46 protein-coding genes and 1 pseudogene (1 of these 47 running past the window's edge) are annotated in these 57671 nt (G+C 65.5%); 21 read left to right on the top strand and 26 right to left on the bottom strand.

The window, feature by feature from the left end; genetic code table 11:
- From ATE70_RS16685 to ATE70_RS16675, 3 genes are all read right to left on the bottom strand, one after another.
- Nucleotides 1-506, bottom strand: partial view of a dipeptidase gene (locus ATE70_RS16685; protein ID WP_058538981.1) — the 5' end (the start) only. Its footprint begins 559 nt before the window's first position; only the first 506 of its 1065 coding nucleotides appear in the window; the start codon lies at nt 504-506; its stop codon lies beyond the left edge, outside the window.
- An 81-nt stretch (nt 507-587) separates the two neighbouring features.
- Nucleotides 588-1211 carry a helix-turn-helix domain-containing protein gene (locus ATE70_RS16680; RefSeq protein WP_082639728.1) on the bottom strand — a complete coding sequence of 208 codons (624 nt, stop codon included), beginning with the start codon at nt 1209-1211 and terminating at the stop codon, nt 588-590.
- 193 nt (nt 1212-1404) lie between these two features.
- Nucleotides 1405-3846, bottom strand: coding sequence for a TonB-dependent receptor plug domain-containing protein (locus ATE70_RS16675; RefSeq protein WP_058538979.1), 2442 nt, complete (start codon nt 3844-3846; stop codon nt 1405-1407).
- 176 nt (nt 3847-4022) lie between these two features.
- Between ATE70_RS16675 and ATE70_RS16670 the strand changes: the two genes are divergently transcribed.
- The 4 genes from ATE70_RS16670 (at nt 4023) to ATE70_RS16655 (ending at nt 9467) form a co-directional block, all read left to right on the top strand.
- Complete coding sequence (locus ATE70_RS16670; RefSeq protein WP_058538978.1) at nt 4023-5339, top strand: metal-dependent hydrolase family protein; 1317 nt, start codon at nt 4023-4025, stop codon at nt 5337-5339.
- 46 nt (nt 5340-5385) lie between these two features.
- A complete protein-coding gene (amaB, locus tag ATE70_RS16665) occupies nt 5386-6954 on the top strand; it encodes an L-piperidine-6-carboxylate dehydrogenase (protein ID WP_231732750.1) in 1569 nt (522 codons plus the stop codon).
- A gap of 30 nt (nt 6955-6984) precedes the next feature.
- Complete coding sequence (locus tag ATE70_RS16660; RefSeq protein WP_058801032.1) at nt 6985-7980, top strand: tetratricopeptide repeat protein; 996 nt, start codon at nt 6985-6987, stop codon at nt 7978-7980.
- A gap of 74 nt (nt 7981-8054) precedes the next feature.
- Complete coding sequence (locus ATE70_RS16655; RefSeq protein ID WP_058538976.1) at nt 8055-9467, top strand: amino acid permease; 1413 nt, start codon at nt 8055-8057, stop codon at nt 9465-9467.
- 15 nt (nt 9468-9482) lie between these two features.
- On the opposite strand, the gene ATE70_RS16650 is transcribed toward ATE70_RS16655, so the two are convergent.
- Genes ATE70_RS16650 through ATE70_RS16615 form a run of 8 tightly spaced genes read right to left on the bottom strand, consistent with a single transcriptional unit; the run spans nt 9483 to nt 17155 of the window.
- On the bottom strand, nt 9483-11159 hold the full coding sequence (locus ATE70_RS16650) for a GMC family oxidoreductase (protein ID WP_058538975.1): 1677 nt from the start codon (nt 11157-11159) through the stop codon (nt 9483-9485).
- 22 nt (nt 11160-11181) lie between these two features.
- Nucleotides 11182-12021, bottom strand: a complete 840-nt coding sequence (locus ATE70_RS16645) for a sugar phosphate isomerase/epimerase family protein (RefSeq protein ID WP_058538974.1) — start codon at nt 12019-12021, stop codon at nt 11182-11184.
- Entirely contained in the window at nt 12018-12578 is a 561-nt protein-coding gene (locus ATE70_RS16640; protein WP_058539091.1) for a gluconate 2-dehydrogenase subunit 3 family protein, read from the bottom strand. The genes ATE70_RS16645 and ATE70_RS16640 overlap by 4 nt, the downstream gene beginning before the upstream one ends.
- Complete coding sequence (locus tag ATE70_RS16635) at nt 12578-13405, bottom strand: 3-keto-disaccharide hydrolase (RefSeq protein WP_231732749.1); 828 nt, start codon at nt 13403-13405, stop codon at nt 12578-12580. Before ATE70_RS16635 ends, ATE70_RS16640 begins: the two co-directional genes overlap by 1 nt.
- A gap of 11 nt (nt 13406-13416) precedes the next feature.
- Nucleotides 13417-14289 carry a hydroxypyruvate isomerase family protein gene (locus tag ATE70_RS16630; RefSeq protein ID WP_231732748.1) on the bottom strand — a complete coding sequence of 291 codons (873 nt, stop codon included), beginning with the start codon at nt 14287-14289 and terminating at the stop codon, nt 13417-13419.
- A 35-nt stretch (nt 14290-14324) separates the two neighbouring features.
- On the bottom strand, nt 14325-15623 hold the full coding sequence (locus ATE70_RS16625) for an MFS transporter (protein WP_058538971.1): 1299 nt from the start codon (nt 15621-15623) through the stop codon (nt 14325-14327).
- Nucleotides 15624-15669: 46 nt separating this feature from the next.
- Nucleotides 15670-16713: a sugar phosphate isomerase/epimerase family protein gene (locus tag ATE70_RS16620; protein ID WP_058538970.1), complete on the bottom strand. Its 1044-nt coding sequence runs from the start codon at nt 16711-16713 to the stop codon at nt 15670-15672.
- 16 nt (nt 16714-16729) lie between these two features.
- Nucleotides 16730-17155 carry a c-type cytochrome gene (locus ATE70_RS16615; protein WP_331458704.1) on the bottom strand — a complete coding sequence of 142 codons (426 nt, stop codon included), beginning with the start codon at nt 17153-17155 and terminating at the stop codon, nt 16730-16732.
- Nucleotides 17156-17214: 59 nt separating this feature from the next.
- On the opposite strand from ATE70_RS16615, the gene ATE70_RS16610 reads away from it, so the two are divergent.
- Nucleotides 17215-18417 (top strand): Gfo/Idh/MocA family protein, encoded by a 1203-nt coding sequence (locus ATE70_RS16610; RefSeq protein ID WP_058538968.1) that lies wholly within the window; start codon nt 17215-17217, stop codon nt 18415-18417.
- A gap of 54 nt (nt 18418-18471) precedes the next feature.
- On the opposite strand, the gene ATE70_RS16605 is transcribed toward ATE70_RS16610, so the two are convergent.
- A complete protein-coding gene (locus ATE70_RS16605) occupies nt 18472-19227 on the bottom strand; it encodes a helix-turn-helix transcriptional regulator (RefSeq protein WP_058538967.1) in 756 nt (251 codons plus the stop codon).
- A 183-nt stretch (nt 19228-19410) separates the two neighbouring features.
- Between ATE70_RS16605 and ATE70_RS16600 the strand changes: the two genes are divergently transcribed.
- The 10 genes from ATE70_RS16600 (at nt 19411) to ATE70_RS16555 (ending at nt 33171) form a co-directional block, all read left to right on the top strand.
- Nucleotides 19411-20076, top strand: coding sequence for a helix-turn-helix domain-containing protein (locus ATE70_RS16600; protein WP_197411491.1), 666 nt, complete (start codon nt 19411-19413; stop codon nt 20074-20076).
- A 218-nt stretch (nt 20077-20294) separates the two neighbouring features.
- Complete coding sequence (locus ATE70_RS16595) at nt 20295-22274, top strand: serine hydrolase domain-containing protein (protein WP_082639721.1); 1980 nt, start codon at nt 20295-20297, stop codon at nt 22272-22274.
- 171 nt (nt 22275-22445) lie between these two features.
- The gene (locus ATE70_RS16590) at nt 22446-23492 is read left to right on the top strand and encodes a DUF1611 domain-containing protein (protein WP_231732747.1); all 1047 of its coding nucleotides are present in this window, start codon (nt 22446-22448) and stop codon (nt 23490-23492) included.
- The gene (locus tag ATE70_RS16585; RefSeq protein ID WP_058538966.1) at nt 23489-24646 is read left to right on the top strand and encodes a YkvI family membrane protein; all 1158 of its coding nucleotides are present in this window, start codon (nt 23489-23491) and stop codon (nt 24644-24646) included. Before ATE70_RS16590 ends, ATE70_RS16585 begins: the two co-directional genes overlap by 4 nt.
- Nucleotides 24643-25722 carry an alpha/beta fold hydrolase gene (locus ATE70_RS16580; RefSeq protein ID WP_058538965.1) on the top strand — a complete coding sequence of 360 codons (1080 nt, stop codon included), beginning with the start codon at nt 24643-24645 and terminating at the stop codon, nt 25720-25722. Before ATE70_RS16585 ends, ATE70_RS16580 begins: the two co-directional genes overlap by 4 nt.
- A 44-nt stretch (nt 25723-25766) precedes the next feature.
- Nucleotides 25767-27392 (top strand): N-acyl-D-amino-acid deacylase family protein, encoded by a 1626-nt coding sequence (locus tag ATE70_RS16575; protein WP_058538964.1) that lies wholly within the window; start codon nt 25767-25769, stop codon nt 27390-27392.
- Between the two features lie 4 nt (nt 27393-27396).
- Nucleotides 27397-28836 carry a serine hydrolase domain-containing protein gene (locus tag ATE70_RS16570; RefSeq protein ID WP_058538963.1) on the top strand — a complete coding sequence of 480 codons (1440 nt, stop codon included), beginning with the start codon at nt 27397-27399 and terminating at the stop codon, nt 28834-28836.
- A 21-nt stretch (nt 28837-28857) separates the two neighbouring features.
- Nucleotides 28858-29868: a dipeptide epimerase gene (locus ATE70_RS16565; RefSeq protein WP_058538962.1), complete on the top strand. Its 1011-nt coding sequence runs from the start codon at nt 28858-28860 to the stop codon at nt 29866-29868.
- A 28-nt stretch (nt 29869-29896) separates the two neighbouring features.
- Nucleotides 29897-31183, top strand: coding sequence for a metal-dependent hydrolase family protein (locus ATE70_RS16560; RefSeq protein ID WP_058538961.1), 1287 nt, complete (start codon nt 29897-29899; stop codon nt 31181-31183).
- On the top strand, nt 31180-33171 hold the full coding sequence (locus tag ATE70_RS16555; RefSeq protein ID WP_058538960.1) for a serine hydrolase domain-containing protein: 1992 nt from the start codon (nt 31180-31182) through the stop codon (nt 33169-33171). The genes ATE70_RS16560 and ATE70_RS16555 overlap by 4 nt, the downstream gene beginning before the upstream one ends.
- 130 nt (nt 33172-33301) lie before the next feature.
- Here ATE70_RS16555 and pyrE read toward each other — a convergent pair whose 3' ends face one another.
- The 8 genes from pyrE to ATE70_RS16515 form a co-directional block, all read right to left on the bottom strand.
- On the bottom strand, nt 33302-33820 hold the full coding sequence (gene pyrE, locus ATE70_RS16550; protein ID WP_058538959.1) for an orotate phosphoribosyltransferase: 519 nt from the start codon (nt 33818-33820) through the stop codon (nt 33302-33304).
- A 131-nt stretch (nt 33821-33951) separates the two neighbouring features.
- Nucleotides 33952-36660, bottom strand: a complete 2709-nt coding sequence (locus ATE70_RS16545; RefSeq protein ID WP_058538958.1) for a TonB-dependent receptor plug domain-containing protein — start codon at nt 36658-36660, stop codon at nt 33952-33954.
- Nucleotides 36661-37044: 384 nt separating this feature from the next.
- A complete protein-coding gene (locus ATE70_RS16540; RefSeq protein ID WP_058538957.1) occupies nt 37045-38451 on the bottom strand; it encodes an efflux transporter outer membrane subunit in 1407 nt (468 codons plus the stop codon).
- Entirely contained in the window at nt 38448-39620 is a 1173-nt protein-coding gene (locus tag ATE70_RS16535) for an HlyD family secretion protein (RefSeq protein WP_058538956.1), read from the bottom strand. The genes ATE70_RS16540 and ATE70_RS16535 overlap by 4 nt, the downstream gene beginning before the upstream one ends.
- Before the next feature lies 1 nt (nt 39621).
- The gene (locus tag ATE70_RS16530; RefSeq protein ID WP_058538955.1) at nt 39622-41286 is read right to left on the bottom strand and encodes an MFS transporter; all 1665 of its coding nucleotides are present in this window, start codon (nt 41284-41286) and stop codon (nt 39622-39624) included.
- A gap of 149 nt (nt 41287-41435) precedes the next feature.
- Entirely contained in the window at nt 41436-42404 is a 969-nt protein-coding gene (locus tag ATE70_RS16525; RefSeq protein WP_231732746.1) for an ornithine cyclodeaminase family protein, read from the bottom strand.
- Nucleotides 42397-43518, bottom strand: a complete 1122-nt coding sequence (locus ATE70_RS16520; protein WP_058538954.1) for a dipeptidase — start codon at nt 43516-43518, stop codon at nt 42397-42399. The genes ATE70_RS16525 and ATE70_RS16520 overlap by 8 nt, the downstream gene beginning before the upstream one ends.
- Complete coding sequence (locus ATE70_RS16515; protein ID WP_058538953.1) at nt 43508-44887, bottom strand: amidohydrolase family protein; 1380 nt, start codon at nt 44885-44887, stop codon at nt 43508-43510. Before ATE70_RS16515 ends, ATE70_RS16520 begins: the two co-directional genes overlap by 11 nt.
- 221 nt (nt 44888-45108) lie before the next feature.
- Here ATE70_RS16515 and paoA point away from each other — a divergent pair, with 221 nt between their 5' ends.
- Genes paoA through paoC form a run of 3 tightly spaced genes read left to right on the top strand, consistent with a single transcriptional unit; the run spans nt 45109 to nt 48902 of the window.
- A complete protein-coding gene (gene paoA, locus ATE70_RS16510) occupies nt 45109-45750 on the top strand; it encodes an aldehyde dehydrogenase iron-sulfur subunit PaoA (protein WP_058538952.1) in 642 nt (213 codons plus the stop codon).
- A complete protein-coding gene (locus ATE70_RS16505; protein ID WP_058538951.1) occupies nt 45747-46697 on the top strand; it encodes an FAD binding domain-containing protein in 951 nt (316 codons plus the stop codon). The genes paoA and ATE70_RS16505 overlap by 4 nt, the downstream gene beginning before the upstream one ends.
- A 3-nt stretch (nt 46698-46700) precedes the next feature.
- Nucleotides 46701-48902, top strand: coding sequence for an aldehyde oxidoreductase molybdenum-binding subunit PaoC (paoC, locus tag ATE70_RS16500; RefSeq protein ID WP_058538950.1), 2202 nt, complete (start codon nt 46701-46703; stop codon nt 48900-48902).
- A 22-nt stretch (nt 48903-48924) separates the two neighbouring features.
- Here the strand turns inward: paoC and ATE70_RS16495 are convergent, their stop codons facing one another.
- A complete protein-coding gene (locus ATE70_RS16495; RefSeq protein ID WP_058538949.1) occupies nt 48925-49500 on the bottom strand; it encodes a nucleotidyltransferase family protein in 576 nt (191 codons plus the stop codon).
- 57 nt (nt 49501-49557) lie between these two features.
- Between ATE70_RS16495 and ATE70_RS16490 the strand changes: the two genes are divergently transcribed.
- Complete coding sequence (locus tag ATE70_RS16490; RefSeq protein WP_082639717.1) at nt 49558-50553, top strand: XdhC family protein; 996 nt, start codon at nt 49558-49560, stop codon at nt 50551-50553.
- On the opposite strand, the gene ATE70_RS16485 is transcribed toward ATE70_RS16490, so the two are convergent.
- The 5 genes from ATE70_RS16485 to ATE70_RS16465 form a co-directional block, all read right to left on the bottom strand.
- Entirely contained in the window at nt 50550-51617 is a 1068-nt protein-coding gene (locus tag ATE70_RS16485) for a tetratricopeptide repeat protein (RefSeq protein WP_058538948.1), read from the bottom strand. The two genes, ATE70_RS16490 and ATE70_RS16485, sit on opposite strands and share 4 nt — an antisense overlap.
- Before the next feature lie 190 nt (nt 51618-51807).
- Complete coding sequence (locus ATE70_RS16480) at nt 51808-53574, bottom strand: vWA domain-containing protein (protein WP_231732745.1); 1767 nt, start codon at nt 53572-53574, stop codon at nt 51808-51810.
- A gap of 110 nt (nt 53575-53684) precedes the next feature.
- Nucleotides 53685-54221 carry an RNA polymerase sigma factor gene (locus tag ATE70_RS16475; protein WP_058538947.1) on the bottom strand — a complete coding sequence of 179 codons (537 nt, stop codon included), beginning with the start codon at nt 54219-54221 and terminating at the stop codon, nt 53685-53687.
- A 178-nt stretch (nt 54222-54399) separates the two neighbouring features.
- On the bottom strand, nt 54400-56745 hold the full coding sequence (locus ATE70_RS16470) for an EAL domain-containing protein (RefSeq protein ID WP_082639714.1): 2346 nt from the start codon (nt 56743-56745) through the stop codon (nt 54400-54402).
- A 77-nt stretch (nt 56746-56822) separates the two neighbouring features.
- The gene (locus ATE70_RS16465; RefSeq protein WP_058538946.1) at nt 56823-57236 is read right to left on the bottom strand and encodes a cupin domain-containing protein; all 414 of its coding nucleotides are present in this window, start codon (nt 57234-57236) and stop codon (nt 56823-56825) included.
- 26 nt (nt 57237-57262) lie between these two features.
- Between ATE70_RS16465 and ATE70_RS24920 the strand changes: the two genes are divergently transcribed.
- Nucleotides 57263-57448: a hypothetical protein gene (locus tag ATE70_RS24920; RefSeq protein ID WP_058814559.1), complete on the top strand. Its 186-nt coding sequence runs from the start codon at nt 57263-57265 to the stop codon at nt 57446-57448.
- Nucleotides 57445-57671 (top strand): annotated as a pseudogene (locus ATE70_RS16460) (phosphotransferase family protein); the annotation flags it as partial. The gene ATE70_RS24920 and the pseudogene ATE70_RS16460, both read left to right, overlap by 4 nt.

Here is a 57671-nt window from a genome sequence, read left to right as displayed (position 1 = left end):
AAATGGGAGAGGCCGTTCGCGCCGAGTTCCTTGCACCCCGCGCCCGCCCAATTCTGGTCGTTATAGGTGATCTGCGCCGACCGCACCCCGAGCTTGTGGAACAGGTCGACATTGTCGAGGTCGCGGCCGAACTGGGTGCTGTTCTGGAACAGGTAGAACAGCGCGAGCTGGCCGTTCGCCCGCGCGGCGTCGATATCGCTGGTCTTCGTCGCCTTCAGGAACAGCTCGGGATGCTTGGCGATATGCGCGTCATGGTCGAGCACCGCCTGCACCGCCTCTTCATAGGCTTGCCCCTCATAGGCCTTGGGGTCGCAGAGCGTGACCGTGATCGCGTCGAGCCCGCTGGCGCGCATCTGGCCGATCAGCGCGGCGTCATATTCGAAGCGCACCTCGCCCATCGCGTCGAAGGTGAGGGGCCGCGTCTTCGATCGTGTCGCCGCCGCGGGCGCGAACGCCATCGTGGCCGACAAGGCCGCCCCCGACAGGATGAAATTCCGTCTGTCCATCGCTTCGCCCTCTCCAATTTTCTATTGGAAAGAAATTAGCGTATCGGAAAATTATTGCAAGCCCGATGATCGGGCGGGCGCTCAGCCGGTGTTGACCCACAACACGACGGCATCTTCCTCGCTCGTCGAATAGGCGGCGTGCTGCATGCTGCTGTTGATATAGATGCTGTCGCCGACGCCGAGATATGCGGGCTCATAATGCTCGGTCTGGAAGCAGATTTCGCCTTCGAGCACATAGAGGAATTCCTCGCCGCTATGCTGCGACCAGCTCTTGAAATCCTCGAGGCTGCGCGCCTTGATCGTCGTGACGAACGGCAGGATCTTCTTGTTCTTGAGCTCGGCGGCGATCAGCCGGTGGCGGTAGACCGCGGTTTCCATCAGGCGGCCCGCGCCGTCCATCGTGACGCTGCGCCGGCCCGCGGCATCCTGCCCCGAATTGCTCGCGAACAATTCGGTGATGTCGATGTCGAAGCCGGTCGCGAGTTTCTGCACGACGTCGAACGTCGGCGACATCTGGTCATTCTCGATCTTCGACAATGTCGAGGCCGCAAGCGCGGTCAACCGCCCCGCATCCTCCAGCGTCATCCCGCGTTCCTTGCGCAATTGGCGCAAGCGCTCGCCCAGGTGAAAGCCTTCGGATCGAGGCCGCTTCGCGGTACGAACGGCACCCAAAACTTCCGGCTCGTCTCCATTTCTGGGCGGCATAAATCTCCAATCCTTCACTTGCTCGAGATCGCATGGCATCGGCCGATGGGGACGGCTGGGGGAAGAGGTCCGGCCAATCAGCCGCCGCCATCTATAAGGCACAAATTTCCGATAGGCTACGATATTGGCATATCCGCTATGCCAATGCCGTATGTGCCCACCGGAAATACGCGTCGATCTCTAACAGACGAGATCAGAATTTATACTTAGCATTCAAATAATAGAAGCCGCCGGCGACCCCGAATACACTGTGATTGTCATAGATCAGGCCGGCGCGGGCGCGCGCAGGGCCGCGACCCGGCGGGAAGATGTTGAAGATGTTGCGTGCGCCGACGCTCAGCTCGACATCCTGAATGCCCGAATAGGTCACTTCGGCGTCGAACAAAGTCACCGCCTTGCGCGGCAGGAAGGTCGCGCCATCGAGGCGGCGCCACGCGCCATAATGGATCGCGCGCGCCATGAAGCCGAAATCGCCGACCTTGGTCGTCGCCGAGAAATTGCCGCGCCAGCGCGGGGTGCCGCGTTCGAACTCGGTCACGATCGCTGGGCTGAACCCCGGAGGCGGCGCGCCGCGCAGATGCTGTTCATTATAGTTTACGGCAAGGCTGAAGTCGGTCGAGGCATTGTCCGACCAGCTGTGGCGATAGGTGCTCACCAGGTCGAAACCGCGCACGCGCGTGTCCATCTCGTTCTGGAAATAGCGCACCTGCTGGATGTCCGCGCCGTTCGGGAAATTGATCGCGGCCAGCGCGGCGCGCTCGGCGGCGGTGGTGTTCCGCGACGGCGTCAGCAACAGGCGATCGTCGACGTCGATCTGATAGAAATCGAGCGTGGTCAGGAAGCCGTCGAGGCCGGTGAAGACGACGCCCGCCGACATGTTGAACGAGGTTTCGGGCGTCAGCGCCTCCGAGCCGAAGACCCGCGCCGCGGGCGACCCCGGAACGAGCACGGCGTCGAGGATGAAGCCGCCGACGCCGTCGAGCTGCGAGGTCAGGCTGGTGCCGAAGACCTGTCCGGCGGCCGGCGCGCGGAAGCCGGTGCTGACCGAACCGCGAAGCGCAAAGGCATCGCTCAGCTCGAAGCGCGTCGAGGCCTTGTAGCTGAAATTGTCGCCGAACTGGTCATAATCCTCGTAGCGGGCGGCCGCCGACAGATTCCACCAAGGCGTGATGTCGGCATCGATTTCGCCGAACACCGCATAGCTGTTCGAATCGAAGCTGCCGGCAAATTCGGGCGAGAAGCCCTGGAAACCGTTCGAGCCCGCGGGCAGGTCCCGCAGCGGACCCGTCGTGTAGCTCGCGACGTCGCCCTCGCCGATGACATAGGTTTCCTTGCGATGGCTGGCCCCGGCAAAGACGAGGATGTCGTTGCTCAGCTCATAGGAGACTTCGGCGTCGAACTGGATTTCGCGCTGGGTGAGCGAACCGGGCTTGAACGCGGTCGGCGACTTGACCCCCATTGACGCGTTGATCGTGCCGGTGATCGTGTAGTCGACGGTGTTCGTGCCGTAGCGCGCCGACAGGTCCCAGGTCAGCGGACCTTCCTGGTCGCGCAGCCCGACAAGGGCGCTGAAATCCTCGAGATGGCCGCGGAATTCCGGCGTGAAGCCGCCCGGATAGACGGCGGCAAGGTTGAACAATTCGGGGTGCGCGGGCGTCAGGTCGAACGCCGAATTGGCATAGGTGCCGTGGCGGTTCAGGCCGCCCGCCGTGACGGGCTGGCGCAGACCGAAGGTGACCGAGCTCTTGCCCGTCATATAGTTGCCGAAGCTATAGAGTTCGAGTTCGTCGCTGAGTTCGATGCCGGCGTTCCACACCGACTTGAACGCCATGTAACGCGGATCGAGATTACCCTCGGGATGCTCGGGGATACCGGGAATGCCCATCGCCCGCATCGCCTCGGCGCCCGAATGGGTGGCCTTCTTCGCATAGGCCTTGGCCTGGTCGGTATATTGGGCGGCGATGTTGAAATAGGCATTGTCGCCGACCGGGACGGCCAGATGACCCTGGATGTCATAAGTGCGGCCGCCGGACGTATAATATTCGCCAACCTGGCCGATGATCGAGCCGCCGCTCCTGGCCTTTTTCAGCTCCAGGTTGATCACGCCGGCGATCGCGTCCGAGCCATATTGGGCCGACGCGCCGTCGCGGAGCACTTCGACGCTCGACAGCGCGATCGGCGGAATGACGTTGAAATCCTGACCCTGCGAACCCGAGGTCGAGGCATGGCCGGTACCGATCTGCACGATCGAGGCGCGGTGGCGGCGCTTGCCGTTCATCAGCAGCAGGACATGATCGGCCGGCGAGCCGCGCAGCGTGACAGGCCGCACGAAAGAGGAACCGTCGTTGCCCTGAAGGCGCTGCGCGTTGAACGCGGGGACGAGCGTGCGCAGCGCGTCGTTCACGTCCGAATAGCCGGTCGTCGCGATCTGTTCGGGCGCGATGACGTCGATCGCGACCGAGCTATCGGTGATCGAGCGGTCCTTGCGGCGCGTACCGATGACGACGATGTCGCTGCCGCCGGCACTGGTCTCTGCGCCATCCTCTTCGGGCGGCGCCGACTGGGCATGCGCCATCGGCGTGATCGCGAAGGCGAGCGCGGACGACAACAACAGGCGTGACACGAACTTCGACATTTTTCCCTCCTTTTGGACCCGTTTCCCCACCGGAAATTCGTTGATTTCCGCAATGTGTCGTAATTTCCATAATTTTCCTATCATAAAAATTCTTGCTCAACTAGCAAAAACTTCCTATGCAAATGGGGAGTGCTGCACGGGCGGCCTCGCGGCGTGGGCCGACGGGAGAATTTCGCTTGAGCGGCATTGGGAAATGGGCGGCGCTGGCGATCGGCGTGTCGCTTTCGGGCACGGCCGTCGCGGCGCCTGCTGGCGCCGAGCTTGCCGATACGCTGGTAATCCACGCGGGCGCCGTCGTCGCAATTCCGGGCGAAAAGCCGCTGGGACCGAGCACGATCGTGGTCCGCGATGGGCGCATCGCCGAAATCCAGCCGGGCTATCTGGAGCGCGCGGACGTGCGGGTGATCGACCTGAAGGACCGGACGCTGCTGCCCGGGCTGATCGACACGCATGTCCATTTCAGCTTCTCGCCCGAAACGAAACTATGGGCGGCGGCGGTCGATACGCCCGAGGATGTCGCGCTGTTCGCTTTTTCCAATGCGAAAAAGACCCTCGAGGCCGGGTTCACGACGGTTCGCGACGTCGGCTCCGACGGCACTTCGATCCACGCGCTGCGCGACGCGGTCAACAAGGGGACGGTTGTCGGCCCGCGCATCTTCCTGTCGGGCACGTCGCTGTCGATCGTCGGGGGGCATGGCGACATGTCGGGGCTCAACCGCAAGACGACCGAGGCGCTCTATCCCTATGACTATACCGGTGCCTGCACCGGCGGCGTCGAATGCGCGCTGCGCGTGCGCGAAGCCGCCAAATATGGCGCGGACCTGATCAAGGTCACCTCGACCGGCGGCATCATGTCGCAACAGGCGCGCGGACTGGGCCAGCACCTGACCGACGAGGAACTCACTGCGATCGTTACCACCGCGCACAGCCTCGGGCTCAAGGTCGCGGCGCACGCGCATGGCGGGGAGGGCGTTGCCGCCTCGGTGCGCGCGGGGGTCGATTCGATCGAGCATGGCACCTATCTCGACGAGGAAACCGCGAAGCTGATGGCGAAGCGCGGCACCTGGCTCGTGCCGACGCTCGGCCTGCTCGATTCGCGGAAAGAAAGCGAGGCCAGCCCCGCCGTGCAGGCGAAGATGACCGAAGCGCGCCGCGTCGCGGGGCGGAATATCCGGCTCGCGGTCCAGCATAAGGTCAAATTCGCCTTCGGCACCGACGCCGGCGTGTCGCCGCACGGACAGAATGCGCGGCAGTTTCGCCTGATGGTCGAGCAAGGTCCGATGACGCCGATGGCGGCGCTGCGATCGGCGACCGTCGATGCCGCGGCGCTGCTGGATCAATCGGACAATATCGGCACGATCGAAGTCGGAAAATATGCCGACATGATCGCGGTCGCGGGCGATCCCTATCGCGATGTGACGGTGACCGAGCGCGTCTCTACGGTGATCAAGGACGGCCGCGTCATCATCCACGATGGCCGCGCGAGCCCATGACGCAAACCCGCCAACAACCTGCTTTCCCCTTTCAACGGACAATTTGATGAACGCTCTTGATAAGATGATTTCTCCCGGTGCCGGCCACAGCGCGCAGGGCGGCTTTGCCCATTCGGTCCCCGATATATTCGGCGCGCTCGGGCTGTCGCTCGATGCCAGCCGGGGTTCGGACCTCAAGGTTTTCTCGCCGGTCGACGGGTCGGAACTCGCAGCCCTGCGCACCGACAAGGCGGGCGACATGGATGCGATGGTCGCTAATGCGCGGGCCGCTTTCGCGGTCTGGAAGGACGTGCCCGCGCCGCATCGCGGCGAACTCGTCCGGCGCTATGGCTTGCTGGTGCGCGAGCATAAGGAGGCGTTGTCGCACCTCCTGACCATCGAGAATGGCAAGATCCTGACCGAAGCGCGCGGCGAGGTGCAGGAGGTCATCGACATCTGCGAATATGCCGTCGGCCTGTCGCGCCAGCTCTTCGGCCTGACGATCGCGTCCGAACGCGCCGAGCACCGGCTGACCGAATATTGGCACCCGCTCGGCGTGCTCGGGCTGATCTCGGCGTTCAATTTCCCCGCTGCGGTCTGGGCGTGGGGCACCACCGTCGCGCTCGTCTGCGGCGACAGCGCGATCTGGAAGCCGTCCGAAAAGACCCCGCTCACCGCGCTCGCCTTCGCCGGGCTGCTGCAGAAGGCGGCGGCCGACTATGAGCTTGCGCCCGACCATCTGGTGCAGGTCGCGATCGGCGATGCCGCGTGCGGCACGATGCTCGCCGACCATCCCGATGTCGCGATCGTCAGCGCGACGGGCAGCGTCGGCATGGGGCAGGATGTCGGCGTGCGCGTCCAGCGCCGCTTCGGGCGCCCGGTGCTCGAACTCGGCGGCAACAACGCCGCGGTTGTCGCGCCGAGCGCCGATATCGGGCTCGCGCTGCGCGGGACGATCTTCGCCGCGACGGGCACGTGCGGCCAGCGCTGCACGACCTTGCGCCGCCTGATTGTCCACGAGGACATTCGCGCCGATTTCGTGAAGCGCCTGATCGCGGCTGTCGGCAGCCTCAACATCGGCAGCCCGCTCGACGACGCGACGCACGTCGGCCCGCTGATCGACAAGGCCGCGTTCGACGCGATGCAGCGCGCGCTCGAACAGGCGCGCCGCGACGGCGGCACCGTCCACGGCGGCGACCGGATCGAGGTCGCGGGACCCGACGCCTATTATGTCCGTCCGGCGATCGTCGAGATGCCCGCACAAAGCGAAATCGTCCGCGAGGAAACCTTTGCGCCGATCCTCTATGTCCTCGCCTACACCAGCTTCGACGAAGCGATTGCGCTGCAGAACGGCGTGCCGCAGGGCCTGTCGTCGTGCGTCTTCACCAGCGACGTGCGCGAGGCCGAGAAATTCCAGTCGGCGCAGGGCAGCGACTGCGGCATCGTCAACGTCAATATCGGGACGAGCGGCGCCGAGATCGGCGGCGCGTTCGGCGGCGAGAAGGTGACTGGCGGCGGGCGCGTGTCGGGGTCCGACAGCTGGAAGAATTACATGCGCCGCGTTACCGCGACGGTGAATTACTCGACATCGCTCCCGCTCGCGCAGGGTGTGAAGTTCGATCTCGATATCGATTGAAGACATAGGATCAGTTCGGAGAGGATGTTTATGATGAAGCCCAGGCATTTGAAATTGCTGGTGTCGGCCGGCCTGTTGCTGATCGCCGCGCCGGTGACGGCGACGGCGCAGGAAGGCAGCTTTCAGGGCATGTCGCTGCTCGGCGAGCGGATGGTCACCAGCCCCGCGCGCAACGCGAACGTGGCATCGACCGAAACGCTCGAACGCGCCGCGCGCGATGCGAAGGCGGCGTTCGAGGCCAATATGACCGTCGACAGCGCGACCTGGTACGGCCGCATCCTCTTCTATCAGGGCTATACGAAAGAATCGGCGGGGGTCTACGATCAGGCGCTGAAGCGCTTCCCCAATTCGGGCAAGCTGCTGCGCCACCGCGCGCATCGCGCCTTTTCGCTGCGCGAGTTCGACAAGTCGATCGAACTGGGGCTGAAAGCGGCGAAGCTTTATGAGAACCAGCCGCTCGAACGCGAAAAACCGGGCCCCGACTATTTCCCGGGCGACCCCGATGTCGTGCAATATTATCTCTATTACCATCTGGGTCAGGCTTATTTCGGCAAGCATGATTTCGAAAATGCGGCGAAATGGTTCGCAAAGTCGGCCGAATCTGCCGCCTTCACCCATGACGTCGAGGCACGCACCGCGAACGGCTATTGGGAATATCTTTCGCTCGCGCGCGCCGGGAAGCTTCGTGAGGCACAGAAGCTGCTCGACGATTATGACCTGACCTTGTTCGAAGTTCACCCGAAGGGCGGGTCGGACACCTATTTCGACGGGCTGCAGCTGTTCAAGGGCAACCGCGCGGCCGACAGTTTCTTCAGCGACAAGGACAGCGGCCGCGCTTTCGCGACCGCCGACGGGGTGGCGGCGTCGACCGCTTACAGCCTCGCCAACTATTATATCCTCCGCGGCGAGCCCGAAAAGGCGAAGCCCTGGCTGAAGCGGTCGATCGCCGTCGACAGCTGGAGCTTCTTTGCGCGCATCCAGGCCGAGGCCGACTGGCTGCTGCTGTTCCCGAACGAAAAGCCCTGAACGGACGCATCGAACTGACGCATTTGGGTGAGCGGCGGACCCGAACCATCGGGCCGGATATTGGGAGACGCATCGTGAAGAACTGGACCCGCCGCAAACCCATCGCACCGCCCGGCGAACGCAGCGCCGGGGCGCTGCCGCCCAGCCTGTCGTGGCCGCAACTGATGGCGATGGGCGTCGGCGCGATCATCGGCACGGGAATCCTGACGCTGATCGGCGTCGGCGTCGACCGCGCGGGCCCTGCGGTGCTGCTGTCTTTTGCCATCGCGGGCGCGGTCTGCGCCTGCGCGGCGCTCGCCTATGCCGAACTGTCGGCGATGATGCCCGCGGCGGGCAGCGCCTACAGCTATTCCTATGCGGGGCTCGGCGAGGCTTTTGCGTGGATCGTCGGCTGGAGCCTGATCCTCGAATATTCGCTCGTCGTCTCGACCGTCGCGGTGGGCTGGTCGGGTTATGCGTCGCCGCTCCTGATGGGGATCGGGTTTCCCGAGGTGCTGACGCGCGGGCCCGAACTCGGCGGGCTGATAAATCTTCCCGCGGTCGCGATCATCGCGGTCGTCGCGGGCCTGCTGCTGCTGGGGACGCGCGAGAGTGCGCGGATCAATTCGGTGCTCGTCGTCGTGAAGATCGTCACGCTGCTGCTCTTCGTCGGTTACACATTGCCCTATTTCGACGCCGCACACCTCGATCCGTTCATGCCCTATGGTTATGCCGCGCAGGTCGACAGCGACGGCGTCCAGCGCGGGGTCATGGCCGCCGCCGCGATCATCTTTTTCGCCTTCTACGGCTTCGATGCGATTTCGACCGCGGCTGAAGAAACAAAGCGCCCCGCGCGCGACTTGCCGATCGCGATCATCGGTTCGATGGCCGTCTGCACGCTCATCTACATGCTGGTCGCCGCTACGGCGGTCGGTGCGACGCCTTTCACGACCTTTGCCGACAGTCCCGAGCCGCTGGCGCTGATCCTGCGCTCGATAGGGCAGGGCGGTATCGCGCAGATCGTCGCGACAACCGCCGTTGTCGCGCTGCCGACCGTGTTGCTCGCCTTCCTCTACGGGCAAAGCCGCATTTTCCTTGCGATGGCGCGCGACGGCTTCCTGCCGCAGCGCCTCGCGCATATTTCAGGGCGCGGCACCCCGGCGCGCATCACGCTGCTGACGGCGGCGATTGTCGCGGTCCTCGCCGGGTTGCTCCCGATCGGAAAGGTCGCCGCACTCGCCAACGCCGGAACGCTGATCGCCTTCATCGCGGTCGGCGTCTGCCTGCTCGTCCTTCGCCGCCGCGCCCCCGATGCGCCCCGGCCCTTTCGCGTGCGCGCGGCATGGCTGGTCGGGCTTGGAACGATCGGCGGCTGCCTCTACCTGTTCCTCAGTCTGCCCGCCGAAACGCTCTTGTGGTGCCTCGTCTGGAATCTGATCGGTCTCGCCCTCTATGCGGCCTATGGGCAACACCGCAGCACCTTGGGCAAGGCAGCTCGCGGCGGATAATCCCCTTTGGCGCCCCTAGATCGTGCCGGCCTTGAGCAGCTTTACGGCGTGGTCGGCGGCTCGCGCCGTCAGTGCCATGAAGGTGAGCGACGGGTTGACGCACGAGATCGAGGCCATCTGCGCGCCGTCGGTGACGAACAGATTGGCGGCGTCGTGCGCCTGGCCCCATTTGTTGAGCACCGACTGGCGCGGATCGGCGCCCATGCGCGCGCCGCCCATTTCGTGGATCGCGTCGCCGGGGACATGTTCGCGGCGCTCGCTGGTGACGTTCTGCAGCCCCGCCTTGCGCAGCATCGCCTCGCCCTCGGTCCGCGCATCGTCCATCATGCGGATCTCGTTGTCGCGGAAGGTGACATCGAAGCGCATCAGCGGGATGCCGAACCGGTCGACCTTGTCGGCGTGCAGGCTGACGCGATTGTCCTCATAGGGCAGGCATTCGCCGAAGGCGCCCATGCCGAACTTCCACGGGCCATAGCCGCGCATGCCATGCTTCATCGCCGCGCCGAAGCCCTTGGGCGGTAGCGGATCGCGCCGCGCGCTGCCCTGATAGCCATAGCCGCGCTTGAAGCCGATCCCCTCTTCGCCGCCGACGTTGCGGAAGCGCGGGATATAGACGCCGCCCGGGCGGCGGCCATATTCGATATAGTCGGTCATCCCCGGTATCTCGCCCGAGATGTTCACGCGGAAGATATGGTCCATCACATAGCGGCCCAGCGTGCCGCTGGAATCGAAATGGCTCTTGGCCGTTCCGGGGATACGCGAGTTCATCAAGATCTGGGTCGAGGCCATCGCCGAGGCGCAGAGGAAGACGAGGCGCGCGGGGATTACTTCGGCCTGCTTCGTCTTCGTATCGATCACACGCACGCCGGTGACCTTCTTCGTCTTGGGATCATATTCGAGATTCGAGACCACCGCGTCGGAACGCAGGGTCAGCCGCCCGGTGGCGCGCGCCGCGGGCAGGGTAACCGCCTGCGTCGAGAAATAGGCCCCGAACGAGCAGCCGCGCCCGCACTGGTTGCGGAACTGGCATTTGCTGCGGCCCTGATCCTCCTTGTCCTCGGTCATGTTCGACAGGCGGGTGTTGATCAGCTTGCGGCCCGGCGAGGTCGTCTCGAGCCGTTCCTTCACCCATTTTTCGGCGACGTTCATCTGCATCGGCGGCTGGAACGCGCTGTCGGGCAGCTGCGGCAGATTCTCGCGCGATCCCGACACACCGATATATTTCTCGACATAATCGTACCAGGGAACAAGGTCGTCATAGCGGATCGGCCAGTCGCCCCCGACATTCTCGCGCTTGTTCGCCTCGAAATCCTCCGGGCTCCAGCGAAAGCTCCAGCGCCCCCAGATCAGCGACTTGCCGCCGACCGCGGCGGGCCGGATCCAGTAGAATTTCTCGCCCTCGTCATAGGCATAGGGGTTGAGCCGGTCGTTGTTGTAGAATTTCTGGTTCGACGGCGAGACATAGCCATGCGTGGCGATGAAATAGTCGCTCTTGACCAGCGCCGCGGGCATCCTGTCGCGCGCCGGAATCTCATAGGCCGGCTTGCCGTCATAATCATAATCCTCGCCATGCTCGACCATCACCCCGCGGTCGAGCATCAGGACCTTGAGGCCCTTTTCGGTCAATTCCTTCGCGGCCCATCCGCCGCTCACTCCGGAGCCGATGACGATCGCATCGAACATGTCGGTCATATCTTGATCCTCGAATATCGGGTTAGGCGCGAAGGCGGCTGAGCGTGGTGAAACTGGTCTGAATGTCGGGAAGATAGGGGGCGGGCGACTGATCATTCTCGACATAGAAATGCTTCACGCCGGCAACAGCGTTGAGCGTGAAGATGTCGGCGAAATCGATGACGCCCTTGCCGACGCTGGTCATCTTGCCGTCGGCGGTGCGATCCTTGACGTGATAGGCATAGATGCGCCCCGGCAGACGTTTGATGATTGCCTTGGGATCCTCGCCCGCGGCGACCGCCCAGAACAGGTCGAGCTCGAGTCGGACGAGCGCCGGATCGGCGTCGGCGATCAGCGTGTCGAACAGGCTGGTTCCGCCGTGCTTCAATATGAACTCGAAATCATGATTGTGATAGGCAAAGCCCAGCCCGGCCTTTTTGAGCCGCTCGGCATAGCGGTTGAAATTGGCGACCGCCGCCTTCCAGCCCTCGGCATTGCGATGCGCTTCGACCATATAGGGAACGACGAGCGTGTCGGCGCCCAGCGCCTTGGTCATCGCGACCGCGCCGTCGAAATCGCTGGCAAGCGCCTCATAGGCGACATGGATCGAAGGCGACGTCAGGCCCAGCCGGTCCATCGTCTTGCGGAGCGCGGCATGGTCCATCTTGTCGTAGCCGCCGCCGCCATATTCGACCTCGCGATAACCGATCGCCGCGACCTTTTCGAGCGTTCCCATCGGGTCCTTCGAGAAGAGCTCGCGCACGGTGTAGAGCTGGATGCCGATGGGCTTTGATTTGAGGCTCTTTGCCATGAGCGGTCCCCCTGCCAGTGCCGCCCCGAGCGCGGCGCCGCCCGCCATCCATTGCCGCCTGCCAATCATCATGACGAAAACACCTTTTTGATCTCGGAATAGGGATAGGCGCCGTCGTAGCGGCCGGGGACGGGAAGATATTCGCGCTCCTGCGTAATGCCGACTTCTGACGTGAAATATCCGGTGAGCACGAGCTGGCGGAACTTGTCGAAGAAGTCCGCGCCGCCGGGCAGCTTGTCTTCCATCGCCAGCGTCAGCAGCGCGTCCTGCTGCGCGGGCGTCGCCTTGTCGGCGGCGATCTTGAAATCGGTCCGGCTGCGCGCCTCGATCGCGTCGAGCCCCGCGATGATCGGTTTGCGATCGTCGGGCGAGGCCCAATCGGCGAGCAGCTTTTCGATATATTCGGGGACGCCCGCCGCGATCGCGCCGGGGGTGTCGGTCGTCGGCATGACGCGCTCGCTGAGCGCGGTCATCAGCGCGCGCTGCTGCGCGGTAAACACCGGCGAGGAGGGCGGGCCGCTGCTGATGAGCGGGGGCGCTTCTGCCGCCGCGGCGCGCGCGATCGGCGCGAACAGGCTTGCGCCGAACATCGCTGCCATCCCGGCCAGCGCGTCTCTGCGGTCGATGATCATTTCACGGTTCCTTCGAAGTCATGGCTCGCCGCCGCTTCGGGCAGCGGGCGCACCCAGATGTTGCGAAACGAAACCGGCGAATTATGGTCCTGGAGCTGGATCGGCGCGGCATCGCCATGCGCTTCATACTTCGCGACCTTGCGCCAGACGGTGCTGCCGAGCCACGGCTGGCGGTTCTGCACGAGCACGCCGTTCAGGAAGGCGGTGACATAGGCCGGGCGGAGCAGCTTGCCGTCGGGTCCGAAATGCGGGCGTTCAAAGACGATGTCGTAACTCTGCCATTCGCCGGGCTTGCGCGATGCGTTCACAAGCGGCGGCTTCCAGGCATAGATCGCGCCGACGGTGCCGTCGGCGTAGGTGGGGTTCTGATAGCCGTCGAGAATCTGGATCTCGTAACGCTGCATGAACCATATCCCGCTGTTGCCGCGATCCTGCGAGCTATGATCGGGCGGGTTCGGTGAGCGGAATTCGAGATGGAGCTGGACGTCGCCGAAGCTCGCCTTGCTGATCAGCGCATTCTCGCCGCGGCCGCCGAGCGGTGGGATCGACGTCATCGCGCCATCCTCGACGATCCATGGCCTTGCCTTCGCCCGCCACGCATCGAGCGACTTGCCATCGAACAGCACCACCGCGTCGGAGGGCGGGGCGCCGGGAACAGTGCCCGGGGTTACTACGGTCGGATAAGGGCGGTCGGAATCATGCACCTGCCATTTGCCGTCGGGCAACATCGGCGTGTCCTTGAAGCCGGGCTTTTCCTGCGCCGTGGCGGGATTGCCCGCCGCCGCGGCGACCGCGATTGCCGCGGCCCAAACGATATGCTTCACGCGTGTCTCCCTCATGCCGCGTCGATCGCGCGATAGGCGGCGACCAGCCGCTCCTCGCCCGCGCGCCCCTCGACCGAATTGCCATGTTCCATGCCGATCACGCCGGCGAACTTCTTCGCGCGCAGCCAGCGGACGATATTGCGATAGTTGATCTCGCCCGTTCCCGGCTCCTTGCGGCCGGGATTGTCGCCGAACTGCACGTACGCGATCTCGTTCCAGCAGCTGTCCAGCGTGTTGATGAGGTTCCCGGCCTGGATCTGCTCGTGGTACAGGTCCGCCAGCACCTTGATCGCCGGGCTGTCGACCGCGCGCGCCATCGCATAGCCTTGCGGGACGGTCGACATGAAGACGCCGGGATGGTTCACCAGCGTATTGAGCGGCTCCATCACCATGACGAGTCCGTGCGGTTCATAGATGTCCGCGGCGCGGCGCAGCACGTCGATCACGCGCGCGGTCTGGATATCGACCGGCAGCTTGCGGTCCATAAAACCGGTGACGATCGTCATATGCTTCGAATTCAGCCGTTTGGCGACGTCGACCGAACCCCGGATATCGGTCAGGAAGCGCTCGCGATCACTATCGTCGTTGCCGCCCAGCAGCGGCCGGAACTCGCTCCATCGCGGCATGCTCGCGACGAACACGCCCATGGTCATGCCGCGCTGTTGCAGCGCGCGCGCCATCGCGGTCTGGTCGGCGACCGAACGGGTGGCCGCCTCATTATCTTCCCACGCGGTGAAGCCCTGATCGGCGGCAAAAGCGATCTGTTCGAGCCGTCCGCCGCGGCTTTTGAAGCTGCCCTCGTGCGGGGCGTATTTCAGCGAAAAGCGCGGCGCGTTCGACGCCATCGCACTGTTTGTCGCCGTCGCCGCGGCCGCAGCCGCCATGGCGCCCCCCGCCAGAACCGCTCGGCGCGATACGCTCATGCCGTCTGACCTGCGAGCGCCGCGCGCGACTTGCCGCGCTCGCGCAGCCAGATGAAGCCAAATACCGCCAGCAGGATGACGGGCAGGATCGCCAGCCGCTGGAACGACAGCGACGCCGCCGCATCCTCGACCGCCAGCTTCGCCGCGCCCGTCAGCCGCGCGAACGCTTCGGGACCGCCCGCGAACTCGATCTTGGCCTGGTCGAACATCGCGCCCAGTTGCGGCAGCACGAAGAAGCTGGCGAGCGCGCCCGCCGATCCGACCAGCCCCATCGCCCACGATCCGCCGCGCGGATAGCGTTCGGCGACCGAGGCGAGCATCGTCGGCCACATCACACAGACGCCAAGGCCCCAGACGGTCGCGGCGACGATCGCGGCGACCGGCGACTGCGCCTGGCTCAGCATGAACAGGCCGATCGCGGCGAGCAGGCTCGATACCCAGAGCAGGCCGGGGTTCGAGATCCTGTTGGCGAGCCGCCCCGCGAAATGGCGGAAGATGAACATCAGCGCGTTGACATAGACGAGGAGCAAAATGCCGCGCATGCCGACGCGGTTCGACAAGGCGACGTCGATCCACTGCCCCGGTGCCAGTTCGGACGCCGCGGTCAGGAACATCGCGCCGAACCAGATGAAGAAGCTGGGGCGGCGAAACACCTCGCCCATCATCTCGCCGAAGCTGACGCCGCTTTGCTCACGCAGCGGCGGCGGGAAGGTGGTGGTGAGGGCGATCACGACGGTCGCTACAGCGGGGATCATCACCAGCGCCATGATGCCCTGCCACGGCAACGCTGCCGAAAGGAAGAAGCCGGCAAGCCCGCCGACGATGATGCCGCCGGGGAACCAGGCGTGCAGCACGTTGAGCCGGTGCGTGGTATCGTCGGGGTAAAGCTGCGCGGTCAGCGGATTGATCGCGGCTTCGGTCAGCCCCCAGCCGATGCCGCTGAGCAGCATGCCCGTCCAGACGAGCCAATAGATGGTCATGCCGGTCGCGAGATGGCCCGCGGTGACGATCATCAACGGGCCGAGGATGAAGCACAGCCCCGCGCCCGCGAGGCACCGTTTCATGCCGATCTGGTCGAGCAGCGCGCTGGCGACGAACAAGGTGATCGCAAAGCTGAGGAACGCCGCGCCCAGCGCAGCGGCGATCAACTCGCCCGCTTGCAACGGGGCGACCGGGTCGATCCATTCGGCCTTGAGCCCGCTGGCGATCGCACCGCGGATCGCAAGGCTCGCCGCGGCGGTGAACAGCGCGAGCACGCCCAGCCAGAACAAGCGCCCCTTGTGCAATGTCGTCATCCTGCGTCCCCTTTAGTTATTATCGTTTTATTCGTCTGCCGCGTCGTCAGGTCAGCCCCAGCATCGCGCGGTTGAGGGCCGGGTCGCTGCCCCCGGCGAAATCGTCGAACGCCTTGTCAGCCTTGCGGATCATGTGGGCGGCGATGAACGGTGCACCTTCGCGCGCGCCGTCTTCGGGATGCTTCAGGCAGCATTCCCATTCGAGCACCGCCCAGCCGGCATAGCCGTACTGCGTCAGCTTCGAGAAAATGCCGCCGAAATCGACCTGCCCATCGCCCAGCGAGCGGAAGCGCCCGGGGCGATCGACCCAGTCCTGAAAGCCGCCATAGACCCCCGATCGCCCGGTCGGATTGAGCTCCGCATCCTTGACGTGGAACATGCGGATGCGGTCGTGATAAATGTCGATGAACTGCAGATAGTCGAGCGCCTGCAACACATAATGGCTGGGGTCGTAGAGGATGTTGGCGCGCGGATGATTGTCGACGCCCGCGAGGAAGCGCTCGAAGGTCACGCCGTCGTGGAGATCCTCGCCGGGATGGATTTCATAGGCGAGGTCGATGCCCTGTTCTTCGAAGGCGTCGAGGATCGGCCGCCAGCGTTTCGCGAGTTCGGCGAACGCTTCCTCGACCAGTCCCGCGGGGCGCTGCGGCCACGGATAGAGATAGGGCCAGGCGAGCGCGCCCGAAAAGGTCGCATGCGCGTCAAGAGCCAGCCGCCGGCTCGCTTTTGCGGCAAGATGAAGCTGCTCGACCGCCCAAGCCTGACGCTCGGCCGGCTTGCCCTTCACCGCGTCGGGTGCGAAGCCGTCGAACTGCGTATCATAGGCGGGATGCACCGCGACCAGCTGGCCCTGCAGATGCGTCGACAATTCGGTGATCTCGACCCCCGCCTCGCGGCACGTGCCTGCGAGCTCGTCGCAATAATCCTGGCTCTCGGCGGCTTGGGCGAGATCGATGCAGCGGCTGTCCCACGTTGGAATCTGGATGCCGACATAGCCGGCATCCGCCATCCAGCGCGCCGCCGAGGGCAAAGTGTCGAACGGCGCGGCGTCGCCCATGAACTGCGCAAGGAAAACAGCCGGGCCCTTCATGCGCTTGCCTTTCGCGTCACTTGGTTTCGGTCTTGAGAAAGGCGATCAGCGCCGCGCGGCGCGCCGGGTCGGCTACCTTGACGACCATGCGTGTACCGGGGACTTTCTTGGTCGGCGCGGCGAGATATTCGTCGAGCGTTTTGTCGTTCCAGCGGATTTTGGATGCCTTGAGCGCCGGGCTGTAATTGAACCCGGCAACGGTGCCGGCTTGCCGGCCGAACAGGCCGTGCAGATTGGGACCCATCGTGCTTTTGCCGCCAGCCTCCAGCGTATGGCAGGCGCGGCATGCCGCGAAGGCCTGCGCGCCGGGACCTTGGGCCGGCGCCGCAACCACCGCTGGTGAAGGCGCGAGCATCAGCGCAATCAATATTGCTCCTGCCGGTGGCAGGGCGAACAGAAATTTCATTATCCTCTCCCGTCTGGCAACAGCCGGTGCGATCATGTAACCGGTTGAAATCGAATTGCGCAAACAATTTTGGAAATTCAGGCCAAGGGAATGCGATGAATACGAATACGAGGTCAAAAACGCGCTACGGCATGGTCGGCGGCGGCGAAGGCGCTTTCATCGGCGCGGTACACCGGATGGCGGCCGCACTCGACGGCGAGTTTGCGTTGGTATGCGGGGCGTTCAGCGCTGACGCCGAGCGCAATGGGCGCAGCGCCGCGGCGCTCGGGCTCGACCCCGCTCGCGCTTACCCGACGCTCGACGCCCTGCTCGCGGGCGAGGCCGCGCTGCCCGAGGATCAGCGGATGGAGGCGCTGGCGATCGTCACCCCGAATCATCTGCACGCCCCGATGGCGATCGCCGCGCTCGATGCCGGTTTTCACGTCCTGTCCGAAAAGCCGATGGCGCTGGACCTCGCCGAGGCGCGGGCAATTGACGCGGCGGTTGCCCGCAGCGGCAAGCTCTATGGCCTGGCATTCACCTATAGCGGCTATCCGCTGATCGAAGAGGCGCGCGTGCGTGTCGCGCGCGGCGATTTCGGCAAGATCCGGCTGGTGCAGGTCGAATATTCGCAAGGCTGGCTCAGCCGGCCGATCGACCGGGACGGCAACAAGCAGGCCGAATGGCGCACCGATCCGGCGCGTGCGGGACTGGGCGGCTGCCTCGGCGATATTGGAACGCACGCCTTCCAGCTGGCCGAACATGTCTCCGGGCTTGCGGTCGGGTCGCTCAGCGCGGAGTTGACTACACATGTTCCGGGCCGCCGCCTCGACGACGATGTGGCGGCGTTGCTGCGTTTCGACGGCGGCGCGCGCGGCGTATTGAAGGCCAGCCAGATCGCCGCGGGTGACGAAAACGGCCTGCGTCTGCGTATCCATGGCGAGGAAGGCGGCCTCGAATGGTCGCAGATGGAGCCGAACAGCTTGACGCTCCGCTGGCTGGACCGGCCGGTCGAAGTGATCCGCGCCGGCGGACCCGGTCTCGACCCATCGGCGCTGGCGCGGCTGCGCACCCCGGCGGGACATCCCGAGGGCTATATCGAGGCGTTTGCCAACCTCTATCGCGGCTTCGGCCGTGCCCTTCGTGCGGGCGCCCCAACCCCGCCACCGCCTGGCACGGCCGATTGGTTCCCGGGAATCGTCGATGGCCTGCGGACGATGGCCTTCGTCGAAGCGGTGATCGAAAACAGCGCCGGCGAAGCGAAATGGACCGCACTTGCCGACGTCGCGAACGATCGCCGAACGGCCGGTGGCAATTAGCGGCGCGCTATTTACTATCCCTCTTCGGGGGATGCCGCTTTACGGCCGCGCCGCTCAGGCGGTGGCTTCGCGCCCGCGCATCTTGGTCGGCGCCATGCCAAAGCGGCGCGCGAAGGCGCGCGTGAAGCTCGCGTTGCTCATATAGCCGCAATTATAGCCGATGCTCGATATGGGGAGGTCGCTCTGCGCGAGCAACTGGCGCGCGCGTTGCAGCCGCCGCTCGCTCACAGCTTCGGCAACGCTGCATTGATACAGTTCGCGAAAGCCCCGCGTCAGCTTGGCCTTGCTGAGGCCGCAGCGCCGCGCGACGCTGCCGACTGTCAGCTTTTCCTGCCACTTCTCGTTGACCAGCTGGTGCGCGGCGGCGACGCGGGTGATGTCGAGCTCGCTCAGCGACGTGCTGCCCCCCACCTCGACCATGCGGTCGGCGGCGAGCTCAGCGAAAAGCTGGCAGAGCAATTCCTGGCTGCGCGCGCTGCGGAGCATGTCGTCGACTTCGCTGTCGCCCTCGACCGCGACCACCGCGCGGCCGAGACCGCGAAGATTGGCGGGGAGATACCAGCGTCCATCCGCCTTGGGGCGGAGCGCGAACAGCCGGTCGCACGCGGCACGGCTGATCGCGAACACAACCAGATGATCGTCGGCGGGGCCGGCAATATCGCCGGGGAGGAGCATCGAGACGGCGGGCTCGCCAATATCGCCAAAGCCGAAGATGAGCGCGTCGGGCGGCAGGAACGCGGCGTCACAGGGGCCGCGGCCGACGAAGCTCGTAAACTCCGGAGAAATGCGAATGGATAGCTTGTTTGTCATCCTGTCATCCCAGCGAATCGGGGCATCAGTGGCGGCGCCATGGCGTATGTGCAATCATCTTGGTCCTATCCGATACGCAAATTTTCTTTGCCGATTGTTCCGACAGATTGTGCCGTTCGGCTTGATCGATGCGATAAATGCGCAAATATATGCTAGATGAGAAAATCGATTGAAAGGACACCGATGCCGGCAACGCGTCAGCCCATTCCGACCAGCGGCGACCGGCGGACCGCCGTTGACGGCAATCCGGGCGTATTCCTGCGCGAACTGCGGACCGAAAAGGGATGGACGCTCGCCGAGGTGAGCGAACGCACGCGCATTCCGGTTTCAACTTTGTCAAAGATTGAAACCGGCAAGATGTCGCTCAGCTACGAAAAGCTGCTGCGGCTGAGCCAGGGGCTCGAAATCGATATCACGCAGCTCTTCGCCGCGGCGACCTCGATCCCGGCCGCCACGCATACCGCCACGGGCCGGCGCAGCATCACCCCCGCCGGCGAGGGGCCTTCGATCAAGACGGCGACGTATAACTACACCTATCCGTCGGCGGATTTGCTCAACAAGACGCTCAATCCGATGATCATCGACATCAAAGTGCGGTCGATCGACGATTTCGGCGATCTGATGCGCCACTCGGGCGAGGAATATGTCCTCGTTCTGGAAGGCGAATGCGAGTTTCACACGGACATGTACGCGCCATCGCACCTGAAAACGGGCGATTCGGCCTATTTCGACGCGTCGATGGGGCATGGCTATGTCGCGGTTGGCGACGGGCCGTGCCGTATCCTGTCGGTCTGCTCGGCAACTGACGCCGATCTGAAATCGGCGCTTCATCCCGTCGACGCCGAATAATCGTTTAGCACCGCGTCCTCCGGTAATCGGCCTTCGCGGCCGCTTCGGAGAAAATTCTTCCACCTTGAAATCACGCCCCCGCACTGCGGGCGCGGCGCCGCGTCCCCCATTGACAAATTTCCATTCAGGATGCCTATATCCAGAATTGAAAATATTTCAAAATGTGAAATTTCGGTGACGCGACCGTGGGGTCGGCCAAATCGGAAAGGGGAGGATGAATGCGGTTCATAGGTTCATGCGCAGCGCTGGCTGCGGCGGTGCTGGCCGGGTTGATGGCGCCACCGATGACCGGAGCCGCGGCGCAAACGGCAGCCAAGCCGGTCGCGGAGACGCGCGGCGGCGGTGGCCTGCTCCCCGCTCCCGATATGGTGAAGAGCGACGTCGACGCGTGGCTCGACGGCTATATGCCCTATGCGCTCAAGCGCGGCGATGCGGCGGGTGCGGTCGTGGTGGTGGTCAAGGACGGCAAGGTCCTGACGCAGCGCGGCTTCGGATATGCCGATGTCGGAACGCGCCGGCCGGTCGATCCCGAAACCACGCTTTTCAAGCAGGCGTCGGTGTCGAAACTGATCACCTGGACCGCGGTGATGCAGCTCGTCGAGCAGGGTAAGATCGACCTCGACCGCGACATCAACGCTTATCTCGATTTCAAGATTCCGGCCTTCGGCGGCAAGCCGGTCACGATGCGCAACCTCATGACGCACACCGGCGGCTTCGACGAAGTGCAGCGCGGGCTCAACAGCTATGACCCGAAGAAAATCCCGTCGCTCGGCGACGCGCTGAAACGGCAGGTGCCGCACCGCATTTACGCGCCCGGAACAACGCCGGCCTATTCGAATTATGGCACCTCGCTCGCGGGCTACATTGTCGAACGCGTGTCGGGGCTTTCCTACGATAATTATGTCGAGCGGCGCATCTTTGCGCCCGCGGGCATGACGCGATCGACCTTTCGTCAGCCGCTTCCCGCGGCGCTGCGGCCGCTGATGGCGAGTGGATATATGCTCGGGTCGGGCAAGCCGGGGCGGTTCGAGCTCAGCAGTCTCACGCCATCGGGCGCGATGACCGCATCGGGCGCCGACATGGGCCGCTTCATGATCGCGCACCTCGCCGATGGCGGCGCTCTCATGAAGCCCGCGACCGCGGCGCAGATGCAGGGCACGATCCTGCGCCTGATCCCGCCGCTTAACGGCATGGCGCTCGGCTTCTACGAACAGAATATCAACGGTCGCAAAGCGCTCTCGCACGCCGGCGACAGCCTCAATTTCCACAGCCAGCTCTGGATCTTCCCGGAGGAAAATGTCGGCATCTATATGTCGATGAACGCGGCGGGCACACAGAATGTGTCGGGGCCGATCCGCAGCTATTTGTTCGAAGCCTTCGCCGACCGCTACTTTCCGTTCGAACAGCGCGACGGCCGCGTCGATGCGGCGACCGCGCGCGAGCATGCGCGGATGATGGTCGGCACGTACAACAAGACGCGGCGGCTCGAATCGAGCTTCCTCAAGGCGATGGAACTGGTCGGGCAGACGAAGGTCTCGCTCGATGGCGACGGCGGCATCCGGCTGAACGCCGTGCCGGACATCGGCGGACAGCCGCGCAAATGGGTGGAAATCGCGCCGTTCGTGTGGCGCGAGCAGGGGGGCAAGCTACGCCTCGCCGCCAAGGTGGAGAATGGCCGCGTCGTGCGTTTCAGCGTCGATTCGGCGTCGCCCTATATCGCGTTCGATCGCGTGCCCTGGCATCTGTCGAGCGCGTGGCTCACACCCGCGATGCTCGCCAGCCTCGGCGCACTCCTGCTGACCGCGATCGCCTGGCCCGCCGCGGCGCTGGCGCGTCGCCGCTATGGCGTGAAGGCCGACCTCGCGCCCGGCGCGCTCAAAAGCTACCGGCTGACGCGCGGCTTTGCGGCGCTGGCGGTCGCGGTGATGGTCGGGTGGCTATGGTTCGCGACCAGCCTGCTCGCCGATTTCTCGTCGCTCAGCGGCGAACTCGACTGGGCGCTCGTGACGCTCCAGATCGCAACGCCCGTCATTTTCCTCGGCCTGCTCGCGAGCGCGATCTGGAATATCCGGCATGTCTGGACGTCCAAACGCGGCCGGTTCGCGAAATTCTGGAGCCTCGTGCTGCTGCTCAGTGCGGTCGTTCTCCTGTGGATCGGCGTCGGTTTCCACCTGATCGGCTTTGGCACCCGCTTCTGATCGGGGTTCGGCGGGCCGCACGCCGGCCCGCCAACAAAAGAAACTTCTCTAATCGTATTGCAATTATCAAAATTTGAAAATAATGTCTCAAACAGGTCAACAGGAGCAGATGCAGGATCGGCGCCGCGACGGCGCCGGATTCTGCCTCGCTTCGGATTTTTGGTGAAAGACGTGAACATTCAAACTTCCCTCGATATCGCCGCCGGCGCATTGCAATTGCCCCAGCCTTATCTGCTGTTCCTCGGGGACACGACGGTGCGCGGCTATGCGAAGACCGCTTTCGGTCTTCGCGACTGGGCGCCCGAGAAATGCGTGGGCGAATATGCCCTGCCGGGCGCGACGGTCAGTGCGGGGCTGGAGCAGCTTGCACCCGCAGAGGCGCAGGCGCGCGGTGCGCGTTCGCTGCTCATCGGCGTCGCGAACAGCGGCGGCGTGATTCCCGAAAGCTGGATGCCCGCGCTCTTCGAGGCGCTCGATGCGGGGCTCGATATCGTCAGCGGCATGCACATGCGGCTGGCCGACATGCCCGAACTCGCCGCGCGCGCGCAGCGTCTCGGTCGCCAGCTGATCGACGTGCGCCATCCGCCCAAGGGTCTGCCCGTCGGCACGGGGCGCAAGCGGAGCGGCAAGCGCCTGCTCACCGTCGGAACCGACTGCGCGCTGGGCAAGAAATATACGGCGCTGGCCCTCGCTCGCGCCTTTGCCGAGCGCGGCGTCGACGCCGATTTCCGCGCGACGGGGCAGACCGGCATCATGATCGCGGGCGGCGGCGTTCCGATGGACGCGGTGGTCTCGGATTTCGAGGCGGGTGCGGCGGAGACGGTGAGTCCCGACGCGGCGGATGATCATTGGGATGTCGTTGAAGGGCAGGGGTCGCTGTTTCACCCCGCCTATGCCGCGGTCTCGCTCGGCCTGCTGCATGGAAGCCAGCCCGACGTGATCGTCGTGTGTCACGAGCCCGGCCGCGAAGAGATTTTGGGCTCCCCCGGCTACCGCTTGCCGAGCATCGAGGAAACGATCGATCTCAATCTGCGGCTTGGCGCGCGGACCAATCCGGCGATCCGCTGCGCGGGCCTGTCGTACAACACGTCGCATCTGGGCGAGGAAGAGGCGATCGCGCTGATGGCGGCCGAAAGCGAGCGGCTCGGTCTCCCCGTTGCCGACCCGATCCGCGGCGGCGAAGCCTTCGCGCGTCTGGTGGATAGCTGCCTCGCATGAGCGCAGCGGCCACCCCGGCAGCCGCGGCTGGATCCTCGTGGTTCCAGCGTTTCCTGCTGCCGGGTTTCGCCTTCAAGGCCGTGGTGATCGGCGGCGGTTATGCCACCGGGCGCGAGCTCGCGGAATTTTTCCTGCCGAGCGGACCGTGGGGCGGGTTGGCTGCAATGCTGCTGGCGATGGTGCTCTGGAGCATCATCTGCGCAACCACCTTCGCGTTCGCGCGGGCGATCGGCGCGTTCGATTATCGCAGCTTTTTTGAAGGTCTACTCGGCCGGGCGTGGATCCTGTTCGAGATCGGCTACGTCCTCCTCGTGACGCTGGTCCTCGCGGTCTTCGGTGCCGCGGCGGGCGAGATTGGCGCGTCGATCTTCGGCTGGCCGCCGCTCGCCGGAACCGCGTTCCTCGCGGCGTCGATCGCGCTGTTCGTGACCTTCGGAAACGCGTCGGTCGAGGGGCTGTTCAAATATGTCTCTTTCCTGCTTTACGGCGTCTACGCGCTGTTCATGGTCTTTGCGCTGAGCAGTTTCGGTGACGAGATTGCGGCACGTTTCGCCATTCCCGCGCCGTCTGACGGCTGGATTCTCGGCGGACTGACTTACACGGGGTACAACGTCATCGGCGCGGTGGTGATCCTGCCGGTGATCCGCCACCTGACCAGCCAGCGCGACGCGGTGACCGCCGGCCTGATCGCCGGCCCGCTCGCGATGGCGCCCGCGATCCTCTTCTTTGTTGCGATGATCGCTTTCTATCCGGGCATCATGGGCGAGACCTTGCCGTCCGATTTCATGCTGCGGCAGCTCGACATGCCGCTGTTCCACTTGCTGTTCCAGTTCATGATCTTTGCGGCGCTGCTCGAAAGCGGGGCGGGGTCGGTGCACGCGATCAACGAGCGGGTCGATGCGGCGCGCCGGTCGCGCGGTCATGCGCCGCTCGGTAAGCGGGCGCGCGCCGGCATCGCAGGCGCGCTGCTCGTCGGCTGCATGTTCCTTGCCGACCGTTTCGGGCTCGTGACGCTGATCGCCAGCGGCTACCGTTTTCTGTCGTGGGTGTTCCTCGCCGTCTATGTCGCGCCGCTGCTGACGGTCGGCCTGTACCGGCTGGTTCGCAGCCGGAAACAAGAGCTTCAACCCGCCGTTCAGGGGAATGTGACGTGACAAAAGCAACTGGCTGGGCGCGGTTCCGGCGCTGGACGAAGCGCATCTTGCTGGGCCTGCTCATACTGTTGGTCCTGCTCGTCGTCGTGGGTTCGATCTATGAAGCGCTGGGACGCAAGAACGCGGCCGCGAACTATCCGCCCCCTGGCAAGATCGTCGATATCGGCGGACGCAAGATGCACATCGATTGCCGCGGCACCGGATCGCCGACGGTCATTCTGGAATCGGGGCTCGGTACGGGCGGGTCGACCGACTGGACGCTGGTCCATGACGAGATTTCCGGGTTTACCCGCACCTGCGCCTATGACCGCGCGGGCATCATGTGGAGCGACGCCAAGGATACGCCGCAGGACGCCGCGGCTGTGACCGAGGACCTGCAAAAGCTCCTGAAGGGCGCGGGAATATCTGACCCGCTTGTGCTCGTCGGCCACTCAATCGGCGGTCCCTACACACGGGCCTATGTCGGCAAATATGGCGAACAGGTTGCCGGGCTGGTGATGGTCGATCCGTCGCACCCCGACCAGATCGCGCGGCTCGGGAAAGTCGTAAGCATCGACGTTCACCCGAAACGCGCGTCGACGCTGATCCACACGGCCAAGGCGCTGGCGTGGACCGGCATCGTCCGCTTCGTCATCTCGCTTGGCGACAAGCCGCAGCTTCGCACGCCGGCCGAAACCAAGAGGCTCGGCGACGCGCTGGTCAAAGCGGCCGCCTATGCCAGCACGTCGATACGGGGGTCGGCATCCGAACTCGACGGCTTCGATCGCACGATGGATCAGGCGCGCGCGGTTCACAGCTTCGGAAACCGGCCGCTGATCGTGCTGACGGCGATGGCGCCGATGAAGCCCGAGCAGCTGAAAGGGCTCGGCCTGAAGGCCGAAGAGGGCGACCGCTTCAAGCAGGAATGGAAGAGGCTCCACACCGAGCAGGCGGCCTTTTCGACGCGCGGCCGCCAGCAGATCGTGCCCGACGCGACCCACTATATCCAGGTCGACCGCCCCGAAGTCGTGATCGCCGCGGTCCGCGAGGTCGTGGACGAAGTGCGCGCCGATGCGCAGGCGACCGCAAAGAAATGAAAGCAAAACCGTCAGTCCCCCGGCTGGCGACAGGGAGATGAATGATGAAGCGTAAGATCCTCTTGGGTGCCATGTCGATGCTGCCGCTGCTGCTCGCCGCGAACACCCCGGCGCCCGAATATGACATCGTGATCCGCGGCGGCCGCGTGCTCGACGGCGCGGGCAGCCCGTGGGTCAGCGCCGATGTTGCGGTCAAGGACGGCCGCGTCGTGCGCATCGGCCGCGTTGCGGGGCGCGGCACCAAGGAAATCGACGCGAAGGGCCGCTACGTCTCGCCGGGCTTCATCGACATGATGGACCAGTCGGGGCGCGTGCTCGTCAAGAATGGCGCCGCCGAGAACAAGCTGCTGATGGGCGTGACCACCGTCATCGCCGGCGAAGGCGGCCCGCCTGCCGAGGCCGCCGAGATTCCGGCGCATTTCAAGACGCTCGAACAACAGGGCATTTCGGTCAACTATGGCACCTATTATTCGGCGACGCAGGCGCGCGTGAAGGTGATGGGTGACGGTGCCGGGCAGCCGACGCCGGCGCAGCTCGAGGCGATGGGCCGCGAGGTCAAGATCGCGATGGACAATGGCGCATTCGGCATCACCAGCGCGCTGATCTATCCGCCGAGCAGCTTCCAGACCACGTCGGATCTCGTCACCTTGGCGAAGGTCGCGGCGCAGTGCGACGGTTTCTACGCCACGCACATGCGCGACGAGAGCGAAGGGCTGGTCAAGGCGATCGAGGAAGCGATCGAGATCGGCGAAAAGGGCGGCGTGAAGGTCGAGATCTTCCACCTGAAGGCCGCCTACGCCCCCGGCTGGGGCAAGCTGATGCCGCAGGCGGTGGCGACGATCAACGCCGCGCGCGCGCGCGGCGTCGATGTCGCGGCGGACCTCTATCCCTATACCGCGGGCGGTACGGGGCTCGAGATCATCGCGCCGAGCTGGGTGTGGGCCGACGGGGTCCAGAAGGGGATCGAGCGGCTCCGCGATCCCAAGGTGCGCGAACGGATGAAGAAGGAAGTCGCCGCGGGATCGATGCCCGGCTGGTCGAACCTCGTCCACGCGTCGGGCGGCTTCGCCAATGTGCGGCTCGCCAACGGCTTCAGCGACAAATACCGGCCCTACCACGGCAAGAGCCTCGCCGAGATCGGCAAGGCTCTCAATCGCGACCCGGCCGACGTGGCGTGGGACATATTGCTCGAAGGCCTGCCGAACCGCTCTGTCGCGCTCTATTTCATGATGAGCGAGCAAGACATCGAGACCGCGATCAAGCAGCCGTGGGTCAGCATCGGCAGCGACGCCGCGGCGTCCGAAAAGGCGGGCGAGATGGACGCGCTCGGCCTGCCGCACCCGCGTGCTTACGGCACCTTCCCGCGCATCATCGCCGAATATGTGAAGCGCCGTCCGGTGTTGTCGCTCGAGGATGCGGTGCGCAAGATGACCGGCTGGCCGGCACAGCGCATGGGCCTCACCGACCGCGGGCTGATCCGCGACGGGATGCGCGCCGATATCGTGGTGTTCGATCTCGACAAGCTCGACGATGTCGCGAGCTGGGAAAAGCCCACCGCGTCGCCGACGGGGATCGAGACGGTGATCGTCAACGGCGTCGTCACGATCGCGAACGGCAAGCACACCGGCGCCAAGGCCGGCGCGGTGCTGCGGCATAGCTGCGGCGTCTGAGGATATGGCGCGGAAAGTTTCGAGCCTTTGCTTCACCGGTCTTGCGCTCGCCGTTTCGGCTCCGGTCTTTGCCGCGGCTCCGGCAATTTCGAAGCCGGAAGACCTCGGCACTGCGGTGTCGGCGCAGATTGCGTGCGCCAGCATCTTCGTGGCGGAGCGCGCCGAGGCTGATGTCCTGCGCGACGACATCCACGCGTTCGCGCCGTTCATGACGGCGGTGACGCTGGCGGTCGACCGCAAGGCGCGGACCGTCACCGCATCGGCGCCCGGCGCCGCCACGCGCACCGCGCTGTACCGCCCGGTCGCCGGATGCACGCTGCTGACGGGCAATGTCTCGAACGCTGTGCTTGACGCACAGGCGGCGAAGCTCAAGCCGACACGAGGGAATGCCGCGAAGCCTTGGCCGATCGGCGACGCCCCGGTGCCCAAGCTTGCGGCGGCCGCCGAAGCCAGGCTCGACCGCGCCGCACTCGACAAAGCAGTGAGCGCCGCCTTCGACGAACAGAATAAGGGCGGTTATCCCGACACGCGCGCGATCGTCGTCGTGCAGGGCGGGGCGATCGTTGCCGAACGCTATGCGCCGGGGTTCGATCGGAACACTGAACTGCTCGGCTGGTCGGCGTCGAAGAGCATCATGGGAACGCTGGTGGGCCTGCTGGTCGATGATGGCACCCTCAAACTCGACGAACCCGCGCCCGTCCCCGAATGGCAAGGCGCGGGCGATCCGCGCGCGAAAATCACGCTGCGCCAGCTGCTCACCATGTCGAGCGGGCTGACCTTCAGCGAAAGCTATGTTCCCGGCAATGACTCGATCAAGATGCTGTTTGAGGCGGGCGACATGGGCGCGATGGCGGCGGCAAAGCCGCTGAAGGATGCGCCCGGCACGACCTGGAGCTATTCGTCGGGCACCACCAACATATTGTCGCGCATCGTATTCCGCGCGACCGGCGGCACGCTCGAAGGCATGACGCGCTTTGCGCAAAAGCGGTTGTTTGAACCCACTGGCATGACGAGCGCGCTGATCGAACCCGACGAAGCGGGGGTGCAGGTCGGCAGCTCCTACGCCTACGCCACCGCACGCGACTGGGCGCGCTATGGGCTCCTCCATCTCAACAAGGGCAGGGCCGGGGGCAAGCAACTGCTCTCGAAGGAATGGCTCGATTTTGCGGTCACGCCGACCAAGGCCGCGCCGCGTCCCGTCTATGGCGCGCAGCTCTGGCTGAACCATGCCGAAACCGACGGCGAGCGCCGGAAGCTCTACGCCGACCTGCCCGAAGATACCGTGATGGCGCGCGGGCATAGCTTCCAGATCGTCGCCGCGATCCCGTCGCAGGACGCGGTGATCGTCCGCCTCGGCTGGACGCCCGAGGGGCATGCATTCGACTGGAACAAATATCTCTCGCAGATCGCGGCGGCGCTCGCGCCCGCCGCCCCTGCGCCCTGAACCGACCGAAGGACAATTTCGATGACGACGCTTACCCCTCTCTCGCTCGACCTCGCGATTGAATCGCTCCCGCTGGCCAAGCCGTTCCGCATCTCGGGGCATGTCTTCACCGACACCCCCGTGGTCCTCGTAACGCTTTCGGACGGCGAGCACAGCGGGCGCGGCGAAGCGTCGGGGGTCTATTATCTCGGCGACGATGTGCCCGCGATGGCGGCCGCCATCGAAGGCGTGCGCGGCGCAATCGAGGCCGGGGTGACGCGCGACCAGTTGCAGACGCTGCTCCCCGCGGGCGGCGCGCGCAACGCGCTCGATTGTGCGCTGTGGGAGCTTGAAGCCCGGCGCAGCGGAGTCTCGGTATGGGAACTCGCCGGTCTCGGTGAACCGCGCCCGCTCCGCACCACCTTCACGCTCGGCGCCGACGATCCCGACGTGATGGCCGAGGGCGCACGTTATTACGCGCAAGCGCGCGCGCTCAAGCTCAAGCTCACCGGCGACCTTCAGGTCGATATCGCGCGGGTGCAGGCGGTGCGCGCGGCGCGGCCCGAATGCTGGATCGGCGTCGATGCCAATCAGGGCTTTGCGATCGGCGATCTCGACGCGCTCGTCGCGGCGCTGGTCGCCGCCGACGTCAAATTGCTAGAACAGCCGCTGGCGCGCGGCCGCGAAGCCGACCTCGACGGCTACCAGTGTCCGATCCCCATTGCCGCCGACGAAAGCGCGCTGACACTGGCCGATGTCGAGGGGCTGGTCGGCCGCTTCGACGTCGTGAACATCAAGCTCGATAAATGCGGCGGGCTGACCGAGGGCCTCGCCATTGCACGGCGCGCCCGCGAACTCGGGCTCGGCGTGATGGTTGGCAATATGGTCGGCTCCAGCCTCGCGATGGCGCCGGCGTTCATCGTCGGGCAGCTCTGCGACATCGTCGACCTCGACGGCCCGATCTTCCTCGCGGACGATCGCAAGCCGTCAATCGAATATACCGACGGCGATGCATGGTGCGGCGAGGCGATCTGGGGCCGCGAAGTCAGCTGAGAGCGATAACGGGACAGGGAGAGACAGGGTGAAAAAAGCAATATTCGCAGGCTTGGCGCTGGTCGCGCTGATCCAGCCCGCCGCCGCACAAGAACCGGCGACGACATACATCCACGCCGGCCGCCTGCTCGCCGATCCCGCGAGCGGCCGTGTCGAAACGAACAAGACGATTGTCGTCACCGCCGGAAAGATCGCCGAAATCCGCGACGGTTTCGCCGGCGAGGGCAATGTCGTCGACCTTCGCGACCAGTTCGTCATGCCGGGCTTTATCGACAGCCATGTCCACCTGACCTTTGAATCGAGCCCGACGAGCCGCCTCGACGCGGTGACCAAGTCGACGGTCGATCAGGCATTCGACGGCGTCGTCTTCGCCAAGCGCACCGTGCGCGCCGGCTTCACGACGGTGGTCGACCTCGGTTCCGATCCGCAGGCGATCAACGCGCTGCGCGACGCGACCGCGACGGGCAAGGTCGTCGGGCCGCGGATCATCGCCGCGGGCGGCGTCGCGGCGCACGGCGGGCATGGCGACATCCACGGCTATCGCCAGGAGATCATCGACCTGTTCCGCGCGCCGACGCTCTGTTCGGGCGCCGACGACTGCGCACGCGCGGTACGCTTGGCGGTGCAACAGGGCGCCGATGTCATCAAGACCGCCTCGACCGGTGGCGTGATGTCGAACACCGCGGCGGGGCTCGGCCAGCAGATGAGCGACGCCGAACTCGTCGCGATCGTCGACACCGCGCACCGCCTCGGGCGCAAGGTGGCGGCGCATGCGCACGGCACCGACGGGGTCAATGCCGCGCTGCGCGCCGGCGTCGATTCGGTCGAGCATGGGACTTATCTGGACGCGGAATCGATCCGGCTGTTCAAGGCAAAGGGAAGCTATCTGGTTCCCACCCTGCTCGCCGGCGACACCGTCGCGCGGCAAGCCGAAACCGCCGATTGGATGCCAGCAGCAGTTCGCGCCAAGGCGCGCACCGTCGGCCCGCTGATGGTCGACGCGCTGCGCCGCGCGCATCAGGGCGGCGTTCGCATCGCGTTCGGGACCGACAGCGCCGTGTCGAAGCATGGCGAGAACGCCCGCGAATTTGCACTGATGGTGAAGGCGGGGCTGACCCCGCTGGAGACGATCAAATCTGCAACGGTATGGGCGGCAACGCATGCCGGGCTCGAAACCGAAATCGGCACGCTCGCCGCGGGCAAGTCGGCTGATATTGTCGCGGTGAAGGGCGATCCGCTAACCGATGTGCGCAGCCTCGAAACGATGGGCTTCGTCATGGCGCGCGGCGTCGTCGTGCGGGCGGCAGGGGAATGAAGATGCGCTCGATCAAGCTGTTTGCGCTGCTGCCGCTCGCCATGATGCTCGGCACCGCGGCGACGAAGCCCGCAACGCCGCTGGCACCGGCGCTCGCGCCCAAACCGGCGGCCGAGGCACAAAAGACGGCGACGCCGGTCACGACCCCGCTCGCGCCATCGGCAACGCTGACCAAGCAGGACGTCGACAGCTGGCTCGACGGCTTCGTGCCCTTTGCGCTCAAGCGCGGCGACCTTGCGGGCGCGGTGATCGTCGTCGTCAAGGACGGGCAGGTGCTTACGCAGCGTGGGTTCGGCTATGCCGACGCCGCCAAGCGCACCCCGGTCGATCCCGCCCGCACCCTGTTCCGCCCCGGTTCGGTGTCGAAGTTGTTTACCTGGACCGCGGTGATGCAGCAGGTCGAGGCGGGCAAGATCGACCTCGACAAGGACGTCAACACCTACCTCGATTTCAAGATCCCGCTGAAGGACGGCAAGCCCGCGACGATGCGCCAGCTGATGACGCACACCGCGGGCTTCGAGGAACATGGCAAGCTGACCATGTTCGAGGACAAGAAGTTCCAGATCCCGCTCGGCGATCTTGTAAAGGGCGGCATTCCGAACCGCATCTATGCGCCCGGAACCACGCCCTCCTATTCGAATTATGGCACCGCGCTCGCGGGCTATATCGTCGAGCGCGTGACGAAAATGTCGTTCGACGACTATGTCGAGCAGCGGATTTTCCAACCGCTCGGCATGGCGCAGTCGACTTTCCGCCAGCCGCTGCCCAAGGCGTTCGCGCCGTGGATGGCGACGGGATATCGCCAGCTTTCGGCGGGGCCGTCGAAGTTCGAGATCGTCGGTCCGTCGCCCGCGGGCGGCCTCTCCTCGACCGGCGCCGACATGGCGAAATTCATGATCGCGCATCTGAACCAGGGCGCGGGGCTGATGAAGCCCGAAACCGCGCGGATGATGCACGACACGCCGCTCACGATCCTGCCGCCGCTCAATCGCATGGAACTCGGCTTCTTCGAAACCAACATCAACGGCCGCCAAGTGATCGCGCACCTCGGCGATACGCAGCTGTTCCACACCGCGCTCCACCTCTTCACCAACGAGAATGTCGGCCTCTATATGTCGTTCAACGCGACGGGCGAGCAGGCGTCGGTCGGTCCGGTGCGCCGTGCGCTGTTCGAGGATTTCGCCGATCGCTATCTTCCGGGCAACGAAATGCCTGCGACGCGCGTCGATGCGAAAACCTCGGCCGAACATGCCAGGATGCTCGCGGGCAACTGGCTCAACAGCCGCCGCGCCGAAACGAATTTCTACGCGATCGCCTCGCTCTTCGGACAGGTGAAGATTAGCGTCGGTCCCAAGGGCGAACTCATCGTCCCCGCGGCGCGCGACCTTAACGGAAAGCCAGCGAAATGGGTCGAGACAGCGCCCTTCGTCTGGCACAATGCCGACGGCCACGGCCGGCTCGCCGCGCAGGTGGTGGGCGGCAAGGTCGTGCGCTGGAGCATCGACGGCATCTCGCCCTTCATGGTGTTCGACCGGGCGCCAGCATCGAAATCGGCGGCGTGGATCATGCCCGCGATGTATCTCAGCCTCGGCGTCCTGCTGATCACCTTGCTCCAGTGGCCGATCGCTGCGCTGATCCGCCGCCATTACAAGGCGCCGCTTACGCTCGATCGCCGGTCGCTGCGAGTCTATCGCGGCGTTCGCGTCGGCGCGGGGCTGGTGCTCGCGCTGGTCGCGGCATGGGTGATCAGCATGTCGAAGCTGAAGGCCTTGCCCTCTTATGATCCGTGGCTGTGGTTTCTCCAGATAGCCGGACTGATCGTGCTGGTCGGCGGCGCCCTGCTCGCGGCATGGAATCTCCGCATCGTCCGTAAGGAAAAGCGCGGCCGGTTCCGCACCCTCTGGGCGCTGCTCCTGCTCTTCGCGACGATCATGCCGCTGTATGTCGCATGGACCTTTGGCCTGATCGCGATGACGGTGAATTACTGACGCTCTCCCTGAAGACGGAGGGGCCCTGCGGGGTCTCTCCGTCGGCGCCTCGCGCTGCCACCTCCCCATCCCATATCGGCCATCCGCGACGTTGCGCTCTCGAACGGCAGAAACGATCGATTGCTGTCGTTCAGGAGAGCAGGTCGTCCTTGGTCATAGCGGCAAACACCGGTAACTCTGGCAGGGCCGCGATCTGCGGCAACCCATTTCCGCGCCATATTGCGCACACGACGCCAATGACTTCCGCGCCAGCATCTTCGACAAGCCGTGCAGCGTCTGCCACGGCACCTCCCGTCGTTATGACATCTTCGATGAGAACGACGCGTTTGCCTTCGACACCGCCCCCTTCGACAGCCAAACAAGTGCCATATTCCTTGGCCTCCTTCCTCACGAAGGCCGCGGGCAAATCTGTCGCCAGGGAGATTGCCGTAGCGATCGGTATGCCCCCAAGCTCTAACCCCGCAAGAACCTCGGTGTCCTTGGGCAGTAATGGGATCATCTCTGCCGCAACTCGCCGCAGCAGGGCCGGATCAGCTTCAAAACGATATTTGTCGAAATATGTTTCGGAAATTTGACCGGAGCGAAGACGGAACTCGCCTTTCAACGAAGCGATGGCTTTGACGGCGGCCGCCAGTGTCGGATCAATCATGCATCCTCATGTCACAAACTGATGGCAGCTTTCCACCCAAAGCGGAGGTCTACCATTCCTTCGGTCAAGCGGCAAAAAAAGGGCGGCGGTATCGTCGATACCGCCGCCCCGGGACTAGCTGTTGAGAAGGGTTAGAAGCTCAGCTTCACGCCCCCCGAAATATAGCGGCCGATCACGTCGAAATTGGGACTGGTGTACGGCGTGATCGGCGGATCGCGGTCGAACAGGTTGTTGACGTTGCCGAACAGCGTGAACGGTCCCGCTTTGAACTGGGCGCCCACATCGATGTAGGTGCGGCTGCCCACCTTGTTGTTCACGATAGGCACGGCGACCCCGTTCACGACCGTCAGGGGGCGGTCGAGGCCGCCGTCGACGTAGCGGATGCGAAGATTGGCGCCGAAGCTGTCGTTGTCGAAGGCGATCGTGCCCGTGCCGCGCCATTTGGGGGTCGAAAAGGCGGTGTCGCCGCCGACGTAACCCGACACGTCCGCGCCGTTGATCTTCAGGTTGAAGACATGGTTGGCCAGCGCGCGGAACGACAGGTTCCCGTCGCCCAGCGGCATGCGGTACGACGCCTCGATGTCGAGACCCTGCGTGCGGTAATTGGCGAGGTTGCGATACCCGTTCGTGATCGATCCGATGGTGCCGTTGGCTTCGCGGACGATGATGCCATTGCAGGTCGGATCGGTCGGAGCGGTGGCGAAGCACTGCTTGAGCAGATCGTTCGCGGTGACCGTCGTGATCACATTGTCGATGTCGATATCGTAATAATCGACCGACAGGCGGAGGCCGGACGCAAAGGACGGGGAGTAGGATCCGCCGAGCGTCAGCGTATGCGAAATTTCGGGCGTCAGATTGGCGTTACCGCCCCCATAGACGACCACATTGTTCTGCACCGTGCCGTTCTGACCCTGGAACGGATCAAAGACGGTGCCGATGTTGGTCGAACGGTTGAGGAAATATTCGGTGATGCTGGGCGAGCGGATGTCGCGCGAATAGACGGCGCGGAGCAGCAGGTCATTGACGACACGCAGGGTGCCACCGGTCTTCCACGACCAGATCCCGCCGCTGGTGCTATAGTCGGAATAGCGCGCGGCGCCGTTGACTTCGAGCTTCAGCGTGTCGGTGATGTCGAGCAGCGGCACGTTCACTTCGGCGAAGGCTTCCTTGACGTTGAAGCTGCCGTTGGTCGCCGACGAATTCAGCGTACCGAGCGCATTGGCGAGCGACAGCGGGTCGACAAAGTTGGTGACCTGCTTTTCCCAGCGGACGTCGGTGCCGAACGCGATGTCGACGGGGCCGGCCCAGGTCGAGAAGGGCTGACCCGAAACGCTGGCGCCCGCCGCGTCGAGCTTGATCGTATAGATCAGCTGCGAACCGCCGAACGCCCACGCCGCCGCCGCGTCCGAAATGCTGCCGTTGCCGAACAGGTTGATCGGCACGCAATTGGGGTCGTTGTTGGTCGTCGAGGCGTCGGCGTTGATGCGGCACGTCGGGGTGCCGTTCACCAGGACCGAATCGACGCCATTGTTGAAGCGCGACTTGATCCGCTGGTTGTTGAGCTGCTGATTGAGCCGGATTTCGCCATGATTATAATAGGCGTCATATTTCCAGCCGTCGCCGAAGCTCCCGTCGAGCCCGATCGCCCCTTCGAGATTGCGGCGGCTGTATTTGAACTTCATCACCCCGTCGGCGCCGACATCGTCCATGACGCGGCCGAGGAGGAACGGACCCGCGACGCCGGCGGCGGCGAGCTGGTTGCGGTTCGCCTGCGTCAGAAAGGCGTTGTCGGGCATGATGACCACGGCGGGCGTTTCGGGGAAGAAGCTATAGTCCGCCGACATGCGGTGATAGCTGAAATTGGCCCAGACCTTCAGCGAGTCGGTGAGGTCATAGCTGGCGCGGGCGAAGAGGTTGACGCGCTCATAGGGCGTGCTGACCGCGACATAGTCGAAGATGTTCTGGCCGCCGCCGCCGATCGTCGTGACGCCGTTCGTCACGCTGCCGAGCGGGAAGGCGCCGATATTGCCGTCGGGATTGAACACCAGATTGCGGGGCGCGCCGGTGAGGCCGAGGATCGAGCCGCCGTTGTAAAGCTGGGTCGAATTGGGATCGCGCACGAGTTCGAGCTTGTTGTCGGCGCGCTGGAACAGCCCGGCTTCCAGATTGGGGCGGTCGTCGCGGCTGAGCGCGCCGCGTTCGTTCATATATTCGCCCGCGACCATGAAATGGCCGCGCCCGCCCGCGAAATCGGTGCCCCACGCAATGTCGGCGCCATAACGCGCCGCGTCGCCGCGCGACGAGATGCCGCTCTGGACGCCCATGCGCCAGCCGGTGAAATCATCGTCGAGGATGATGTTGACGACGCCCGCGACCGCGCCTGAGCCCCAGGCCGCCGATGCGCCGCCGGTGACGACGTCGATCCGCTTGACCAGGCTTTGCGGCACGATGTTGAGATCGTTGGCGCCGGCAAAGCGGTGCCCGTTGAGCAGGGTGAGGGTGCGGACCGACCCGAGGCCGCGCATGTCGGCGGTCGAGACGCCGCTGCTCGTGTTGCCGGGCGTCGTCGACGGCGTCGAAGTTGCGCGGAACTGGGGGGTGTCGTTCAGCACCTGCGCGATGCTCGGGCGGTTGCCCAGCGCCAGCTCAGCCTCGCCGATCACCGTCGTCGGGGTCGGTGCATCGAAGCCTTCGCGTTGAATGCGCGATCCGCTGACCACGATTTCCTCGTTTGAAACCACGTCGGTCGCGGTGTCGGCGGACTGCGCATAGGCCGGGTTCAGGCTGACCAGCATCGACAGGGCGGTGCCCGCATACAAGCCGGATTGAACGAACTTCATAATTATCCCCTTCGCCTGTGGACGGCAATTTCGCTGTCCGGTGCTCGCTTATGTTTTTTACCGCGAGGCTCCTGCGATCCTCGGGTTTGCGATTTTCTATAAAGTCGGATTTTTTTGAAAAATCAACCCCAATCAAGACATAATTTTCAATAATAGAAAATATGTCATGGAAAAGTCGAACGACTTGGGTCGATAGTCCTATGAATCAGCGCGTTTTTGCGCCAAAAGCCATGTTTCAAAAATCCGGATTCTTCAACCGGCATCTTTTCGGATCTTAATGATCCATTTCGCTGGCTGGCCCGTTCGGGCGAGCGGCGGGGCGCAGCAACACCGCGCGCGGCGCGCGCGCGTTAGCGGCCGTTTCGATTCAAACGAGACGAGGCGTCAAGGCGCCGGCGTGCAGGGCGATTCGGACGCCCTGCAGTTCGTCCAACCGCCACCCATCGCCTGAAACAGCTGGATGCGCGCGGCGAGCGCGTCGGCGCGGAGCTGGATCAGCGACAGTTCGGCACCGAGCAGGCCACGCTGGGCGTCGAGCTGTTCCAGATAGGGCGAATAGCCTTCGCGATAGCGATTGGTCGCGAGCCGCAGCCCCTCGGCCAGCGCATCGCGCTGCGACTGCGCGAACGCGATCTGAGCGTCGATCCGGCTGACCGCGGCGAGCGCATCCTCGACTTCGCGAAATGCGGTCAGCGCGGTGCGGCGATAGACGAACGCTGCCTGATCGCGCTGCGCGCCCGCGGCTTCGGTCTGCGCGGTCAGCCTGCCGCCCTGAAAGATCGGGGCAAGGATGCTGCCGCCGACCGACCAGATCGAAATCGGGTCGCCGATCAGCGTCGAAAAGGCCGCGCCCGCTGCCGAGGTCAGCCGGACCTGCGGCAGGAAGCGCTTGCGCGCCGCGGCGAGATTCTTGTCCGACGCCGCGAGTTGATATTCGGCCTGCGCGACGTCGGGACGGCGGCGCAGCAGTTCGGACGGCAGGCCGTCGGGAACCGCGGGCACCGCGAGCCGGTCGAGCGCCGAGCCGCGCTCGATCGCGCGGGGTGTGTCGCCGACCAGCAGGCTGAGGCCGTCCTCGGTTCGCGCGATGGCGAGCTCGATCTGCGGGACGATCTGCGCCGTCGCGTCATATTCGGCTTGCGCCTGCTGAAGCTCGAGCTTGGGCGAATAGCCCCGTCCGACGCGCGATTTCGCAATCCGCAGCGATTCCGACCGCGCGCGCACCGTCTCGCGCGCTACCTCCAGCCGCGCATCGAGGCTGCGCAGCGTGACATAGCTACTTGCCACCGCGGCGGCGATCGACAGCTGCACCGCATCGCGTGCCGCTTCGCTCGCGAACCAGCTATCGCGCGCCGCCGATTTCTGGTCGGCGAGGCGGCCGAACAGATCGACTTCATAAGCGACCTGGATCTGCGGCTGCGCGAAATTCTGTTCGGACGGCTGGCCGAACGGACTGACCGAGCGCGACCGCCCGCCGCTGATCGCCGCATCGATCGTCGGCAGCGTCTGTGCCCGCGCGAGCGCGAAATTGGCGCGCGCTTCGCGCACGCGCGCCGCCGCGACGCCGATGTCGCTATTATTGGCCAGCGCCTTGTCGACCAGCGCGGCGAGCGTCGGATCGCCGAACGAGCGCCACCAGTCGCGCGGCAACGGCGCGGCGGGATTGGCATCGGTTCGCCATGCCAGCGGCGGCGTGACGGGCGCCACGCCGGTCGTCGCGGCGTTCGGCCCGGCGCAAGCGGCGAGCGCCGCCGCCAGCCCGGCCATCACCGCGAGCCGCAGAGCCTTCATCGCTTCGATCCGCCGCGTGTGTCGATCCGGACCTCAACCGACATGCCGGGCCGCAGCCGCGCCGCCAGCGGTTGTTTCTCGTCGATCCTGATCCGCACCGCGATGCGCTGCGCGACCTTGACGAAATTGCCCGTGGCGTTGTCGGCCTTCAGCACGGCGAATTCGGACCCCGCCGCCGGCGACAGATTCTCGATCCGCCCGGTCAGTTCGGTGCCGCCCAGCGCATCGACGCTGAACCGCGCGCGCTGGCCGATCGCCATATAGCCGGTCTGCGCTTCCTTGAAGTTCGCTATCACCCAGACATGGTGCGGGACGACCGAGAGCAATTGCGTGCCCGCGGTGACATAAGCGCCGACGCGCACGCCGATTTCGGAGAGCTGGCCGTCGGCGGGCGCTCGAATGATCGTGTTGTCGAGATCGATCTGCGCGAGACGAAGCTGTGCTTTCGCCGATTCGACCGCGGCTTCGAGCCCGGCGCGCCCGACGACGACGGTGCGGACGTCCTGCGTCCCGATCGCGCGGCTGGCGCGCGCCTGTTGTAGCGCCGCCTGCGCCGCGAGCAGCGCCGCGCGCGTCTGGTCGAACTCGCGCGTCGAGATCGACCCGTCGGCGACGAGCGCGCGGGCGCGGCGCATGTCGGCGTCGGCTTTGGTCAATTGCGCCTGCGCGTTGGCGATCCCGGCATTCTGGCTGTCGGTAGCGACCTCGCGCGAGCGCTGCGCCTGCGCCGAATTGGCGAGCGCGGCCTGCTGCGCCGCGACATTGGCTTCGGCCTGCGCGACGCGCGCGCGATAGATGCGGTCGTCGATCGTCGCGAGGATCTGGCCCGCCTTGACCTCGGCGAAATCCTGCACGGGCACGCGCGTGACATAGCCGCTGACCTGCGGGCTGATGATCGTCACGCGCCCGCGTACATAGGCATTGTCGGTCTCTTCCGAGGCGCCGGCGAAAGGCGGCAGGTCCCAGGCGTAGAGGATGGCGAGGATCGCCAGCACCGCGGCGGCGATGATGACAATCACCGTCGTGCGCGTCTTGTCGGGCGGCCGCCAGGAGGATGGCGGCGCGTCGATCTGCGGATCGGAGGGAGGCGCGGCGTCCGCCGCTTCGGCAGGCTGCGTTACCGTTTCCGGTTCGGGTTTCGGCGTGTTCGCCTTGGGCTTGTCGCTCATCCTATTGCCCCTGTCGAGCTTGTGCCTGCGCCTGCAGACGCTGGGCCAATAATATCACCGGCGACGGTTCGTTTCGCCGCCGGATAGACCAGCTGATCATGAAACCCCATAGTGCCGTCAAGATCGCGAGCACCCCGACCAGCAGGAATACGTCATTATACGCAAGGATATGCGCCTCGCGCGTGACTTGCTGGCTCAGCAGCGCGGCGCCCTCGGCGGTGCGTAGTACCGGGTCGCCGACCGTCCCGGCAACGACGCGGCTGCCCGCGCCGAGCCGTGCCGCGACCAGCGGGTCGCTCGCGACGATGTTCTGGACAAGTTCGTGCGAATGATATTTCTCGCGGACCGTCTGGAACGTCCCGAGCAGGGTGCCGCCGGCGAGACCGCCGATGCTCTGGCTCATGCTGAAGATCACGACGAAGCTGATGAAATTCTTGCCGCCCGCGAGCAGGGTCCGGGCGATGCCGATCACCATCGCCTGCGCAAGGAAGAGCAGCGAGGCAAAGCCGATCAGCGCCTGGCTGAGATAGAAATGGCTTGGCCGGGTAAGGTTGGTCGTATGGGCATCCATGAAGGATGCGATCACGATCAATATCACCGCGATGATGATCGGCCGCGACAGATTGTCGGGACGAAAGGTCAGCACCGCGGTCACGAGGCCGGCGATCGACGCGAAGACGACGATCAGGTTCAGCGTGACCATCTGGTCGTTGATCATGCCCACGGTGCTGAGGAATCCGACCGAGCCGAACGCCTGTTCGGACAGCAGGATGCGGACCGATGCGGCGACCGCGATCAGCCGGAGCATCTCGCGCGTGCCGAGCCAACGCGTGTTGATGAGCGGGTTCCGGCGATGATGTTCGACGAGCACCGCGGCGGCGATCAGCGCGACACTTGCCGCCAGCGACCAGCCGATCCACGGCCGTTCGGTCCACCATTGGATCCGCCCTTGCGACAGTACCGCGATCAGCAGCCATAGTCCCGGCGCGAGGAGGAAGAAGGTCAGGAAGTCGAGTGGCTCGAACACTTTTTCGCGCTCGCTCGGCGGCAGCGGCTGCGCCATCACCGCGGCCAGCGTCGCCAGCGCGAGCCCGAATTCGAACCAGTAGAGATTGTGCCAGTCGCCCCAGATGAGCAGCCCCGGCGACAGCACACGCGCGAGCGGCGTCGCGATCTGCGGGATACAGATGCCGATCATCACCGCGGCAAGCCGCTTCGATGCCGGAAGCGCCTGGAAGAAATAGAGGATGGTCAGCGTCGAGAGGCCGCTCGCCGCAATCCCGCTCATCGCGCGCACCGCGACCGACGTCCAGAAATCGTGGATGAACAGGTGCATCAGCGTCGTCACGGCATAGGCGACGAGCGTGTAGCGGATGAACGGCTGGAGCCCGAACTGCTGGCGATATTTGACGAGCAGCAGGTTCGCCGTGACGTTGGTCATGAAATAGGCGGCGGTCAGCCACGCCGCTTCGTCGCTGTTGAGCCCGAGCGTCCCTTGCGCGAAGTTGAGGTTGACCGTGACCAGCGCGTTGCCGAGCCCGCCGGTGATCCCGATCAGGCAGCCGATCAGGAAATGGCGCACCATGCGCGCGGTCGGATGATCGGGATTGGCGGGCGATCCCGGAAGCGTCGGCCGCTCGTGGGGTTTGAAGACATATTCCGCCATAGCGGGTCAGGCCGGCTTCGCGGTCATGGACGCGCCACGAGCGGAGCGAGTCGGTTCGGTAATCATGATTTTCCTTACCGCATCGACGGGGCGCATGCAGCCTATTCGGTGGAATAGGAGTCCCACGATGCTGACGTAGAAGCGGCCGGTTATGCCCCGGATACGCGATCGCGGTGCGTCTTCCAAAGCCAGGCGGCGCAGGCCAGATCCTGTACGATCGAGCCCAGCGATTTATAGATGGTGACGTCCGATGCCGTCAGGCGGCCCGGGGTGGAGCCCGAAAAGACATGCCCGATCTCGGGCAGGACATGCGCTTCGGTGACCAGCCCCGCGTCGCGTGCGCGCAGATATTCCGCGCCCTGCGCCAGCACCCCCTCACGATGATCGGGCACGAAACGCGCCCGCGCTACAAGCGCTTCGTCGATTTCGGTCGGTCCCGCGCGGCTGGAGCCGACGGCGTTGATATGCGTTCCGTCCGCGACGTGCGCGTTGAGCAGGAATGGTTCGGCCGCCCCGGTCAGCGTGCAAATGATATCGGCGCCCTCCGCCGCCTCGGCCACCGAGGCCACCTCATAGGCAGCAAAACCGAAGTCGTCGGCGATCCGGCCGGCAAGCTCGCCCGCCTTTTCAGGCGCGCGTCCCCAAATTCGCACTTCGTCGAGCGGCCGCACGTGGCGGATGGCGGCGACATGATGCCATGCCTGTTCGCCCGTCCCCATGATCGCGAGACGGCTGGCGCCCGGCAACGCGAGTGCGTCGGTCGCCGCTGCCGAAGCGGCGGCGGTGCGGATCGCGGTGACCTCGCTGGCGTCGATCACGCACACCGGCGCGCCGCTCGTGCGATCGAACAGGATGATGACGCCTTGATGCGAGCTGCCCTGCTCGGCGGCGGCCGGGAAGATGCTGATGATCTTCGCGCCGAAGCCGGCGCCGTCGAGCGCGCCGGGCATCACGCCGAACAGATCGCCGCCGTCGAGGTCGATGATGCCGCGCAGCAACTGCCGGCTGCGTCCTTCGGCAAGCGCGATCATCGCGGGGCACATCAGGTCGATGCACGTCCGGTGGTCGAGCCGCTTGCGGACTTCGTCCGCATCGATGAAGCGGATCGGATCAGCCACCCCAGACGCCTTCGGCGTGGCGCAGGAAATTGAGCCCCATGATCTTCTCGATCCGGCCACTCGAATAGCCGCGCACGGCTAGCAGGCCGATGAGTTTGCGAAACTGGTCGGGCCCGCGCAGGTCGACGACGAAGGGATAGGTGTCGGGGCGCTCGCCCGCGGCGCTGATCCCCGCCGCCCGGCGCTCGGCGATCTCCTTGGCGAGCACGGCTTCGTAGGCCTGGAGATCGTCGATCTGGCCGACGGTGCCGTCGGTGCCGATCCCGACATGATCCTCGCCGCAGATGTTCACCGCATGGTCGATATGCGCGACGACATCCTCGGCGCGCGCGTGGCCCGACACATTTAGGAAGGGCATGAAATAGATGCCGACGAAGCCGCCCTTTTCGGCGACCAGTCGCAATTCGGCGTCGGTCTTGTTGCGCGGGAGGTCGGTGACGGTGCGGCATCCGGTATGGTTGATCGAGATCGGCGCCTTCGACGCGCGCGCGGCCTCGAGGCAGGTCTTCTCGCCGCTGTGCGACAGGTCGACGATCATTCGCTGCGCATTGAGCCGCTCGATCACTTCGCGACCGAACGGCGTCAGTCCGCGATTGTCGGGTGCCATCGACCCGTCGCCGAGCTGGTTCGCCGGATTATAGGTGAGCTGGAAGATGCGCACGCCCATGTTGGCGAAGATATCGACCCGGCCCGCATCCTTTCCCATCATCGCGCCATTCTGGAATCCGTAGATGATCCCGATCTTCTTTTCGGCCTTGGCGCGGCGGATGTCGGCGGCGCTCAAAATCTTGACGAGGTCGCGCGGATAGCGGCGCAGCAACATGTCCATCTCTGCGACGTCGGCGACGCTCTTTTCGAACGGTTCGGCCGGACCCGCGACATAGCCGAGGGTGCAATTGATCGCCGTGACGCCTGAAGCATGCGCCTCGGCCAGCACGCGCGGCGAGAACGGGTCGGGGGCATCGCGTATATTCGGATCGGCGAGCCCGCCGAGCGCATTGACGATCACCCATTTGCGGCCATCGGGCACCGCGGCGCGGCCCGCTCCGGGTAGCAGCGATGTCGCGGCCATGCCCGCCGCCCCCGCAAGCATCGCGCGCCGGTCAATCGTCATTGCCAAGCTCCTTCGCGGTCGGCGCGATATAATCGGCGCGCCGGTATTCGCGGCCGCGCTTCACCGTCATTTCGATCTTTTCGATATTGTCGATGTCGGCGAGCGGGTCCGCCGCGAGCACGACGAAGTTCGCGAGCTTGCCGGGCTCGATCGATCCCATCTCCTTGTCCTGCCCCGCGGCGCGCGCGCCGACGAGCGTCGCCGAATGGATGACCGCGAGCGGGGGCATGCCGACGTCCTTCGCCAGATAGCGAAGCTCGGCGTGGACTTCGGGCCAGGCGTCGCCGGCGGGATTGACGAAATCGGTGCCGGTCGAAATCGGCAACCCTGCGCGCCACGCCTGCTGCGTCAGGCGTATCGTGCGCGCGCCGCTGCAACGCAGCGGCTTGGCCCCTGGGTCGGCCTTGCGGGAGGCCTCGAACTTCACGAACAGGCTGCCGGTCGCGTCGAGGATCGTGCCGCGCGTCCGCATCGCGTCGAAGAGGCGGGCGACGACCGGATCGTCGCCGGTCGCGGCAAGGCGCGCCTCGTCGACCGGGGTGCGGTCCTGATAGGCGGCGAGCATTTCGGGCTGCGCTTCATAGCCGAGATAACAAACATGGCTGACCGAATCGACGCCCGCCGCGATCACCTCGGCGGGGCGGGCAGGGAAGACCGCGCTGTGCGCCCAGATCATCAGCTTCTGGCGGTGCGCCTCGGCGGTGATCGCCGCGACGCGTTCGGCCGGCAGGTTCGCGTAGATCTTGATCGCGCTCGCCGAGGTGCCGCGCGCTAGCGTGACCGCGGTGCGGAGGTCGGTCTTTTTGTCGATCGCCTGCATCCACGGCGCGGTGCCGGGCGTGAAGCCGCGGCTGACCGCGAGCACGCGGGGATCCTCGAAAAAGGACGGCCCGGCCATCAATGCGGCATAATGGATGTCGGGCGCGGGAATCTCGCCGACCAGCGACGCGCGCGACAACTCGCCCACCGCGCGCAGATCGTCGGCCATGTCGCGCACCGCGGTCACGCCGCCATAAAGTTGGCGGCGCAGGATCGCTTCGGCGCGAGGGCGGTTGGGCGGGGTGGCGAGGTGGACGTGGCTGTCGATCAGTCCCGGGATCACGAAGCGCCCGGTCAGGTTGACCCGGCGCGCCGTCGCCGCGCGCGACGCCAGCGTGTCATGCGCGCCGATCGCGACGATGCGCTCGCCGTCGATCAGGATATCCTGATTGCCACGCGCCGGACCGCCGGTTCCGTCGATAACCGACACATTGGTATAAAGCACCTGTTCGGCCGCGTACGAGGGCGCCGCCGCCATCAGCGATGCGGCGATACCAAGCGACTGAAAGGCAGCGACGAGCGCGGGCGGACGTGAGCGAACCGATGTCATGGCCCGTCGCTAGCGCCGTCATTTCATGTCCGCAATCGACTTGCCACGCGATCGCATGGACCAGCGTCTATTCCCCGGTCCCGCACTATGATACCGGTGTATCAGGAATCCGAATTTTCTGTGCCGACGCGGTCCCAATAAGCCGTGCGGTATCGACTGCCTGAACCTTCCCCGTGGGCCTTCGCGTCCATTGGCAAACAGAACAGAAACGGACGAATGCGATGCAAACTCCCGAAGAATATGAGCTGTCCCGGCGCGGCGTGCTCGTGGGCGGCGCGGCCTCGGTCGCGACGGTGACGATGGTCCCGATCGGGACCGCGGCCGCCGCCACGCCTCCTGCCAAATCTCCGCCGACCGCCAAAGTGGCCTTCGAGGTGAATGGCACGGCGCGCGAGCTGGAACTCGACACGCGAACGTCGCTGCTCGACGCGCTGCGCGAGCATCTGCATCTGACCGGGACCAAGAAGGGGTGCGATCACGGCCAGTGCGGCGCGTGCACCGTGATCGTCGACGGGCGGCGGATCAACAGCTGCCTGACCTTGGCGGTGATGCACGAGGGCGAGAAGATCACAACGATCGAAGGGCTTGGCACCCCCGACAAGATGCACGCAATGCAGGACGCCTTCGTGACGCACGACGGTTATCAATGCGGCTATTGCACCCCGGGGCAGATTTGTTCGGCGGTCGCGGTGCTCGACGAGATCAAGGCAGGGGTTCCGAGCCATGTCACCGCCGACCTCGGCGCCGCGCCCGCGGTGACGAAGGTCGAGCTGCGCGAGCGGATGAGCGGCAATATCTGCCGCTGCGGCGCCTATTCGAACATCATCGATGCGATCACCGATGTGGCGGGAGTGAAGGCATGAAAAGCTTCACCTACGAACGCGTCGATAGTGCGGCGGCGGCGACCGCGGCCTTTGCCCGGACCCCCGGCGCGCGCTTCATCGCGGGCGGCACCAACCTGCTCGATCTGATGAAGCTCGAGATCGAAACGCCGCAGCATTTGATCGATGTCAGCCGTCTCGCGCTCGACAAGATCGAGGCGACGGCAGATGGCGGGCTGCGCATCGGCGCGATGGTCCGCAACACCGATTTGGCGAGCGACGCGCGCGTGCGGCGCGACTATGGTCTTTTGACCCGTGCGCTCGTCGCGAGCGCATCGGGGCAACTCCGCAACAAGGCGACGACCGCGGGCAATCTGCTCCAGCGGACGCGCTGCCCCTATTTTTACGACACCAACCAGCCGTGCAACAAGCGCCAGCCGGGCAGCGGCTGCGCCGCGATCGGCGGCTTCAACCGGCTGCACGCGGTGGTTGGCGCCAGCGACGCGTGTATCGCGACGCACCCCAGCGATATGGCGGTGGCGATGCGCGCGCTCGATGCCGCGATCGAGACGGTCGACGCGGCGGGCAAGGCGCGCGCGATCCCCATCGCCGATTTCTACCGCGCGCCAGCGAAGACCCCGCATCTGGAGACGGTGCTGGCGCCGGGTGAACTGATCACCGCAGTCACATTGCCGAAGCCCGTCGGCGGGACGCACATCTATCACAAGGTCCGCGACCGCGCGTCCTATGCCTTCGCGCTGATCTCGGTCGGCGCGATCGTCCAGCGCGACGGAAGCGGCCGTGTGGCGCTCGGTGGGGTCGGCTATAAGCCGTGGCGCGTCGAAGCGGCCGAGGCGGCGTTGCCGCGCGGGGCGAAGCCCGTTGCCGACGGACTGCTTGCGGGCGCCAGGACCACGCACGAAAATGCCTATAAGCTGCCCCTCGTCGAGCGCACGCTCGCCGGGGTGCTGACGCAAGCGAAGGGCTGAGCCATGAAATTCGACACGCCCGCGACGACCAATCCGATCGATCAGATGAAGATCGTCGGCAAACCCACCAATCGCATCGAGGGTCCGCTCAAGACGACGGGCACCGCGCCCTATGCCTATGAACGCCACGATGTCGCGGCGAACCAGGCCTATGGCTATGTCGTCGGATCGGCGATCGCCAAGGGGCGGATCGCGTCGATGAACCTCGACGAAGCGAGGGCGGCACCGGGCGTCATCGCGATCGTCACCGCGGACAATGCGGGCAAGCTGGCAAAGGGCGATTTCAACACCGCCAAATTGCTTGGCGGCCCCGACATCGAACATTATCATCAGGCGATCGCGCTTGTCGTCGCCGACAGTTTCGAACAGGCGCGCGCCGCCGCCTCGCTTGTCCGCGTCGAATATGCGCGCGGCAAGGGCGCGTACGATCTTGCCGCCGCGATCGACACGGCGATCAAGCCGAAAGCATCATTCGGCACCGAACCCGACAGCGCCGTCGGCAATTTCGCCGCCGCCTTCGCCGCTGCGCCCGTGCAGATCGATGCGCGCTACACGACCCCCGATCACAGCCACGCGATGATGGAGCCGCATGCGTCGATCGCGGCGTGGGAGGGCGACAAGCTGACCGTCTGGACGTCGAACCAGATGATCGCCTGGTCGGTCGGCGACATGGCGAAGACGCTGGGCATTCCAAAGGAGAATATCCGCTTCGACTCGCCCTATATTGGTGGCGGATTCGGCGGAAAATTGTTCAATCGCGCCGATGTGCTGCTGGCCGCGCTGGGTGCGAAGGCGGCGAAGCGGCCGGTCAAGGTCGCGCTGCCCCGGCCGCTGATGATCAACAACACGACGCACCGCCCGGCGACGATCCAGCGCGTCCGGCTCGGCGCGACCGCCGACGGGAAGCTCACCGCGATCGGGCACGAAAGCTGGTCGGGCGATCTGCCCGGTGGCGGCCCCGAAACCGCGGTGGCGCAGACACGCCTGCTCTATGCCGGCGAAAATCGCATGACCGCGATGCGCCTTGCGGTGCTCGACCTGCCCGAAGGCAATGCGATGCGTGCGCCGGGCGAGGCGCCGGGGCTGATGGCGCTCGAGATCGCAGTCGACGAGCTGGCCGAGAAGCTCGGCATAGACCCGATCGCCTTGCGCGTCCTCAACGACACACAGGTCGACCCCGAAAAGCCGAGCCGGCCCTTTTCGCAGCGCCAGCTCAATAAATGCCTCGAGACCGGCGCCGACAAGTTCGGCTGGAGCAAGCGCGCCAAGCCCGGCGCCACCCGCGACGGGCGCTGGCTGGTCGGGATGGGGGTCGCCGCGGCGTTCCGCAATAACCTCAACGGGCCGTCGGCGGCGCGCGTTCGCCTCGCCAAATCAGGGGTCGTGACGGTCGAGACCGACATGACCGACATCGGCACCGGCACCTATACGATCATCGCCCAGACCGCCGCCGAAATGATGGGTGTCCCGCTCGACAAGGTCGCCGTGAAGCTCGGCGATTCGGCGTTTCCGGTGTCGGCGGGTTCGGGCGGGCAATGGGGTGCCAACAGCTCGACCGCGGGCGTCTACGCCGCGTGCGTCAAGCTGCGCGAGGCGGTGGTGCAGAAGCTCGGCCTCGCGTCTGATGCGGTCTTTGCAGGTGGCAAGGTCAAGGCCGGGCGCCGCAGCGTCGCGCTCGGTGATGCGGCCGCCGACGGCGAACTCGTCGCCGAGGACAAGATGGAATATGGCGACCTCGCCGAAAAATTTCAGCAATCGACCTTTGGCGCGCATTTCGTCGAGGTCGGCGTCGATGCGATGACGGGCGAAATTCGCGTCCGCCGGATGCTCGCGGTCTGCGCTGCCGGGCGTATCCTCAACCCCAAGGCGGCGCGCAGCCAGGTGATCGGCGCGATGACGATGGGCGCAGGCGCGGCGCTGATGGAGGAGCTTGCGGTTGACAAGCGCTTCGGCTTCTTCGTCAATCACGATCTCGCCGGCTATGAAGTCCCCGTCCACGCCGACATTCCGCATCAGGAAGTGATCTTCCTCGACGAGGCCGATCCGACCACCTCGCCGATGAAGGCGAAGGGCGTCGGCGAACTCGGCATCTGCGGCGTTGCGGCGGCGGTCGCCAACGCGGTCTACAACGCGACCGGCGTGCGCGTCCGCAATTACCCGATTACGCTCGACAAGCTGCTTGGCAAGCTGCCGGACATGGTGTGATCGCCAGCGTGAAAGCGGGGTTTCATTTGGGCAAATCGCCCGGCCGGTCGATGTCCATCAGCTCGTTCGCGTCGGCGTGGACAAGTGCGGCATTCGCCAGCAAAGCCTTGCCGCCGCGGTCGCCTTCGCCGCCGCGCAGCTTTTCGAACAGCCCGCGGGCGAACAGCGCCGGGGGCATCGTCGCGTCCCCGTTCGTCGACGCCACCACGGGCGCTGCCACCGGATCGAACCGGGCGATGAGTTTGCGCAGATGGCCGGTGCCGACGAAGGGCATGTCGGCGAGGCAGACCATCGCCGCGACGTCGGGCCCGCGTGCCGCTTCGGCAATGCCGCACGAGAGGGATCGCGACAGCCCGTGCTCGGGATGCGGATTGGCGACAATCTCGAAGCCGTGCGCCGCGAGCAATTCCGCGAGCGCGCCACGGTCATCGCGGCAGACGGCGATGCGGCGCCGCGGCGCCAGCAGGGCGATGTGCCTGGCTGCGTGCAGCACCAGCGGTTCGCCCGCGAGCGGGGCGAGCAGCTTGTCCTCGGTCCCGAACCGCCGCGATATCCCCGCGGCGAGCAGGATGGCGGCGATGTTCGCGGCTTCGACCATGGCTCTCGTCCCTTCAGACGCCCTTTGCGCGTCGGCTGACTTCAAAGCAAATCGCAGATGATAGCAACCACGCCGGCCGACATATTGCGCTTTGTTCTGGCGCGCACCGCAGAGGGTGCCGCGACGATCCTCGTCACGCTCACCGCGATCGAGGGATCGTCGCCGCGCGCGATCGGCGCGCAGATGGCGGTGGCCGAGGATGGGCGATATGCAGGTTCCTTCTCGGGCGGCTGCATCGAGGCGGCGGTCGTCGCCGAGGCGATCGGAACACTGGAGCACGGGCGCGCTAAGCTCGTACGCTTCGGCGCGGGATCGCCCTATCTCGACATCCGGCTTCCGTGCGGCGGCGGGATCGACCTGCTGTTCAACCCGCGCCCCGATCCCGATGCGATCGGACAGGCGCTCGCGCAGCACGATCGCCGGCAAATCGCGGCGCTGCGGCTGGCCGACGATGGCGTGCATGTCGAGACGATCACCGATGCGCACGCGCGGGCTGGCTGGGAGGATGGAAGCTTCCGTCTCGGCTATGTTCCGAAGCTCCGGATCGTCGCGATGGGGCAGGGCGAGGAACTCACGGCGCTGGCGCGTCTCGCCGCCGCCTTCGGGGCCGAGGTCAGCGTCCTCTCCCCCGACGAACGGGCTTTGGCCGATCTCGATGCCGAGGGTTTCGACACGGTTCGGCTGACTTCGCGCACAAACTTGCGGCCGCTCGTCACCGATCCGTGGACCGCGATCATTTCGGTCTTCCACGACCGCGACTGGGAGGAGGAGTTGCTGCCGCGCGCGCTCCAGCTTCCTTCCTTTTACGTCGGGGCGATCGGGAGCCAGCGGACGCAGGATGTCCGGCGGAACGCCTTGCGCGATGCCGGCGTGCGCGAGGACCTTCGGGAAAAGCTCCGCACATCGGTGGGGCTGATCCCCGCGACGCGCGATCCGGCGACGCTGGCACTGTCGGCGCTGTCGCAGATTGTGCAGGACTATCACCAGCTCGGGGGTACGGACGCGGATGTCGACCGCCTGCCTATGGTTCGCAGCCTGACCAGCCCGGTCTAATCGCGCTCGCGCGGCTGCCGTATCGCCTGATACCGGGCGTCGAGGTTGACCGCGCGCTGTTCATCGACGTCGGCGCGCTTCGTATCGCCCTGTTTTCGCAGCAGAAGGCTGCGATTATAATAGGCGCGCGCCGACTGCGGCGCGTGCCGGACCGCCCGGTCGAGATCGGCGATCGCGCGCGCGCTTTCGCCCTGACGGTCGTAAGCGAGGCCGCGATTGAGATAAGCGACCGACAGGTCGGGCGCGACGGCAATTGCCTGATCGAAGGCCGTGATCGCGCCGTCGAGATCGCCCTCCCACGCCTGTTTCAGCCCGTCGGAAAGATGCGCGTCGGCTTGCGCGCGAACGGCTTTCGCTCCCCCGCTTGCCAGCTTTTTACACCGCGACAGCGCCCGGCTCGGATCGTTCACCGTGCAGGCGTTCCAGTCGCCGCGCCGGGGCGCGCCGCGCGGCGCGACGCGTGTTCCCGTGACGACGACCGAATCCTCGGCGACTTCGCTCGATGAATAGGCCGAAATGGCGGAGGGTGAATCCTGCACAGGGCGCGCCACGCGCTGCGCCGAGACGATGATCCCCTCGCGTTCCTCGGCTTTTGCGGCGGGCGCGGCGGGCGGCGCCTGCGCCAGTTCCACTCGCTTCGCCACCGGCGCGGAAACGGCAAGCGGCGCCGCCGCGACTTGCTCGGCGGCAGGGCTGTTCTTTGCGGGCGGCGGTGCCGCGATCGCGACGGGAGCGGGCACTTCGGCCTGGTTGTCCACGACCGTGGGTGCCGGCTCGCGCGTCTCGCGCACAATCTGTTCGTCGGCGACTGGCGCGCCCGGATCCAATGCCGTCCATGCAAAGGGCAGGCTGATCGCGGCGACCAGCGCGGCGGTCGCGAACAGCCCGGCCTGCGGACGCCGAAGATTGGCCCACCAGGATGCTCTCGCCGGCCGAGGCGCGACCTGCGGCGCGGGGGCGCCGTCGAAGCGGGCAAGCGCGCCGGCAATCGCCGCCTCGCGCCGCTTCGGCGCGGGCGGCGGCGGCTCGGGCAGGAACGCTTTCAGCTCGTCATCGCCCGCCATGGCTACGATGCCCCCGGCGCGGCGCGGCGCGATTTCGAACCCGGTCGAGATGGCAGGCGCGAGAGAAGGGGCTTGGGCATCGTCTGGCCTTATACGCACAATATCGCGGCGGTCGAATATCTCGATCGACCGGCCGAAATGGGCGGGGCGGATGCGGCGGCGCTTCGCAGGAACCGCCGCCGCACCATGATCAGCGTTCCAGCTTTGCCATCGATCCCGCCGTCTTGGCGGCGCGGACCATCTGGACCAGCTCCATGCGGTATCCGAAATCGTCGGTGCCGCGCGCGGCGCCGACGATCTGCAGCACATCGTCATAGGTCATCGATCCGCTGTAGCGCCCGCCGCGGAGCAGTTCGGCAAAGGCCGCGACCCCGGTTGCGAAGCGCGCATCCTGCGGCGCGTCGGCGAAGCGGGCAAACTCGACGCGCCGATCGATCGGCGTCGAAATCAGCTGGCTGCGATCCGATTTCGGCAGTTTGTACCGGATCTTCACAAAGCCATATTCGCTCGATGGCGCCGCGACCGCCCGCGGGGCGGGCTTGCTGTACCTGAGGTCACCCATCGTACGTGGCCCGCCGACGGGGACGATCTCGTAGATCGCGGTGACCGTCTGCCCCGACCCGACATCGCCCGCATCGACCTTGTCATTGTCGAAATCGTCGCGGTTGAGCATGCGCGTTTCATAGCCGATGAGCCGATATTCGGCGACGGTGGCGGGGTTGAACTCGACCTGGATCTTCACATCCTTCGCGATCGGGAAGAGCGTCGAGGTGGCCTCATCGACCAGCGTTTTGCGCGCTTCGCCCAGCGTGTCGATATAGGCGGCGGCGCCATTGCCGTTCTGGGCGAGCGTCTGCATCAGCGCGTCATTGTAATTGCCCATGCCGAAGCCGAGGACCGAGAGGAAAATGCCCTTGCCGCGCTCGCGCTCGATATAGCCCTTCAACTCGTCCTGATTGGTGATGCCGACATTGAAATCGCCGTCGGTGGCGAGGACAACGCGGTTGACGCCGTTCGGGTCGAGATTGCGCTCGGCCAGCGCATAGGCCTGGCGGATGCCTTCGGCGCCCGCGGTGCTGCCGCCCGCGCCGAGCTGGTCGATCACCGCGAGGATCTTGCCTTTCTGGCTCGCCGGCGTCGGCTCAAGCGCGGTGCCCGCATTGCCCGCATAAGTTACGATCGACACACGGTCGTTGCGATCGAGCTGATCGAGCAGCAGGCCGAGCGATTTCTTGACGAGCGGCAGTTTGTTCGGCGCGTCCATCGACCCCGAGGTGTCGATCAGGAAAACGAGGTTCGCGCGCGGCCGCGTCGCACGTTCGATCGTATAGCCCTTGATGCCGATGCGAACGAGCTTGCGGCCCACGGTGAATGGGCTCGGGAAGACGGCGACATTCGAGGAAAAGGGCTGCTGCGCGCTGCGCGGCGCCGCGTAATCATAGGGGAAATAGTTGACCAGTTCCTCGGTCCGCACCGCGGCGGGCTGTGGCAGGGCATTATTGTTCAGCGACGCGCGGACAAAGGAATAGGAGGCGGTGTCGACGTCGATCGAAAAGGTCGACACGGGCTCGTCGCGCGCGATCTTGAACGCATTCTCCTGCGTCGAGGTAAATTTGTCGCGGCCGACGTCCTGATACCAGGGCATCATCCGATCGGGATAGGGCGCGCGAATGGCGCTGCCCGTCACGACCATTTTTCGGGCCTGTGCCGGCGGCGGCGGCGATGCGATGTGTTGCGAACCGATCGCCGACATCGCCACCGGCGCGTCCATCACGTGCGGGGCGACCCGCTGTCCGGTGACGACGATGTCCGAAGCATGCTCTTCCAGCTCGGTCTTTGGGGTCGGCGCGGTCGCCTCCGACGACGGCGACGCAATGTCGGCTTCGTTCGATTGCGAGCAGGCGGTGACGAGCGTGATCGACAGGCCCGCGGTAAGCGTCAGATAGAAACGGGACATGATATGTCTCCCTGGCAACAGCGGCGCACAATCGCCCGCATGTCCCTGGGACGCGCGGGCGCGGGAAATCCTTGGCGGGCTCTGCGAAAAAAATCGGGGGCGCGTCGCGGTCAGTCGCCGGGGCCGGGATTCGCCGCCAGCAGGCGCCGGATCTCGTGCATCCGCCATGACACCGTCGCTTCGGCGATCCCCAGAATCTGCGCGGCTTCGGCGTGCGACAGCTGCTGCCCCGCGATCAGGACGGCGGTGTCGCGAAGGTCGGGTTTCAATCGCGCGATCGCGCTTTCGATCCAGACCGCGTCATACAGGTCGCGGCCGTCGGGCCCCCGCGCCAGCCCGGCCATAATGCTCAGCCGCCCGGTGAACCGCGTAAAAGCCGACCGCCGCCGGTGGAAATCGCGGCAGGCGTTGTAAACGATGCTGCACAGCCAGGTCGTGAATTTGGCGTCGCCGCGAAAGGCGGAGAGCTTTTCGGCGAGGATGCAGCAGACGTCCTGCGCAATATCGTCGGCATCGGCGCGCGATCCGGTCAATTGCCACGCGAGGCCGTGGATGCGGTCATAGTGACGCCGCAGCAAGGTTTCGAAGGCGTCGCGGTCGCCCGCGATCGCCGCCGCAAGAATATCGGGTTCGTCGGCGTCGGCCATGCGTCAGCCTCGCACGCGCGCTGCGCGCCGATGGCATTCGGCTGTGGAATCAGGCTCGCCGGCGGACCGAAGGTCCTCCACCGGCCAAATCGATCCCCCATATCCTGCCATCGCAAGGCTTGTGCCCCATTCGCCGCGCGAAGGCTATCGCTGACTTTCGCAGGGGCGCGTCGCGGCCTCAGCCCTCGGCGTCGCGCTTTTCCAAGTCGGACCAGGACTCCCCTTGGAATGGGTCGGCGGCGGGGCGGCCGAAATAATAGCCTTGCGCCTGCGGGCAGCCCTCGTCGAGCAGCATCTGGCGCTGTTCCTGCGTTTCGACCCCTTCGGCGACGATCGGCATATTGAAACTGCGGCCGAGCCCGATGATCGCGCGAACGATCGATCGCGCTGCTTCATCGTCCGAAATCGAGGCGACGAAGCTCTTGTCGATCTTGATCTTGTCGAACGGGAAGGCTTTGAGATTGCTCAACGACGAATAGCCGGTGCCGAAATCGTCCATCGCGATCCGGACCCCGAGCGCGCGGATTTCGTGGAGCGCCTTCAGCGCGCTGTGCTTGTTGCGCAGAAACGCCGTCTCGGTGATTTCGAGCTCGAGCCGATGCGCCTCGAGCCCCGATTGCGACAGCGCGTCGCGAACGACGGCGGGCAGGTTCGGCACCTGAAACTGGATCGTCGACACGTTGACGGCGACCGAGACATTCTTGGGCCAGCCCGCCGCCGCGCGGCAAGCCTCGCGCAGCACCCATTCGCCGATCGTAACGATGGCGCCGATTTCCTCGGCAACGGGGATGAAATCGTCGGGCGCGATCTCGCCGCGTTCGGGATGGTTCCAGCGGAGCAGGGCTTCATACCCGATCACCGACGCAAAGGCCGTCGCGACGAGCGGCTGGTACACGACATAAAGCTGATCGCGGGCGATCGCGTGGCGCAGATCATGTTCGAGCGCGCGGCGTTCCTGCGCCAGCTCGTCCATCTCCTGATCGAAGAAGGCGGCGTTGCCCCTTCCGTTATTCTTCGCGCGATAGAGCGCCGTGTCGGCGTTGCGCTGCAGCATTTCGGCGTTGGTTCCGTCCTCGGGAAAGAGCGCGACGCCGATGCTGACCCCGACCGCCATCGGATCGCGCGCGACGTCCATTTCGATCGCCAGCGTGTCGAGGATGCGCGCCGACAGCTTGCGCGCGTCGTCGGGCCCCGAAACGCCGGTCTGGATGACGAGGAATTCGTCGCCGCCGATGCGCGCGACAATGTCGTCGGCGCGCACGACGGAGCGGAGAATGTCGGCGATGCGGCACAATATCTCGTCGCCGGCACCATGGCCGAAGATGTCGTTCACCGCCTTGAAGCGGTCGAGGTCGAGCGCGAGCAGGGCGAACGGCGCCTTCGCTTCGATCGCCGCGTCGAGCGCGCGCGCGAAGTGGGCGCGGTTCGACAGATCGGTCAGCGCATCGTGCGATGCCAGATGCTCGATCGCCCGCTGCGCGCGTTTCCGGTCGGACAGGTCGCGGATCGCCAGGACCTGACAGCTTCGCCCGCGATATTCGATCGTCTGGGTCGCAATCTCCAAAATATGGTCTTCGTCGAAGCTGCTGCGGAGGCGCGCCTCGGCGGAATGGCCGTCGGGCGGTTCGAACGAGCCGCCGTCGCCCGCGACGAACCAGTCGGATGGCGTGCTGCCGACGATCGCGCCGCTGCTGACGCCGAGCAGAGCGCAAAGCCGCGCATTCACCTCGATGATCCGCCCGTCGTGCGTGATCGCGAGCGCCTCGAGCGTCGCATCGGCCAGCCCGTGCGCGTCGGTGAGCCAGCGGTCGACGAGCGAGCCGGTGAGGGCGAGCGCGACCAGCGCGACATTGGCGATCACGATCGCGGGGACGAGCCAGTCGCGGCTGCTCGCCGTTCCCAATATGTCGCCGCGCGTTGGATCGGGGACGAGCGTGGTGGCCGACATCGCGGTAAAGTGCAGGATGACGATTGCAAGCACCGCGAAGCCTGCGGGCAGGGCGACCTTCTTCCAGCCCTGCGTCTTTGCGAAGGCGAGGAAGGCGGCGAAAAAGCACAGCCCCGATAGCAGCAGCGAAACGAGGATCGGAGCCAGGTCATAGGTCACGCGGGCCGGCGCGATGATCGACGCCATGCCGGTGAAATGCATCGCCGCGACCCCGACGGCCGCGCCGGCCGCCGCGGCGGCGCAGCGCCCCACATTCGGCGCCTTGCCGAGCAATCGAAAGCTGCACCAGAAGAAGCCGATCGCGATGGCGACCGACAAAATGGTCAGGCCGACGTCGAAACGGATCGGCATCGATCCGCGATAGGCGAGCATCGCGACGAAATGCGTCGCCCACACGCCGACGCCTTCGGCCACCGCTGCGACCATGAGCCAGTGACGCCGGCGGGCGTCGACGCAGTGCGTCGATCGGCCCAGGACGACGAAAAGGCTGATATTTCCGAGGATGCAGACGAGCGCGGCAATCAGGACGAATCGCAGATCGTGCTGATAAACGACGCATTCGAGGACGCTGAACATGCATTCCCTCCCTGGTCCCCGTCGTCCTTCTACCTCCCAATTCTAAATATTGCCTTATCGGATGGCCGGCGGGCGCGTCAGCGCGCCTCGATTACTTCGGCCGGGACAAGTAATGGTTTGCCCTTTTCGACGATATAGGTTGCGAGTTCGGCGCCGTTCGCGGCCGTGCGATTGCGCGCCTTGTGGGCGACGCCTGCCGGCACGAACAGCACTTCGCCGGCTTTCAGCGTTACGGGCGCCTGCCCCTCGAGCTGATATTCGAGCGTTCCTTCGATGATGTAGATCACCTCTTCGCCCGGGTGGCGGTGCCACGGCGCGACCGCGCCGGGCGCGATGTCGATGCGCGCCTGGACCGTCTCGCGGCCGGGCGCCGAAAGATCGTGGCGCTGAAGGTCGGTCCGGCTGAGGCCTTCGGGCGCGGGCATCGCCGCGATGGCGGGGCTCGCGAGCAGGAGTGCGCCGGTAAACAAGGCACGGATATGTCGGGTCATGATGGCCTCCTTTTGGCGTGGCTGGAATGGCGGTTCTGCTCGCTTGGGAAGAGTTTCGCCGTCGCGGCTCCGAAGGTTACTTGCCGCAAAATGATTCATCGCATATAGTTAGCATGCTAAGTAAAATGATGGACGAGAAGGCGCGGGCGATGCGGGGATGGAATGCAAAATATCTGCGGATGACCGCCGTGCACGGGACGTTGTTCGCATGACCGATATTTCCGCGTTGCTCCCAGCGATAATGACCCGCGTTGTCGGTGCTGGCGTTTTGTCGGGCCTGACGCGTTTGTCGGGCGGCGCGAACATGGAGAGCTTTGCGTTCGATTGGGCGGAGGAAGGCTATGTCCTGCGCCGCGCGCCGTCGGCGGATTATATGGCGGACCGTCCGTTCGGGCATGTGGACGAGGCGGCGCTGGTGATGGCGGCGTTTGATGC

The organism is Sphingopyxis sp. H053 (assembly GCF_001468225.1).
GTDB lineage: Bacteria > Pseudomonadota > Alphaproteobacteria > Sphingomonadales > Sphingomonadaceae > Sphingopyxis.
This window is presented reverse-complemented; position numbering and strand designations above follow the sequence as displayed.

Coding starts and splice junctions, on each gene's coding strand:
- paoA (WP_058538952.1), top strand. CDS start 45,109: ATGCAAACTCCCGAAGAATATGAGCTGTCCCGGCGCGGCGTGCTCGTG.
- ATE70_RS16620 (WP_058538970.1), bottom strand. CDS start 16,713: ATGAAGGGCCCGGCTGTTTTCCTTGCGCAGTTCATGGGCGACGCCGCG.
- ATE70_RS16630 (WP_231732748.1), bottom strand. CDS start 14,289: ATGGCGGCTGCGGCCGCGGCGACGGCGACAAACAGTGCGATGGCGTCG.
- ATE70_RS16545 (WP_058538958.1), bottom strand. CDS start 36,660: ATGAAGTTCGTTCAATCCGGCTTGTATGCGGGCACCGCCCTGTCGATG.
- ATE70_RS16595 (WP_082639721.1), top strand. CDS start 20,295: ATGCGGTTCATAGGTTCATGCGCAGCGCTGGCTGCGGCGGTGCTGGCC.
- ATE70_RS16540 (WP_058538957.1), bottom strand. CDS start 38,451: ATGAAGGCTCTGCGGCTCGCGGTGATGGCCGGGCTGGCGGCGGCGCTC.
- ATE70_RS16675 (WP_058538979.1), bottom strand. CDS start 3,846: ATGTCGAAGTTCGTGTCACGCCTGTTGTTGTCGTCCGCGCTCGCCTTC.
- ATE70_RS16465 (WP_058538946.1), bottom strand. CDS start 57,236: ATGACCCGACATATCCGTGCCTTGTTTACCGGCGCACTCCTGCTCGCG.
- ATE70_RS16505 (WP_058538951.1), top strand. CDS start 45,747: ATGAAAAGCTTCACCTACGAACGCGTCGATAGTGCGGCGGCGGCGACC.
- ATE70_RS16480 (WP_231732745.1), bottom strand. CDS start 53,574: ATGTCCCGTTTCTATCTGACGCTTACCGCGGGCCTGTCGATCACGCTC.
- ATE70_RS16570 (WP_058538963.1), top strand. CDS start 27,397: ATGGCGCGGAAAGTTTCGAGCCTTTGCTTCACCGGTCTTGCGCTCGCC.
- ATE70_RS16535 (WP_058538956.1), bottom strand. CDS start 39,620: ATGAGCGACAAGCCCAAGGCGAACACGCCGAAACCCGAACCGGAAACG.
- ATE70_RS16575 (WP_058538964.1), top strand. CDS start 25,767: ATGAAGCGTAAGATCCTCTTGGGTGCCATGTCGATGCTGCCGCTGCTG.
- ATE70_RS16615 (WP_331458704.1), bottom strand. CDS start 17,155: ATGATCGCACCGGCTGTTGCCAGACGGGAGAGGATAATGAAATTTCTG.
- ATE70_RS16660 (WP_058801032.1), top strand. CDS start 6,985: ATGATGAAGCCCAGGCATTTGAAATTGCTGGTGTCGGCCGGCCTGTTG.
- ATE70_RS16600 (WP_197411491.1), top strand. CDS start 19,411: ATGCCGGCAACGCGTCAGCCCATTCCGACCAGCGGCGACCGGCGGACC.
- pyrE (WP_058538959.1), bottom strand. CDS start 33,820: ATGATTGATCCGACACTGGCGGCCGCCGTCAAAGCCATCGCTTCGTTG.
- ATE70_RS16490 (WP_082639717.1), top strand. CDS start 49,558: ATGATAGCAACCACGCCGGCCGACATATTGCGCTTTGTTCTGGCGCGC.
- ATE70_RS16645 (WP_058538974.1), bottom strand. CDS start 12,021: ATGATGATTGGCAGGCGGCAATGGATGGCGGGCGGCGCCGCGCTCGGG.
- ATE70_RS16485 (WP_058538948.1), bottom strand. CDS start 51,617: ATGGCGGGCGATGACGAGCTGAAAGCGTTCCTGCCCGAGCCGCCGCCG.
- ATE70_RS16610 (WP_058538968.1), top strand. CDS start 17,215: ATGAATACGAATACGAGGTCAAAAACGCGCTACGGCATGGTCGGCGGC.
- ATE70_RS16555 (WP_058538960.1), top strand. CDS start 31,180: ATGAAGATGCGCTCGATCAAGCTGTTTGCGCTGCTGCCGCTCGCCATG.
- ATE70_RS16650 (WP_058538975.1), bottom strand. CDS start 11,159: ATGACCGACATGTTCGATGCGATCGTCATCGGCTCCGGAGTGAGCGGC.
- ATE70_RS16515 (WP_058538953.1), bottom strand. CDS start 44,887: ATGACATCGGTTCGCTCACGTCCGCCCGCGCTCGTCGCTGCCTTTCAG.
- ATE70_RS16530 (WP_058538955.1), bottom strand. CDS start 41,286: ATGGCGGAATATGTCTTCAAACCCCACGAGCGGCCGACGCTTCCGGGA.
- amaB (WP_231732750.1), top strand. CDS start 5,386: ATGAACGCTCTTGATAAGATGATTTCTCCCGGTGCCGGCCACAGCGCG.
- ATE70_RS16495 (WP_058538949.1), bottom strand. CDS start 49,500: ATGGTCGAAGCCGCGAACATCGCCGCCATCCTGCTCGCCGCGGGGATA.
- ATE70_RS24920 (WP_058814559.1), top strand. CDS start 57,263: ATGGCGGTTCTGCTCGCTTGGGAAGAGTTTCGCCGTCGCGGCTCCGAA.
- ATE70_RS16585 (WP_058538966.1), top strand. CDS start 23,489: ATGAGCGCAGCGGCCACCCCGGCAGCCGCGGCTGGATCCTCGTGGTTC.
- ATE70_RS16470 (WP_082639714.1), bottom strand. CDS start 56,745: ATGTTCAGCGTCCTCGAATGCGTCGTTTATCAGCACGATCTGCGATTC.
- ATE70_RS16680 (WP_082639728.1), bottom strand. CDS start 1,211: ATGCCGCCCAGAAATGGAGACGAGCCGGAAGTTTTGGGTGCCGTTCGT.
- ATE70_RS16475 (WP_058538947.1), bottom strand. CDS start 54,221: ATGGCCGACGCCGACGAACCCGATATTCTTGCGGCGGCGATCGCGGGC.
- ATE70_RS16625 (WP_058538971.1), bottom strand. CDS start 15,623: ATGACGACATTGCACAAGGGGCGCTTGTTCTGGCTGGGCGTGCTCGCG.
- ATE70_RS16520 (WP_058538954.1), bottom strand. CDS start 43,518: ATGACGATTGACCGGCGCGCGATGCTTGCGGGGGCGGCGGGCATGGCC.
- paoC (WP_058538950.1), top strand. CDS start 46,701: ATGAAATTCGACACGCCCGCGACGACCAATCCGATCGATCAGATGAAG.
- ATE70_RS16605 (WP_058538967.1), bottom strand. CDS start 19,227: ATGACAAACAAGCTATCCATTCGCATTTCTCCGGAGTTTACGAGCTTC.
- ATE70_RS16565 (WP_058538962.1), top strand. CDS start 28,858: ATGACGACGCTTACCCCTCTCTCGCTCGACCTCGCGATTGAATCGCTC.